At 56.7% G+C, this 56,271-nt stretch carries 52 protein-coding genes and 5 tRNA genes (1 of these 57 only partly in view); 30 read left to right on the top strand and 27 right to left on the bottom strand.

The window, feature by feature from the left end:
* The 3 genes in view from AC2FLG_RS00285 to AC2FLG_RS00275 are tightly spaced (each overlapping or abutting the next) and all read left to right on the top strand, a layout consistent with a single transcriptional unit that may run on beyond the window.
* A protein-coding gene (locus AC2FLG_RS00285; RefSeq protein WP_496704569.1) for an ABC transporter ATP-binding protein crosses the window boundary here: on the top strand, positions 1 to 234 show its end. 414 nt of this gene lie to the left of the window's left edge; the window shows 234 of its 648 coding nt (coding positions 415-648); its start codon lies off the left edge, out of view; the stop codon is at positions 232 to 234.
* Positions 231 to 2,645, top strand: coding sequence for an ABC transporter permease (locus AC2FLG_RS00280; protein WP_496704568.1), 2,415 nt, complete (start codon positions 231 to 233; stop codon positions 2,643 to 2,645). The genes AC2FLG_RS00285 and AC2FLG_RS00280 overlap by 4 nt, the downstream gene beginning before the upstream one ends.
* Complete coding sequence (locus AC2FLG_RS00275; protein ID WP_496704566.1) at positions 2,635 to 3,675, top strand: lipocalin-like domain-containing protein; 1,041 nt, start codon at positions 2,635 to 2,637, stop codon at positions 3,673 to 3,675. The genes AC2FLG_RS00280 and AC2FLG_RS00275 overlap by 11 nt, the downstream gene beginning before the upstream one ends.
* A gap of 1 nt (position 3,676) precedes the next feature.
* Here the strand turns inward: AC2FLG_RS00275 and AC2FLG_RS00270 are convergent, their stop codons facing one another.
* The 4 genes from AC2FLG_RS00270 to AC2FLG_RS00255 form a co-directional block, all read right to left on the bottom strand.
* On the bottom strand, positions 3,677 to 4,108 hold the full coding sequence (locus tag AC2FLG_RS00270) for a universal stress protein (protein ID WP_496704564.1): 432 nt from the start codon (positions 4,106 to 4,108) through the stop codon (positions 3,677 to 3,679).
* Positions 4,105 to 6,843 carry a TRAP transporter permease gene (locus AC2FLG_RS00265; RefSeq protein ID WP_496704562.1) on the bottom strand — a complete coding sequence of 913 codons (2,739 nt, stop codon included), beginning with the start codon at positions 6,841 to 6,843 and terminating at the stop codon, positions 4,105 to 4,107. Before AC2FLG_RS00265 ends, AC2FLG_RS00270 begins: the two co-directional genes overlap by 4 nt.
* A gap of 101 nt (positions 6,844 to 6,944) precedes the next feature.
* Entirely contained in the window at positions 6,945 to 7,913 is a 969-nt protein-coding gene (locus AC2FLG_RS00260) for a TAXI family TRAP transporter solute-binding subunit (protein ID WP_142633669.1), read from the bottom strand.
* Positions 7,914 to 8,311: 398 nt separating this feature from the next.
* A tRNA-Leu gene (locus AC2FLG_RS00255) sits at positions 8,312 to 8,397 on the bottom strand.
* 145 nt (positions 8,398 to 8,542) lie between these two features.
* Between AC2FLG_RS00255 and AC2FLG_RS00250 the strand changes: the two genes are divergently transcribed.
* Positions 8,543 to 9,121 carry a YqaA family protein gene (locus AC2FLG_RS00250; RefSeq protein ID WP_496704560.1) on the top strand — a complete coding sequence of 193 codons (579 nt, stop codon included), beginning with the start codon at positions 8,543 to 8,545 and terminating at the stop codon, positions 9,119 to 9,121.
* Entirely contained in the window at positions 9,118 to 9,585 is a 468-nt protein-coding gene (locus AC2FLG_RS00245) for a disulfide bond formation protein B (protein ID WP_271947233.1), read from the top strand. The genes AC2FLG_RS00250 and AC2FLG_RS00245 overlap by 4 nt, the downstream gene beginning before the upstream one ends.
* Here the strand turns inward: AC2FLG_RS00245 and AC2FLG_RS00240 are convergent.
* Positions 9,582 to 10,169: an HNH endonuclease gene (locus AC2FLG_RS00240; protein ID WP_142633663.1), complete on the bottom strand. Its 588-nt coding sequence runs from the start codon at positions 10,167 to 10,169 to the stop codon at positions 9,582 to 9,584. The genes AC2FLG_RS00245 and AC2FLG_RS00240 overlap by 4 nt on opposite strands.
* A 210-nt stretch (positions 10,170 to 10,379) precedes the next feature.
* Here AC2FLG_RS00240 and AC2FLG_RS00235 point away from each other — a divergent pair, with 210 nt between their 5' ends.
* Together AC2FLG_RS00235 and AC2FLG_RS00230 are read left to right on the top strand one after the other, a co-directional pair.
* A complete protein-coding gene (locus tag AC2FLG_RS00235; protein ID WP_496704559.1) occupies positions 10,380 to 10,985 on the top strand; it encodes a pseudouridine synthase in 606 nt (201 codons plus the stop codon).
* A 31-nt stretch (positions 10,986 to 11,016) separates the two neighbouring features.
* On the top strand, positions 11,017 to 11,442 hold the full coding sequence (locus AC2FLG_RS00230; RefSeq protein ID WP_496704557.1) for a VOC family protein: 426 nt from the start codon (positions 11,017 to 11,019) through the stop codon (positions 11,440 to 11,442).
* Between the two features lie 2 nt (positions 11,443 to 11,444).
* Here the strand turns inward: AC2FLG_RS00230 and AC2FLG_RS00225 are convergent, their stop codons facing one another.
* Genes AC2FLG_RS00225 through AC2FLG_RS00210 form a run of 4 tightly spaced genes read right to left on the bottom strand, consistent with a single transcriptional unit; the run spans position 11,445 to position 13,542 of the window.
* On the bottom strand, positions 11,445 to 11,747 hold the full coding sequence (locus tag AC2FLG_RS00225; protein WP_281972059.1) for a putative quinol monooxygenase: 303 nt from the start codon (positions 11,745 to 11,747) through the stop codon (positions 11,445 to 11,447).
* Entirely contained in the window at positions 11,741 to 12,244 is a 504-nt protein-coding gene (locus AC2FLG_RS00220) for a GNAT family N-acetyltransferase (RefSeq protein WP_281972058.1), read from the bottom strand. Before AC2FLG_RS00220 ends, AC2FLG_RS00225 begins: the two co-directional genes overlap by 7 nt.
* 3 nt (positions 12,245 to 12,247) lie before the next feature.
* A complete protein-coding gene (locus AC2FLG_RS00215) occupies positions 12,248 to 12,913 on the bottom strand; it encodes an alpha/beta hydrolase (protein WP_142633653.1) in 666 nt (221 codons plus the stop codon).
* Complete coding sequence (locus tag AC2FLG_RS00210; RefSeq protein WP_496704556.1) at positions 12,910 to 13,542, bottom strand: DNA-3-methyladenine glycosylase family protein; 633 nt, start codon at positions 13,540 to 13,542, stop codon at positions 12,910 to 12,912. The genes AC2FLG_RS00215 and AC2FLG_RS00210 overlap by 4 nt, the downstream gene beginning before the upstream one ends.
* 96 nt (positions 13,543 to 13,638) lie before the next feature.
* Between AC2FLG_RS00210 and AC2FLG_RS00205 the strand changes: the two genes are divergently transcribed.
* The gene (locus AC2FLG_RS00205) at positions 13,639 to 14,865 is read left to right on the top strand and encodes an MFS transporter (protein WP_496704555.1); all 1,227 of its coding nucleotides are present in this window, start codon (positions 13,639 to 13,641) and stop codon (positions 14,863 to 14,865) included.
* A 3-nt stretch (positions 14,866 to 14,868) separates the two neighbouring features.
* On the opposite strand, the gene AC2FLG_RS00200 is transcribed toward AC2FLG_RS00205, so the two are convergent.
* The 4 genes from AC2FLG_RS00200 to AC2FLG_RS00185 form a co-directional block, all read right to left on the bottom strand.
* The gene (locus AC2FLG_RS00200) at positions 14,869 to 15,645 is read right to left on the bottom strand and encodes a squalene/phytoene synthase family protein (RefSeq protein WP_281994999.1); all 777 of its coding nucleotides are present in this window, start codon (positions 15,643 to 15,645) and stop codon (positions 14,869 to 14,871) included.
* 2 nt (positions 15,646 to 15,647) lie between these two features.
* Entirely contained in the window at positions 15,648 to 17,282 is a 1,635-nt protein-coding gene (gene cimA / locus AC2FLG_RS00195) for a citramalate synthase (protein ID WP_496704554.1), read from the bottom strand.
* A 36-nt stretch (positions 17,283 to 17,318) separates the two neighbouring features.
* Positions 17,319 to 18,728 (bottom strand): cysteine--tRNA ligase, encoded by a 1,410-nt coding sequence (cysS, locus tag AC2FLG_RS00190; protein WP_496704552.1) that lies wholly within the window; start codon positions 18,726 to 18,728, stop codon positions 17,319 to 17,321.
* Between the two features lie 318 nt (positions 18,729 to 19,046).
* On the bottom strand, positions 19,047 to 19,559 hold the full coding sequence (locus tag AC2FLG_RS00185) for an outer membrane protein (RefSeq protein ID WP_496704550.1): 513 nt from the start codon (positions 19,557 to 19,559) through the stop codon (positions 19,047 to 19,049).
* A gap of 409 nt (positions 19,560 to 19,968) precedes the next feature.
* Between AC2FLG_RS00185 and AC2FLG_RS00180 the strand changes: the two genes are divergently transcribed.
* Positions 19,969 to 21,513 carry a trimethylamine methyltransferase family protein gene (locus AC2FLG_RS00180; protein ID WP_496704549.1) on the top strand — a complete coding sequence of 515 codons (1,545 nt, stop codon included), beginning with the start codon at positions 19,969 to 19,971 and terminating at the stop codon, positions 21,511 to 21,513.
* Positions 21,514 to 21,566: 53 nt separating this feature from the next.
* Here AC2FLG_RS00180 and AC2FLG_RS00175 read toward each other — a convergent pair whose 3' ends face one another.
* On the bottom strand, positions 21,567 to 21,812 hold the full coding sequence (locus AC2FLG_RS00175) for an EF-hand domain-containing protein (protein ID WP_271947247.1): 246 nt from the start codon (positions 21,810 to 21,812) through the stop codon (positions 21,567 to 21,569).
* A gap of 539 nt (positions 21,813 to 22,351) precedes the next feature.
* Complete coding sequence (locus AC2FLG_RS00170) at positions 22,352 to 25,972, bottom strand: vitamin B12-dependent ribonucleotide reductase (RefSeq protein ID WP_496691195.1); 3,621 nt, start codon at positions 25,970 to 25,972, stop codon at positions 22,352 to 22,354.
* Positions 25,973 to 26,505: 533 nt separating this feature from the next.
* On the opposite strand from AC2FLG_RS00170, the gene AC2FLG_RS00165 reads away from it, so the two are divergent.
* Positions 26,506 to 26,940: a hypothetical protein gene (locus AC2FLG_RS00165; RefSeq protein ID WP_281972049.1), complete on the top strand. Its 435-nt coding sequence runs from the start codon at positions 26,506 to 26,508 to the stop codon at positions 26,938 to 26,940.
* Between the two features lie 12 nt (positions 26,941 to 26,952).
* Here AC2FLG_RS00165 and AC2FLG_RS00160 read toward each other — a convergent pair.
* The 4 genes from AC2FLG_RS00160 to pdxH all read right to left on the bottom strand — a co-directional run bounded on the left by AC2FLG_RS00160 (position 26,953) and on the right by pdxH (position 28,801).
* Positions 26,953 to 27,029, bottom strand: a tRNA-Pro gene (locus tag AC2FLG_RS00160).
* A gap of 43 nt (positions 27,030 to 27,072) precedes the next feature.
* On the bottom strand, positions 27,073 to 27,540 hold the full coding sequence (locus AC2FLG_RS00155) for a DUF192 domain-containing protein (RefSeq protein ID WP_281972048.1): 468 nt from the start codon (positions 27,538 to 27,540) through the stop codon (positions 27,073 to 27,075).
* Positions 27,541 to 27,546: 6 nt separating this feature from the next.
* Entirely contained in the window at positions 27,547 to 28,053 is a 507-nt protein-coding gene (locus AC2FLG_RS00150) for a cold-shock protein (protein WP_282021219.1), read from the bottom strand.
* A 142-nt stretch (positions 28,054 to 28,195) separates the two neighbouring features.
* Positions 28,196 to 28,801 (bottom strand): pyridoxamine 5'-phosphate oxidase, encoded by a 606-nt coding sequence (gene pdxH, locus AC2FLG_RS00145; RefSeq protein WP_496704548.1) that lies wholly within the window; start codon positions 28,799 to 28,801, stop codon positions 28,196 to 28,198.
* A gap of 135 nt (positions 28,802 to 28,936) precedes the next feature.
* Here pdxH and fabI point away from each other — a divergent pair, with 135 nt between their 5' ends.
* From fabI to trpE, 5 genes are all read left to right on the top strand, one after another.
* Positions 28,937 to 29,743: an enoyl-ACP reductase FabI gene (gene fabI, locus AC2FLG_RS00140; protein ID WP_142633624.1), complete on the top strand. Its 807-nt coding sequence runs from the start codon at positions 28,937 to 28,939 to the stop codon at positions 29,741 to 29,743.
* A gap of 3 nt (positions 29,744 to 29,746) precedes the next feature.
* The gene (gene gpt, locus AC2FLG_RS00135; RefSeq protein ID WP_496688181.1) at positions 29,747 to 30,256 is read left to right on the top strand and encodes a xanthine phosphoribosyltransferase; all 510 of its coding nucleotides are present in this window, start codon (positions 29,747 to 29,749) and stop codon (positions 30,254 to 30,256) included.
* Positions 30,257 to 30,292: 36 nt separating this feature from the next.
* Positions 30,293 to 31,468, top strand: coding sequence for an aminotransferase (locus AC2FLG_RS00130; protein ID WP_496704547.1), 1,176 nt, complete (start codon positions 30,293 to 30,295; stop codon positions 31,466 to 31,468).
* A gap of 81 nt (positions 31,469 to 31,549) precedes the next feature.
* The gene (locus AC2FLG_RS00125) at positions 31,550 to 33,391 is read left to right on the top strand and encodes a SurA N-terminal domain-containing protein (protein ID WP_496704546.1); all 1,842 of its coding nucleotides are present in this window, start codon (positions 31,550 to 31,552) and stop codon (positions 33,389 to 33,391) included.
* 14 nt (positions 33,392 to 33,405) lie between these two features.
* On the top strand, positions 33,406 to 34,917 hold the full coding sequence (trpE, locus tag AC2FLG_RS00120) for an anthranilate synthase component I (protein WP_496704545.1): 1,512 nt from the start codon (positions 33,406 to 33,408) through the stop codon (positions 34,915 to 34,917).
* A gap of 50 nt (positions 34,918 to 34,967) precedes the next feature.
* On the opposite strand, the gene AC2FLG_RS00115 is transcribed toward trpE, so the two are convergent.
* The gene (locus tag AC2FLG_RS00115) at positions 34,968 to 36,359 is read right to left on the bottom strand and encodes a divergent polysaccharide deacetylase family protein (RefSeq protein WP_496704543.1); all 1,392 of its coding nucleotides are present in this window, start codon (positions 36,357 to 36,359) and stop codon (positions 34,968 to 34,970) included.
* 193 nt (positions 36,360 to 36,552) lie between these two features.
* Between AC2FLG_RS00115 and AC2FLG_RS00110 the strand changes: the two genes are divergently transcribed.
* The 6 genes from AC2FLG_RS00110 (at position 36,553) to lexA (ending at position 41,377) form a co-directional block, all read left to right on the top strand.
* Positions 36,553 to 37,134, top strand: a complete 582-nt coding sequence (locus AC2FLG_RS00110; RefSeq protein ID WP_142633613.1) for an anthranilate synthase component II — start codon at positions 36,553 to 36,555, stop codon at positions 37,132 to 37,134.
* Positions 37,131 to 38,150, top strand: a complete 1,020-nt coding sequence (gene trpD / locus AC2FLG_RS00105; RefSeq protein ID WP_496704541.1) for an anthranilate phosphoribosyltransferase — start codon at positions 37,131 to 37,133, stop codon at positions 38,148 to 38,150. Before AC2FLG_RS00110 ends, trpD begins: the two co-directional genes overlap by 4 nt.
* Positions 38,147 to 38,959 (top strand): indole-3-glycerol phosphate synthase TrpC, encoded by an 813-nt coding sequence (gene trpC, locus AC2FLG_RS00100; RefSeq protein WP_496704539.1) that lies wholly within the window; start codon positions 38,147 to 38,149, stop codon positions 38,957 to 38,959. The genes trpD and trpC overlap by 4 nt, the downstream gene beginning before the upstream one ends.
* The gene (moaC, locus tag AC2FLG_RS00095; protein WP_282021214.1) at positions 38,959 to 39,432 is read left to right on the top strand and encodes a cyclic pyranopterin monophosphate synthase MoaC; all 474 of its coding nucleotides are present in this window, start codon (positions 38,959 to 38,961) and stop codon (positions 39,430 to 39,432) included. The genes trpC and moaC overlap by 1 nt, the downstream gene beginning before the upstream one ends.
* Entirely contained in the window at positions 39,429 to 40,601 is a 1,173-nt protein-coding gene (locus AC2FLG_RS00090; RefSeq protein ID WP_496704537.1) for a molybdopterin molybdotransferase MoeA, read from the top strand. The genes moaC and AC2FLG_RS00090 overlap by 4 nt, the downstream gene beginning before the upstream one ends.
* 77 nt (positions 40,602 to 40,678) lie before the next feature.
* A complete protein-coding gene (gene lexA / locus AC2FLG_RS00085) occupies positions 40,679 to 41,377 on the top strand; it encodes a transcriptional repressor LexA (RefSeq protein WP_282021212.1) in 699 nt (232 codons plus the stop codon).
* 3 nt (positions 41,378 to 41,380) lie between these two features.
* On the opposite strand, the gene AC2FLG_RS00080 is transcribed toward lexA, so the two are convergent.
* Positions 41,381 to 43,396, bottom strand: a complete 2,016-nt coding sequence (locus AC2FLG_RS00080) for a ComEC/Rec2 family competence protein (RefSeq protein ID WP_496704535.1) — start codon at positions 43,394 to 43,396, stop codon at positions 41,381 to 41,383.
* Positions 43,397 to 43,474: 78 nt separating this feature from the next.
* Here AC2FLG_RS00080 and gltX point away from each other — a divergent pair, with 78 nt between their 5' ends.
* Complete coding sequence (gene gltX / locus AC2FLG_RS00075; RefSeq protein ID WP_496701109.1) at positions 43,475 to 44,875, top strand: glutamate--tRNA ligase; 1,401 nt, start codon at positions 43,475 to 43,477, stop codon at positions 44,873 to 44,875.
* Positions 44,876 to 44,996: 121 nt separating this feature from the next.
* Positions 44,997 to 46,292 carry a citrate synthase gene (gene gltA / locus AC2FLG_RS00070; RefSeq protein ID WP_281972039.1) on the top strand — a complete coding sequence of 432 codons (1,296 nt, stop codon included), beginning with the start codon at positions 44,997 to 44,999 and terminating at the stop codon, positions 46,290 to 46,292.
* Between the two features lie 53 nt (positions 46,293 to 46,345).
* On the opposite strand, the gene AC2FLG_RS00065 is transcribed toward gltA, so the two are convergent.
* Positions 46,346 to 47,431 (bottom strand): PA0069 family radical SAM protein, encoded by a 1,086-nt coding sequence (locus tag AC2FLG_RS00065; protein ID WP_496704533.1) that lies wholly within the window; start codon positions 47,429 to 47,431, stop codon positions 46,346 to 46,348.
* Positions 47,432 to 47,711: 280 nt separating this feature from the next.
* Here AC2FLG_RS00065 and AC2FLG_RS00060 point away from each other — a divergent pair, with 280 nt between their 5' ends.
* The gene (locus AC2FLG_RS00060; RefSeq protein WP_271947279.1) at positions 47,712 to 48,410 is read left to right on the top strand and encodes a corrinoid protein; all 699 of its coding nucleotides are present in this window, start codon (positions 47,712 to 47,714) and stop codon (positions 48,408 to 48,410) included.
* 154 nt (positions 48,411 to 48,564) lie between these two features.
* Positions 48,565 to 49,227 (top strand): DUF1638 domain-containing protein, encoded by a 663-nt coding sequence (locus AC2FLG_RS00055; protein ID WP_496700427.1) that lies wholly within the window; start codon positions 48,565 to 48,567, stop codon positions 49,225 to 49,227.
* On the opposite strand, the gene AC2FLG_RS00050 is transcribed toward AC2FLG_RS00055, so the two are convergent.
* Positions 49,224 to 49,634, bottom strand: a complete 411-nt coding sequence (locus AC2FLG_RS00050; RefSeq protein WP_496704531.1) for a SufE family protein — start codon at positions 49,632 to 49,634, stop codon at positions 49,224 to 49,226. The two genes, AC2FLG_RS00055 and AC2FLG_RS00050, sit on opposite strands and share 4 nt — an antisense overlap.
* Before the next feature lie 140 nt (positions 49,635 to 49,774).
* Here AC2FLG_RS00050 and AC2FLG_RS00045 point away from each other — a divergent pair, with 140 nt between their 5' ends.
* Positions 49,775 to 50,299, top strand: coding sequence for a hypothetical protein (locus tag AC2FLG_RS00045; RefSeq protein WP_496704530.1), 525 nt, complete (start codon positions 49,775 to 49,777; stop codon positions 50,297 to 50,299).
* Between the two features lie 6 nt (positions 50,300 to 50,305).
* On the opposite strand, the gene rnd is transcribed toward AC2FLG_RS00045, so the two are convergent.
* From rnd to purM, 3 genes are all read right to left on the bottom strand, one after another.
* Positions 50,306 to 51,463, bottom strand: coding sequence for a ribonuclease D (gene rnd, locus AC2FLG_RS00040; protein WP_496688199.1), 1,158 nt, complete (start codon positions 51,461 to 51,463; stop codon positions 50,306 to 50,308).
* A 113-nt stretch (positions 51,464 to 51,576) separates the two neighbouring features.
* Positions 51,577 to 52,173, bottom strand: a complete 597-nt coding sequence (purN, locus tag AC2FLG_RS00035) for a phosphoribosylglycinamide formyltransferase (RefSeq protein ID WP_496695576.1) — start codon at positions 52,171 to 52,173, stop codon at positions 51,577 to 51,579.
* Positions 52,170 to 53,216 carry a phosphoribosylformylglycinamidine cyclo-ligase gene (gene purM / locus AC2FLG_RS00030; RefSeq protein ID WP_496704528.1) on the bottom strand — a complete coding sequence of 349 codons (1,047 nt, stop codon included), beginning with the start codon at positions 53,214 to 53,216 and terminating at the stop codon, positions 52,170 to 52,172. The genes purN and purM overlap by 4 nt, the downstream gene beginning before the upstream one ends.
* Positions 53,217 to 53,323: 107 nt before the next feature.
* Between purM and AC2FLG_RS00025 the strand changes: the two genes are divergently transcribed.
* Positions 53,324 to 53,400: transfer RNA gene (locus tag AC2FLG_RS00025), tRNA-Ile, on the top strand.
* 245 nt (positions 53,401 to 53,645) lie between these two features.
* Here the strand turns inward: AC2FLG_RS00025 and AC2FLG_RS00020 are convergent.
* Positions 53,646 to 54,965 carry an ATP-binding protein gene (locus AC2FLG_RS00020; protein WP_496704526.1) on the bottom strand — a complete coding sequence of 440 codons (1,320 nt, stop codon included), beginning with the start codon at positions 54,963 to 54,965 and terminating at the stop codon, positions 53,646 to 53,648.
* 44 nt (positions 54,966 to 55,009) lie between these two features.
* On the opposite strand from AC2FLG_RS00020, the gene AC2FLG_RS00015 reads away from it, so the two are divergent.
* The 3 genes from AC2FLG_RS00015 to AC2FLG_RS00005 all read left to right on the top strand — a co-directional run bounded on the left by AC2FLG_RS00015 (position 55,010) and on the right by AC2FLG_RS00005 (position 56,271).
* Positions 55,010 to 55,924 carry an MBL fold metallo-hydrolase gene (locus AC2FLG_RS00015; protein ID WP_496704525.1) on the top strand — a complete coding sequence of 305 codons (915 nt, stop codon included), beginning with the start codon at positions 55,010 to 55,012 and terminating at the stop codon, positions 55,922 to 55,924.
* Positions 55,925 to 56,004: 80 nt separating this feature from the next.
* A tRNA-Asn gene (locus AC2FLG_RS00010) sits at positions 56,005 to 56,079 on the top strand.
* A gap of 135 nt (positions 56,080 to 56,214) precedes the next feature.
* A tRNA-Asn gene (locus AC2FLG_RS00005) sits at positions 56,215 to 56,271 on the top strand.

Genomic DNA, 56,271 nt, shown 5'->3' with positions numbered 1-56,271 from the left:
GGCGGCCAGCAGCAACGCGTTGCCATCGGGCGCGCGCTTGCGCCGCGCCCCAGTCTTTTGCTCGCGGATGAACCAACAGGAAATCTGGATGAGGTCGCAAGTACCAATGTATTGGATTTGATGCTTGCGCTGGTCGCCGAAACCAGCGCAGCCCTGCTTTTGGTGACACATTCGCAGGACATAGCAGCCCGTCTGGACCAACAGGTTCGCCTGTCCGGCGGTCATATCTCGTGACTTTGGCCATCACACAGGCGTTGGTGTCGCACTGGCGTGCCCATTGGCTTCAGCTGTTAACCTTGTTGACCGGCATTGCGCTTGCGACCGGGCTGTGGTCGGCAGTTCAAGCCATAAATTCCGAGGCCCGGGCAAGCTATCAACGGGCCAATGATCAGCTCTCATTTGGTCAATACGATGAATTGCACGCCACCTCGGGGAATTTGACGATCGACCATTATGTCAGCTTGCGTCGGGCTGGCTGGCAGGTCGCTGCGGTGCTTGAGGGGCGTTGGCGCCATAGCGGGCGCAATCTGCAGGTCATGGGGGTCGACTTGGTCGCCTTTCCACCCCTACCGGCCCTCAGCCGTTTGGAACAAAGCGATACGCCGCCCGATCCCGCAGATATGCTCACCGCGCCGGGCAGGATAATAGTCGCGACGGAACTGGCCCAGATTCTGGCGCAGGCAAGCGACCTGCCCACGATCCTGTCCAGCGACGCGCTGCCGCCCGATCTGGTCTTTACCGATATTGGCGTTGCCGAACAGCTGCTTGACAAAAAGGGGCAGATTTCACGTCTGGTCATCCTGCCTGATCAACCCCGAGCGATCCCGCCGCTTGAGCAGATCGCTCCTGATCTGACACGAATTGCAGCCTCAACCAGATTGGACACGGCACAACTGACAGAGAGCTTCCACCTCAACCTCTCTGCCTTCGCGCTTTTGTCCTTTGCCGTCGGGCTGTTCATCGTCCATGGCACCGTCGGGTTGGCTTTTGCGCAGCGCCGAGCAATTATCAGAACAATACGTGCGCTGGGCGTTCCGATGCGTCAGATCGTATGGATCATTCTGGCCGAGCTTTCGCTGCTGGCCCTGATTGGAGGGGGCGCCGGTCTGGTACTGGGTTTCCTGCTGGCCGGGGCCTTGCTGCCCGACGTGGCATCCACACTACGCGGGTTGTATGGTGCACCAGTTGAAGGTCAGCTATCGCTTCAACTGCACTGGGTTCTCGCGGGCTTGGCCATGGCCCTGTTCGGAACGCTCTTGGCCAGTTCTCAGGCTTTGTTCCGATTGGCTCGGCTGCCGCTGTTATCAAGCCCGGGTCCGCAGGCCTGGCGGGGGGATGACACTGCAACCAAAAGATTGGCACTGATCGGAGTATTCCTGATTGGGTTGGGGATCGTTTCAATCTTTGTGGCCGACGGTTTGGTCGCAGGGTTCGTGCTGGTTGCCGGAATCCTGACGGGTTCTGCGTTGATTTTACCGTTTCTCTTGCTGATCGCAGTATCCGGACTTCAGAAGCTACAGAACGGCCCGGTCAGACAATGGGTATTCGCCGACATGCAGGCGCAACTGCCCGGTCTCTCTTTGGCCCTGATGGCATTGATGTTGGCATTGGCCGCGAACATCGGCGTGGGCACCATGGTGTCGAGTTTCCGGCTGACATTTACCGGGTGGCTTGACCAACGACTGACATCAGAACTGTATATAACCGCATCCGACGAACAACAGGCGCAGGACATCAAGAAATGGCTGCTGCCTCAGATCGACGCCGTTTTGCCGATCCGCAGCGTCGAGCTGGCGCACGGAAGCGGCCCCTTGTTTCTTTACGGGGTGGTGAACAATCCGGTATATCAAGAAAACTGGCCGCTGATCGCCTCAGTGCCCGGAGTATGGGATCAGGTGATGTCCGGAACCGCCGTTCTGATCAACGAACAGCTTGCGCGCAGATCCAGTCTGTGGCCCGGAGATCAAATCACGCTCCGCCCGGGTCACAAGCTGGTCATTGCAGGGGTCTATTCTGATTATGGCAATCCAACCGGACAAGCCATCGTGTCGATGGAGCTTTTGGAAGACATCGCACCCAATACCGAGGAACGGCGATATGGCGTTCGCATGCCCCCTGATCAAGCCAGCGATGTTGCCGAAAGGCTTCGGGCGGAATTTGACCTTCCTCCGCAGGCAGTCGTTCATCAAGCTGACATGAAGGCCCGATCCACGGAAATCTTCGAAGACACATTTGTGGTGACCTCTGCGCTGAATATCCTGACGCTCGGGGTTGCTGGATTTGCAATTCTGACCAGCCTGCTGACGCTTTGGACGCAACGGCTTCCACAGATCGCGCCGGTCTGGGCGCTTGGCCTGACGCGGGCGCAGCTGGCGCGGTTTGAACTGACGCAGAGCGTGCTTCTCGCCTCTCTGACCGCTGCGCTGGCCTTGCCGCTTGGGTTGGTTCTGGCCTGGACGTTGCTGACGGTCATCAATGTCGAGGCGTTTGGCTGGCGGTTACCAATGTACCTATTCCCAAGCGACTGGTTCTATCTATTTCTTCTGACCTTACTGGCCGCTGTTATCGCCGCTGCGGTTCCAGCCCTTCGGTTGCTGCGCATCCCGCCTGCCGAGTTGTTAAGAGTGTTTGCCAATGAACGCTAAAGCCTGGTTCCTAATTCTGGCCCTGCTATTGCCCGCCCAACTTCGGGCGCAGGGCTTTGCCGGTCTTGGAGGTGAGGCCGACGGGTTCGACGTCCCCCAGCTTGGGTATCAGTTGAGCTTTCCGCAGGATCACGGTCCCCATCCCACTTTCAAGATCGAATGGTGGTATCTGACCGCGAACCTGAAAGGAGAAGACGGGCGCGATTACGGAGTGCAATGGACTTTGTTCCGCTCGGCGCTGAAACCCTATGAAGAGCAATCCTGGCAAAGTCCGCAGTTGTGGTTGGGCCATGCCGCCTTGACCACCCCTGATGCCCATTACTTTGCTGAACGCCTGTCGCGGGGCGGTATCGGTCAGGCCGGGGTCACCGCCACCCCATTCGAAGCCTGGATCGACGAATGGTACATGCGCGGACCCGACTTTAATGCGCTGAAGATTAGGGCCAACGGTTCCGATTTCGGCTACAATCTGTCACTGCGCGCAACGGGGCCTTTGGTCTTTCACGGCAATGCCGGGTATTCGGTCAAATCTGCGCAGGGGCAGGCAAGCCATTACTACTCACAGCCGTTTTTCGACCTGACAGGCACCCTGCATCTGCCGGATGGGGATGTTGCGGTAACCGGACAGGGATGGCTGGACCGGGAATGGTCCTCGCAACCTTTGGCCGAGGATCAAAGCGGATGGGATTGGTTCTCGCTCAGCTTTGAGGGCGGCGACAAGCTGATGGCCTTTCGCCTGCGCGGAGAGGCCGACGATTTCACCTCTGCCACCTGGATTGGCAAGGATGGCGAAACCACCGCGCTTGACGATGGTTTCGTCTTTTTTGAACCGCTCCAGACCGCCCAAGTTGCCGACCGGGATATCCCGGTTGAATGGCGCGTCACACTCCCTGCCCGTGGAGTCGATGTTGTGGTCAGCGCCCTGACACCCAAGGCCTGGATGGCGACCCGTTTCGCCTATTGGGAAGGGCCTGTCACGGTCTCAGGCAGCCACGCGGGACGTGGCTATCTTGAGATGACCGGGTATTAGATCACCGTACTACGTAGACCGAGACCGTCGAATGCCGCACAACCCGCGCGGCATTCGGACCCAGCAGGTAATCCTTGAAGTCCGGCTTATGTGCGCCGATGACGATCAGGTCGGACCCTGCGCCTTCTGCCGTCTTCAGGATCTCTTGGTAGGCCGTGCCCGTGGCCACCACATGGCGGATCTTTTCATTGCGCTCACTGCCCAATGTTGATGCGCACAGCTCAGTCAGTTGTTTCTGCGCCTCAGCCAAAGCCTTTTCATGGAAATCCGCCTGGAAAAAGCCGGACACCCAGCTTTCTCCAAAATCGGGCAGAACACTGACCACATCCAGCTGCGCCCCCTCCAAATCGGCCAATGCAGCGGCCTTTTGAAGGACCGGGCCATCAATTTTGCCATTGCTGATATCAACAGCACACAGAACAGAACGTGTCATGCGGGCACCCCTTGTCTGGCGGCACGGCCGCGTTGCAGGAAGGCGATCAGACCCAACAGGATCATCGCCGGGATATAGACCAGCTGCTTGGGTGGCTGGCTTGACGGCAGGCTGACCGAGGTCAGGCGCACGGCCTCATCCCCGTAATAGTCGAAGATGCTCAGATCATCGGCAACAGGCGCGCCCAACAGCGGCTCTTCCAGTTTGATCAGACCGTCCTCTTCGATCAGCAGTAGACCCATCGCATCAACCCGTGCAGGACCGCCGTCTTCGTCGCCGACAGAGACGACAACCGTGGTATCCACCATCTCAAGCGTGTCGAAATCCGGGCCGCTGATGACCAGACGTACCTCGGTTCCGGGCGGTGTTTCCCCGATCGTTTCGGTGAAAGCTGCCGGTTCAACGGTCTGATATGGGGGTGAAATCCTGTCCATAAAGTAATCCGGACGGAATAGTGCGAAAGCAACCGCGACCAAGGCAACGCTTTCATAGATCCGGCTGCGGGTCAGGAAGTAGCCCATCGTGCCCGCCGTAAAGACAAGGATCGCTATCGTCGCAAATATCGCAACGATTATCCCTTCGACCCAGGTCACATCAATCAACAGAAGGTCTGTGTTGAAGATGAAGACAAACGGCAACGCGACCGTGCGCAGGCTATAGAAGAAGGCGATGAATCCGGTCTTGATCGCATCGCCCCCCGATACAGCCGCAGCCGCGAAACTGGCCAGCCCCACGGGCGGTGTCACATCCGCCATGATGCCAAAGTAGAAGACGAACAGATGCACCGCGATCAGCGGCACAATCAGCCCGCTCTGCGCGCCCAGCTCCACGACCACACCGGCCATCAAAGAACTGACGACGATATAGTTCGCAGTGGTCGGCAGGCCCATGCCCAGGATCAGGCTGAGGATACCGACCATGATCAGCATCAGGATCAGATTGCCACCCGACAGGAACTCGACCAGATCGGCCATCACCTGGCCCACACCGGTCAGGGTCACGGTACCAACGATCACACCCGCCGTGGCCGTCGCCAGCGCAATACCGATCATGTTGCGCGCGCCGTCGATCATGCCCTGCCACAGATCCGCGACACCGTCGATGAACGCGTTGTAGAGGTTGCTTTGCCCCCGGAACATCGCCTTCAGCGGTTTCTGCGTCAGCAGGATCACGAACAGCAAGGACGTGGCCCAAAAGGCCGAAAGACCGGGCGATTTCTGTTCAATCATCAGGAAATAGACCAGCACGATGATCGGCAGAAGGTAGTGCAGGCCCGCCTTGTAGATCTCGCTAATGACCGGCAGCGTCACCTCTTTGGCATTCGGGACATCGGGTTCCAGATCGGGCACCTGTGCGGCCAGATACAGCAGCGCCACGTAAATTGCGCAGATGATGAGGCTGAGGACCAGACCGGCCGAGTTCGGCATCCAATTTGTCACTGCTTCCACAGGGAATTGAGAGCCATAGCAGAGCCCAGCAAAAACAATGAAGAACGAGAACATACCAACCACGGTACGTGCCAGCTTCACTTCGCGATCGCCCAATGTGGGCATGTTCCGCTTTACGGCTTCGAGATGCACGATATAGACCAGAGCAATGTATGAGATCGCCGCTGGCAGGAAGGCGTGGGTGATCACCTCGACATAGGAAATACCCACATATTCTACCATCAAGAAAGCTGCAGCGCCCATGACGGGTGGCATGATCTGCCCGTTCACCGAACTGGCGACCTCGACCGAACCTGCTTGTTCGCTGCTGAACCCAACACGTTTCATCAATGGAATGGTGAAGGTACCAGTGGTCACAACGTTTGCGATGGACGAGCCCGAGATCAGACCGGTCGCAGCTGAGCCCACAACCGCCGCCTTGGCGGGGCCGCCGCGCAGGTGACCCAGCGCGCCAAAGGCCATCTTGATGAAATAGTTCCCTGCCCCGGCCTTATCCAACAAGGCGCCAAACAGAACAAACAGGAATACAAACTTGGTCGAAACACCCAAGGCGATACCGAACACGCCCTCGGAGGTGATCCACATATGGCTCATCGCCTTTTTCAGGCTGGCGCCCTTCCACTGGATAACCTCCGGCAAGCCAAAGACGATCATGGCACCGACGATTAAAATGGGAATAGCGAGGGCTATGCTTACAAAACGATAGGCCAGATAGGACGCGACAACCAATCCCGCGGCAGCCGCCCATCTAAACAAGTTGTTTTCTATTCCAGAACCTGATCCGAAGAAGACATAGGCCAGAAAGATCGTCGCAATGATCGCCATCGCCGGGCCAAGTGCACGACGCGCGGCCTCGAACAACAGCAACAGACCGCCCAGAGCGATCCATTTGTCTGTATCGTCTGCCAGCCCTCCGGCATCAACGATCTTGGTGTAGAAGAAATATCCGTACAGCGCCACAAACGCGCCCAGAAGGCCCATGATCCAATCCTGCACAGGGATATAATCCCGTGGGCTGGATTTCAGCGCCGGATAGGCTGCAAAGGCCAGAAACATCGCAAAGGCCAGGTGAAACTGACGCGAATTGTTAACCACGCTGCCGGGCAACACATAGTTCGCCAGGGGCGAAGCAAGTACGACCTGAAAGATCGACCAGATCGCCGCCACGATCGCAAGGAAAACGCCTACATTCCCAACCGGATTACGCCCTCCGGCATCTGAAGATGCGACCAGATCCTGTAGTTCTTCTTCGGATAGCGGGCGGTTCGATTGTGTCTCGGAACTCATGAAAATGTCTCCCCGTCGTGGCCATTTGCGGCCTTCTGAATCACCCGCTTGATACGGGTTTTGTGCGGGGCGCCCGACGGGCACCCCGCGTCAGGTCTGGCTTATTGAATCCAGCCTTTTTCTTTATAGTACTTCTCGGCACCCGGATGCAGCGGGGCTGACAAGCCGTCCGCGATCATCTCTTCGGGCTTGAGGTTGGCAAATGCCGGGTGAAGCTTTTTGAAGTCATCGAAGTTCTCGAAAACCGAGCTGACAACCGCATAAACCGCATCATCCGACACATCCGCCGAAGTCACGAAGGTCGCGCCAACGCCGAATGTCGCTGTATCACCATCCGACCCGCGGTACATGCCGCCGGGAATGGTAGCAGTACGGTAGAACGAGTTGTCGTTGACCAGCTTATCCACGGCCTCGCCGCTGACATTGACCAGAACCGAGTCGCAAGCCGTGGTGGCTTCTTGAATCGAGCCCGAGGGGTGACCCACGGTATAGACCATTGCGTCAATCTGGTTGTCGCAAAGTGCCGCAGACTGTTCCGCCGCTTTCAGTTCGGTCGCCAGTTCGAAATCGTCAGTGGACCAGCCCATTTCGCCCAGCAGAACCTCCATGGTGCCACGCTGACCGGAACCGGGGTTACCGATATTTACGCGCTTGCCTTTCAGGTCTTCGAAATTGGTCACACCGGAATCGGCACGGGCCACAACGGTAAACGGTTCGGGGTGAACCGAGAAGACGGCGCGCAGGTTTTCAAACGGGCCGGCCTCTTCGAATTTCGAGCTGCCGTTATAGGCGTGGTACTGCCAGTCGGACTGCGCGACACCAAACTCCAGCTCGCCTTCGCGAATGGTGTTGATGTTGTACACGGAACCGCCGGTCGATTCGACCGAGCAGCGCACGCCATGTTCCTTGCGCCCTTTGTTGACCAGACGACAGATTGCACCGCCAGTTGGGTAATACACCCCGGTCACGCCACCTGTGCCGATCGTGATAAACTCTTCGGCATAGGCCGCAGGCGCCATCAGAGCCGCCGTGACAACCGCGCCGAGGCTAAGCTTGCTGCTGTTTTTCATAAGTGAACTCCCATTATTTTTCTGGTGGGAGACACATCAAAGCGCCGGATAAATGGCCCTGCGATATGCAACAACACCCGCTATGCAGCAGGCATATCTTTGATTTTTCAGAATCTCCCAACCCGTAAGAGGTTTCATTCTGAGCATTAGCTTGTCAAGGCCAGCAGGTCACCAAAGCAGGCGTATCCTCAGATTTGACAAGCCCCCCTGAATTTTCCCCGCCTTTGACGCTTTTCTTGTGCATCTGCCCCGCCGTGACCGCACACACATCCAATTATGCACTTTTGACATCGGGAATTCTGACCAGAACGCGAACGTGTGAGTTGGGAATGCGAGCAATTAGAACTACCGGAAAGAAAAAACAGAAGGCAGGTTCCCCTAACCCTCTGTTTTTACTTTGGTACCCAAGGCCGGACTCGAACCGGCACGGTATCACTACCGGGGGATTTTGAATCCCCTGCGTCTACCATTCCGCCACTTGGGCCACGGACACTGAATTAGCGTTCAAAATCGAGAAGGTCCAGAGGCAAAAAACACCCTGATTGAGGAATGTTCCAGCCTGCAAGGTTGACGGCCTGCGGGGCGCATGATTTGGCTTACCCAACACATGTACAGGGAAATTGCACCTGATGCTGCGACCTCTTTATGACTGGACCATTCGTCTGGCAGAACACCCGAATGCCTTGTGGGCGCTGGCTATTGTTTCCTTCATCGAAAGCTCTTTCTTTCCGATACCGCCGGACGTTCTGATGATTCCCATGATCCTTGCCCGACCCTCCCGGGCCTGGCTGATTGCTTCTGTTGCACTGGTAGCTTCGGTTTTGGGCGGAATGTTAGGCTATGCAATCGGCGCGTTCTTTTATGAAAGCCTCGGCCAGCCCATCCTTGAATCCATGGGCAAAGCCCACGCCATGGAAGAGTTCAACACACGGTTCAATGACTTTGGTTTCTGGGCTGTTCTGGCCGCTGGGGTTACGCCTTTTCCCTATAAGGTCATCACCATCATGTCCGGCTGGACAGGGATGCCCCTGGGCACCTTCATTGCCACCTCGATCCTGGCCCGAGCGATCCGGTTCTTCATCGTCGCCGGTCTGCTTTGGGGGTTCGGAGAGCCGATCCGCACCTTCATAGAAAAGCGGCTGGGCCTAATGTTTTCCCTGTTTATCATCCTTCTGTTTGGCGGTTTCCTAGCGGTGAGATTCCTATGACAAGACGAAATTTACTGGTCCTGGTTGCCACGTTTGGATCTGTGGCATTGCTGCTTGGGGCCTTTGCGTTTCAGTATCTCGGCGGGCTTCCACCCTGCAAAATGTGCATCTGGCAACGCTATCCGCATGCTGTCGCCATCCTGATCGGTGCTGCGGCGCTTGCGCTACCTCGGCTGGCGATCCTCCCTCTTTTAGGCGTCATGGCGGCGCTGACCACTGCGGTCATTGGTGTCTATCACGCTGGTGTAGAACGCGGTTTGTGGGAAGGTCCGTCAAGCTGCACATCAAGCAGCATCGGCGGTCTGTCGGCAGAAGAACTGCTGGATCAGATCATGTCGGCACCACTGGTACGCTGTGATGATATTCCATGGGAGTTATTTGGTGTTTCCATGGCCGGATGGAATGCCGCTTTGTCTTTCGTTCTGGTTCTGCTCTGGTTCGCCGCGTGGCGTGAAGGCCGTTAGAGCTCGTCCAGTTCCGCATCCCAATAGAGAAAGTCGATCCAACTGTCATGCAGGTGGTTCGGTGGGAATTTTCGTCCAACGTTGCGCAAAGCCTCAGCATCCGGCTGCCGCGGAGGCTTGCGCAATGTCATTCCTGCTTGCCGCAGTGATTTAGACCCTTTGCGCAAGTTACATGGGCTACAGGCCGCAACAACGTTCTGCCAGCTTGTCACCCCGCCCGCCGCGCGCGGGATCACGTGATCAAAGGTCAGATCCCCACGGCTGCCACAGTATTGGCAGCGGAATTCATCCCTCAGAAATAAATTAAAGCGCGTGAAGGCCACGCGCTTTCTGGGTTTTACATAATCTTTCAGCACAACGACCGAGGGTATTCGTATCTCGGTGCTCGGGCTTCGGACAACTTCGTCATATTCGGCGACGATATCCACCCTGTCCAGCCAGGCAGCTTTTATGGCCTCCTGCCACGGCCAGAGCGATAGTGGATAGTAGGACAAAGGGCGGTAATCGGCGTTCAAAACCAATGCCGGATGATGCTTGAGCGCACCGGGTTCCCTGACAAATTCGGTCCTGAAGTCTCCGTCCATATCAGAATCGCTCCACGCTCTGCTCTGCCTCTTTTGACATCAGAGCGGAGAACCCCCGCCCCGGCCTTAGCTTTACTATATATCGTGTCAAAGCTCTGACAAGCCCTGAGTTTCCACAATATCTCGGGGATTGAGTATTCCGAATCCGTAACAGGCCGATGACAGTTATCCACAGGTTGCACCAATTCGATCGCCGGGCTATGGCGGGTAATGTCCTGGTTCATCCGCTTCAATAAACCATTCAATGTATTGCCGCAGTTCACGGATCGCGCGAATGCGGAGTCTCCGCGCAGTACGCTGTCGGATTTCATTGATCTGCCGGACGTGTATCCCGCCGGGCGATTGGACCGCGATAGCGAAGGTTTGATGCTGTTGACCGACAATGGTCGCCTTCAGGCGCAGATAGCCGATCCCAAGCATAAAATGGCTAAGACCTATTGGGTGCAGGTCGAAGGGGAGCCAGACGCCTCCGCCCTAAAAGCCCTGCGCGATGGTGTTGAGCTGAAGGAGGGCTTGACCCGCCCTGCCAAGGCGCGATTGATGGATCAGCCCGAGGCATTATGGCCGCGCGACCCGCCGATCAGAGTGCGGCAGACGGTGTCGGATTGTTGGGTCGAACTGGTCCTTCGAGAAGGTCGAAACAGGCAAGTGCGCAGGATGACGGCGGCCGTTGGGCACCCGACCCTTCGACTGATCCGCGCCCGGATTGGCGACTGGACTTTGGACGGGCTTGAGCCGGGGCAATGGGATAGCCTATCTATGCCTGCCCTCGCGCCATCTTCTTCGCGCAAACGGGATCGGCGCCCACGTCGGTGACCGAAACGCCTATTTGTGATAGGATAGAGGAATGAAGGTATCACCTGACATTCCGCAGCCAACCGGCCTTTTAGAAGCGTCACTTTATGTCGACGACCTGGATGCTGCAGAGCATTTCTATGGGGACGTTCTGGCGCTTGAGCAAATCCAGCGTGTCGCCAACCGGCATGTGTTCTACAAGGTGGGTGGTTCAGTGTTGCTGCTATTCAATGCGGCAGAGACCGAAAAACCTCCAGACAACCCGCGCCTGCCTGTTCCCGCCCATGGCGCCCAAGGGCCGGGTCATGCCTGCTTTGGCATGGCGCGCGCGCAAATCGCGGTGATGCGAAAACATCTTATAGACTGGAACGTGCCCGTAGACGCTGAATTCGAATGGCCGAACGGAGCATTGTCACTTTACGTTCGCGACCCGTCCGGGAATTCCATCGAATTCGCCGAGCCTTCCTTATGGGACTAGGATCACCGCAGCGGTTTCTTGTCACCTCCCGTGATCCGATAGATCAGACTTTCAGTCACTCCGACCTTGCCCAGCACCGCCTGAAATGTTGCCATGTGCGGTGTGGCAAAATGCGCCTCGAGCGCGGCCTGACTTTCCCATTCTTCGTAGATCCGAAACCGATTGGCATGACCCAGAATTTGGCTGAATTCATAGACCGTGCAGCCTGCTTCCTTCACCGTCTCGGCAACCATTTCCTGCGCAGCTTTTCTGGCAGCCTCGACACCTTCCGACGTAATTTCGATAGTTCCGGTTACGATCAGCATGGTATCTCCAATCTCAGATCAATCCGTTTGGTAATCCTGTCGACCGGCGTGCCGTCACGAAGGGGCACACCAAAATCAACCGAGTAATCTTGGAATCCCATCTTCTCGTAATAGTTCAGGCCCATCCGGTTATCAGCCCTTATTGTCGCGCTGATGGAGCCGAGCCCAACCCCTACGGCAAATTTGGCGGTTTCTTCAAACAAGGCACGCCCTGCCCCCTTCAAAACCGGTTCGCGGCGGGTGAAGGTTGCAATGTCAGCACAATCGTCGGGCAGTGCGTCATTCACCCCAAGCCATTGAAACCCGGCAACCTCACCTTGCGCGTCCATCGCCACATGGCTGCAAATCTTATCGAGACCCAATAGATAACTCTGCGCAAACTGCGCCTCGGAGAAAGGGGTTTCGAACGCAGTCGTACCACCAATGGCGATGATCTGGTTGAGCAAATCGCAAGCTGCTGCGACATCCTCGGGCATCATGGGGCGGACCGCAATCATCGCTTAAAGGCTCAGCTTGTCACGCATGAAAGCCAGTGCGACGCTAAGACCATCCGGGGCAATACCGTGGCCGGTGCCCTTCATGACATGGGCATAGACCTCTTTGAACTCAGCCGCTTGCAGGGCCTCGGCGGCTTCGGGCAAGGATTGTGGCGGCACGACGTCATCGGCATCGCCATGTACCAGTAGGACCGGCATGCGGCTGACTGTTTCATCCGGCAGTAGATCGGGTTCCAGAAGGCGTCCTGAAATGGCTACTATCCCGGCCACTGGGTCCTCGCGGCGCGGGGCGACATGCAGGCTCATCATCGTGCCTTGCGAAAATCCGAACAGAACCACCTGCTCGGGCAGAACGTCTTCGTCCACCATCAACGCATCGAGGAAAGCGTCGAAGTCATCCGCCGCCATTTCCATCCCGCGGCGCGATTCTTCTTCGGAAGAGCCATCAATCCACGGGATCGGGAACCACTGAAAGCCATTGGGCATACCCGGGATCTGCTCGGGCGCGTCAGGGGCAACGAACAGAGTGTCCGGTAGATGCTCGCCCAACACATCGGCCAACCCCAGCAAGTCGGCCCCGTTGGCGCCATAGCCATGCACGAACACCACGACCGAGCGCGTATCGCCCGAAACCGGCTCTTTTCGGAGCGCATTCAAAACCCGTGTCATCTGATCCCTTCTCGTTCTTTTGCGACCCGGTAATAGGCCCACAACACCCGCGCTGCAACCGACCGCCAGGGTGACCACGCTTCGGCCATCCGGCGCAGTTCTTTATCCGTAGGGCGCATGGGTAAATCATAGAGGATGCGCGCGGCCTCTTGCAGCGCAAGGTCGCCCGGCGCAATCACATCGGCACGGCCCAGAGAAAACATCGCGTAAATCTCGGCAGTCCAGACGCCTATGCCTGAAACTTCGGTCAGGATCGCCACAACATCCTCATCAGGTGCGTCGCGTAACGCTTTGTAATCAATACGAGCCTCCGCAAGCGCTCGGGCATATCTGATCTTTTGGCGGCTAAGGCCCACCGCACGCAAATCCTCATCGGTGGCCCACATGATTTTGCGTGGGCCCGTCAGTTTTGCATCTTGCAGGCGTTTCCATATGGCATTGGCCGAGGCCACGCTGACCTGTTGGCTGACGATCGCGCTGAGCAGCTGGGCAAACCCGTCAGGGCGCCGGCGCAGCGGCAAAGGCCCGGTCTGGTCCATCGCATAGGCCATGCGCGGACAGGTCTCGGCCAGCCACTTGGCCCCGTCGGCCACGCAATCGGGGGTTTCAATGATACGTCCGACGGACATGCGCGCTCCGGCAAATTGGTCAGCAGCACGTTAGGGTGCTTTGTCGCAGATGCAACCGTCTTGTATGACCCTGCTTTCATCGCTACGCATTGGCGCATGACAATGACACCCACGATCCCGGATAACAGTCAGGCCAAGCGTAATGTCGCTGTTCTGGTCGCAGCTCAGGCCATTCTGGGATCGCAGATGCCGATGATCTTTATTGTTGGCGGTCTGGCCGGGCAGTCGCTGGCCACCAATGCCTGTCTCGCAACCTTGCCCATCTCGCTGATCGTGCTGGGGTCAATGCTGGCGGCAACGCCGATTTCCGCCATAATGCAACGCTGGGGACGGCGCGCAGGGTTTCTGGTTGGGGCAACGGCAGGTGCCTGCGGGGGTCTGGTTGGGGCCTACGGTTTGTATCTGGCCTCGTTCCCGGTCTTTCTGGCGGGCAGCCTGCTGACCGGCATCTATATGAGCGCGCACGGATTCTATCGCTTTGCCGCCGCGGACACAGCCTCGGACGCGTTTCGCCCTAAGGCAATCTCATACGTCATGGCCGGCGGTCTGGCCGCCGCGCTCATTGGCCCCCAAATCGTTAAGCTGACCTCAACCGCCTATGTGATCCCATTCCTGGGCACTTATCTGGCGGTGATTGTGCTCAACATTCTGGGCTCGGTCTTGTTTTTCTTTCTGGACATCCCCACGCCTGCAAAAGCCGCTGAGGGGGCCCCGATCGGGCGCACCCGGCTTGAGATGCTAAAGACGCCGCGCATCGCCGTGGCCATCATCTGCGCAATGGTTTCTTATGCGTTGATGAATCTGGTCATGACATCCACTCCGCTGGCAGTGGTTGGTTGTGGCTACACAGCCAATGACGCGGCAGATGTGGTCTCTTTTCACGTTCTCGCCATGTACATCCCCAGTTTCTTCACCGGCCAGTTGATTGCCCGTTTCGGCGTCGAAAAGATCGTAGCTCTTGGTCTCGCAATCCTTGCCGGTGCTGGCGTTGTCGCCTTGCAAGGGGTTGAGCTTGAGAACTTCTTCATCGCTCTGATCTTGCTGGGCGTCGGTTGGAATTTTGGCTTTATTGGCGCGACCACCATGTTGGCGGCATCGCATGACATCAACGAGCGTGGCCGTATGCAGGGTCTGAACGACCTGCTGGTATTCGGTGGTGTAACACTGGCTTCGCTTGCTTCGGGTGGATTGATGAACTGCTCTGGCGGCTCACCGGTTGAAGGCTGGACCGCGGTAAACCTTGCCATGGTTCCATTGTTGACTCTGGCCGGGGGCGCATTGCTTTGGTTGGTTCTGCGCCCGTCCGATCCCGAAACGGTCTGAGGTCTACCAGCGACCCCGGACCACCTTCCACATCAGGGAAACCCGGCGCCGAACCTCTCCCTGCATCAAATTCCCTGCGGCCACGCGATCTGGCTGAGCAATCGCCTTGCGCAACACCCATTCAGATTGCCAACCCGCCAAAAGCGCCGGGCGCGCCTCTGGTGAAATCGCCAGACGCTGTCCCTGTGCGCGCCGTAACCGGTTCAGTGCCTTTTGCGCCAGATCGCGCACTGCATCGGGTGTTCCATCCAACAAAGGAATACGCCCGCGCGCCTCAAGATCCGGGATTGCGCGCAACCAGTTCGCCACGCCAACGGCATAGCCGAAATCTCGTAACACAGGCTCGTCGGCCTCACCCAAAGATTGCGCCGACGCCACCATCAAACTGGCCGAACTGTGATTGAGGTAGGCCTCGAAATGGGCCTCGTCCTCAAACGGATCGCGATAGATATCCCAACGTCTCACGGCCACGTATTCATCCAGCATCACCGCCAGATGTGGAGAAAGAACCTGCGATAACGGCGTCACGACCTCATGTCGACGCACAGTCGGACCTTCAGCAATTTCCTGCAATGCATCGCGCCACCATTGCAGGCGCATTTCGGCAATCATCGCCTCTTGCGTGACCCAGGGCGCTCGGGCGACCTCGACATTCAGGGCATAGATCGGAAACAGAACCGAACGTGCGGAAACCGGCGCGGCCATCGCCGCCATGAACCGGTCCGGATCGGCGCGATGCACCAATGCAGCACAGGCCTTCAGATCGTCATTGAACTGCACCGTCACTCGGCCACCACCGCCCGAGGACGGCAATCCCGTACAAGCTTCCACTGGATCGCATCCAATAGGGCCTCAAACGACGCATCCACTATGTTCGCGCTGACCCCGACAGTCGACCAGCGCCGCCCCTGCCCGTCTTCGCTGTCGATGATGACCCGCGTCACGGCCTCGGTTCCGCCTTGGGTGATCCGCACCTTGAAATCGACCAGATGCATGTCGTCCAATATCCGCGAATATTGCCCCAGATCCTTGGCTAGAGCCTTGGCCAAAGCGTTCACTGGTCCTCGGTCGCTGCCATCTTCGTCCAGAGATTCACTGACCGACAGCTTCTTTTCCCCGTCGACCTTCACCACGACAACCGCCTCGGACAGGCTGACCATCTTGTCATACTTGTTCTTCCGCCGCTCAACCGTGACCTTATAGCGTTTGACCTCGAAAAAGGCGGGCAACTGACCCAGCTCATCGCGCGCCAACAGCTCAAAACTGGCCTGGGCGGTGTCATAAGAATAGCCTTCGGCCTCGCGCTGCTTGATCCGGTCAAGAATGCGCCCCAGCGCCGGATCACCACTTTCCACGCTCAGGCCGGCCTCAGTCAGGCGTTTACGCAGATTCGACTGCCCCGCCTGGTTCGACATCGGGATGATCCGTGCATTGCCGACAGTCGCCGGATCGACATGTTCGTACGTCGACGGATCCTTCAGGATCGCGCTGGCATGCAGCCCTGCCTTATGCGCAAAAGCAGACGCCCCCACATAGGCCGCCTGCTTGCTGGGAACCCGGTTCAGGATTTCGTCCAACATACGGCTGACCCGTGTCAGACCCGCCAAGGCCTCGACGCTGACCCCAATATCAAACTGCGACACATAAGGTTCTTTCAGCAGCAAAGTGGGGATCAAAGCAGTCAGGTTTGCATTCCCGCAGCGTTCGCCCAACCCGTTCAGGGTTCCCTGAACCTGACGCACGCCCGCATCCACAGCAGCGAGCGAGCACGCAACTGCGTTTTCCGTGTCATTATGGGTATGAATGCCCAAACGATCACCTGACAAGCCTGCGGCAATCACCTCGGATACAACCCGCGACACTTCACCGGGCAATGCGCCCCCATTGGTGTCACACAGAACAACCCAGCGGGCTCCGGCCTCTAAAGCGGCCCTGCAAACCTGGACCGCATATCCGGGATTGTCCCTGTAGCCGTCAAAGAAATGCTCGGCGTCAAACAACGCCTCTCGCCCCTGCGCCACGATATGCGCAACCGAGGCGCGGACGTTCTCGACATTCTCGTCCAGAGTGATCCCCAGCGCCTGGGTCACGTGGTAATCATGCGACTTACCCACCAGACACACCGCCTTCGTGCCCGCGTTCATCACCGCCGCAAGAACATCGTCATTCTCAGCCGACCGGCCCGAGCGTTTGGTCATCCCAAAAGCGGTCAACCGCGCCTCAGTCTTCGGCGCGGCATCAAAAAACGCACTGTCGGTCGGGTTCGCGCCGGGCCAACCGCCTTCGATATAGTCCACACCCAACTCGTCCAGAGCCTGCGAGATCTGCACCTTCTCAGCGGTCGAGAACTGCACGCCCTGCGTCTGCTGCCCATCGCGCAGCGTGGTGTCGTAGAGGTAGAGACGTTCCTTGGTCATTTTTGGCTCTCTGGCTTGATCGGACGAGGCAGGTGGTTAGACGTTCTCTAGCTTCGACGCGTCGAATCCCGATCCGGCTACAATCTCAACCGAATCTTTACTCATGCGTACTTCCAGACCTGCGGCAGTATAGATGGACTTCAATCGATCCACTTCCGTAAAGTCCTTTGTTGCCATTGCAACTCGGCGGGCATCAAGGATCCGAGACTGAAGCTCCGTAAAATCGAACTCAACATCATTCCAACCAGATAATTCGTCAGTTAACAAACCTAGTAGTTGAGCCGAAGCGACAAATTCTCCAGGATCTTCAAGCTTCCCGCTCTTTACTCCTTCAGCAAGAAAATTGAGGCGGCGCAGAGCTTCAGCGGTATTCAGATCATCCTTTAACGCGTCAGCAACTAAGTTAGTCACTCGTGTTGGCTCAATTCCACTCGCCAACTCGCGCCATGCCCGGAGTTTTTTTTCCGCTTCACGTGCCTTTTTCTCAGTCCAGTCCATCGGTTTGCGATAATGCGTCTGCAAGAACACAAACCGGATCACCTCACCAGGCACGCCCTGCTCCAGCAAATCATGCACGGTGAAGAAATTGCCCAGCGATTTGGACATTTTCTTACCCTCGACCTGCAGCATCTCATTGTGCAACCAAACACGCGCAAACTCGCCATGCGGGTGGGCGCATTTGCTCTGGGCGATCTCGTTTTCATGGTGCGGGAACATCAAATCGTTGCCACCGCCGTGAATGTCAAAGCTCTCACCCAACAGCTCATAGCTCATGGCCGAGCATTCGATATGCCAACCCGGACGCCCTCGGCCCCAAGGAGACTCCCACCCGGGCAACTCGTCGGTAGACGGCTTCCACAGAACGAAATCCATCGGGTTCTTCTTATACGGCGCAACTTCGACCCGGGCACCCGCGATCATGTCATCCACGGACCGACCGGACAGGGCTCCGTATTGCTCTTTCCAACTGTCCACCGCGAACAGAACATGCCCTTCGGCCGCATAGGCGTGACCCTCGGCAATCAGATCCTCGATCATCGCGACCATCTGAGTAATATATTGCGTCGCGCGCGGCATCTCGGTCGGCTCCAACGCCCCCAGCGCGCCCATGTCGTGCAGATACCAGCCAATGGTCTCATCCGATCGTTCCTGCACCAAATCCTCCAGCGACCCTTTGGCCCCTGCCTTCTGTCGAGACAACGCGGTCGCGTTGATCTTGTCGTCCACATCGGTGAAATTGCGCACATAGGTCACATGATCTGCGCCATAAACATGCCGCAGCAAACGATAGAGCACATCAAACACGACCACGGGCCGCGCGTTACCCAGATGGGCACGGTCATAGACGGTAGGCCCACAGACATACATCCGCACATTGTCGGCGCTGATCGGAACGAAATCCTCTTTTGTCCGTGTCCGTGTGTTGTGCAGTTTGATCGTCTTCATCTGTCGGCTCCTAAGAACGGCATAGCGTCTCGCGTTGGCGCGGGCTTAGCAACTTGTCTCAGGGAAGAAAACGAAAGAAACCGGCCCGCTTGATAAATCAGCAGGTAATGCAGCAGATAATGATGCAGGTCATCCGGTTCATGGATCATCCTCTAGCACGGCTATCCCGCCGCGCCAAGCCTTACGTTCTATCATGACCAGGGAGTGATTGGCGAACGCCTTGAATTGGAATAGGAAATTGACGCCATGTTCCGCAAACACCTGACCTTCTTGGTCGTGAATTCGGCAGCTCAGATCATATTCAATCTGGAAATCTTGCTAAAACCGGAATGTCGTACGCAGGTTGAACACATTCGAATCCAGCCCCCCATTCGATCGGGTAACGTCATTGAAATTCTGGCGCAGCGCCTCACCGCTGATGACGAAATTATTGCCAATCGGATAAGCGACACCAATGCCATAAACCGCTGCGGTATCGTTTTCGACCGTGGAATCCACGCGCGCCGCACCGATAACTACATATCCCAACGCATTACCGAAATCGTATCCGCCGCGCAGTTTCAGCCGGGTCATGCTATCCAGACTGCCTTCGCCCTGACCAAGATTCAGCGACAGCCGGTTATACTCAAGCTCACCACCCAACACGAACTTGCCGAAATCAAAGTCATACCCGAGATGAGGACCAAAGGTGGTGTCGCTGCCGCTTGAACCATTCGGCCCGTCTGCATCAGCATAGCCAAAGCTGAATCCCGCATAGGCACCGCTCCAATCCTCGGCCAAAGCCGGTGAGAAGCCGGATGTCGCCAGAGCAACAATTAATGCGATATGCACCTTCCTACGATTCACCAAAAACCTTTCAGCAATGCTTTCGAGTATTCAGATCAATTTGCTACAAACTGGGCCGCATTCGTTAAAAAAGTGTTTAGCCTAGAGGCCCAATTCAAGTAAGCACAGGAATTATAGCAGACTTCGACCGCCTCGGGGAAAAATATCTTTAGGCAACAATCACTTGAGAATTTGCTTCGCTTTTCGGCATCAAGGTCGCAAATAGAACAGATAATGCCGTTCTGAATTGGAACACTGCGGCCACTGGATGAGGAACCAAATGCAGAACGAATTTTGGAAAATCCACCTGATCAGCCGCACAATCGGCGCGGATCGGGGACGTGCTGCAAGGGGGCGGCCGTCAGGCTTTTTGTAAGGCCTCTCAAAATACGTTTCTCACTATTGGATCCTAAACATGAACGACCAACCCCGTAACTCTTCCCGCAGTGGCGGACGTGCTGCGCGTCGTGCTGCCCGCGCATCTGCTCTGCCTGATCATCTGCGCCCTATCCGCCCGGGAATGGAGGGCGGACGCTACAAGCCACTGACTCAGCCACAAGTCGAACGCATTCACGAGGCCGCGCTGCAAGCGCTTGAAACCATAGGTCTGGCGGATGCTCCGCAAAGCGGGATCGACTATCTGATTGGCGCGGGCTGCACACTTGGCGACGACGGACGCATCCGGTTTCCGCGCGCGCTGGTTGAAGACACCATTGCCAAAGCCAACCGCTCGGTCACATTGTTCAGCCGGGATGGTCAAACTGACCTGGAATTGTCGGGGGCAAAGGTTCACTATGGGACCGCCGGTGCCGCTGTCAGTATGGTTGAAGTCAATGGCCGCGAATACCGCGATTCGACTGTGCAAGATCTGCACGATGCCGCGCGGATTTGCCAACAGCTGGACAACATCCATTTTGTCCAACGCCCGATGGTTTGTCGCGATATTTCCGACAATCTCGAGATGGACTTGAACACGATTTATGCTTGCAGTTCTGGCACTTACAAGCATATCGGCACATCGTTCACCGATCCTAGTTATGTCGCACCAGCGATGGAGCTAATCCACATGATCGCAGGCGGTGAAGACAAGTGGCGCGAGCGGCCATTCATCTCGAACTCGAACTGCTTTGTCGTACCGCCCATGAAGTTTGCCACTGAAAGCTGTCAGGTGATGGAGGAATGCATCAAGGCAGGAATGCCTGTTCTGCTTCTTTCGGCCGGAATGGCAGGTGCAACTGCTCCGTCCACAATCGCAGGCGCCATTGCCCAGGCAACTGCAGAATGTCTTGCCGGTTTGGTTTATGTAAATGCCGTAAAGCCAGGTGCCCCGGCGATTTTTGGAACCTGGCCCTTTGGGTTGGACCTTCGGACAGGCGCCATGTCCGTAGGATCAGGTGAACAGGCTCTGCTCAGCGCAGGCTGTGCCCAAATGCACAAGTTTTATAATCTTCCAGGCGGAGCCGCCGCAGGCGCGTCGGATTCCAAATTGCCCGATATGCAAGCGGGATGGGAGCAGATGTGCTCGAACGTCATGGCCGGCTTGTCAGGCCTGAACATGGTTTATGAATCCGCCGGAATGCACTCGTCTCTGTTGGGTTTTTGCTTTGAAAGCCTGATCTTAGGGGATGATCTTATCGGACAGGCGATGCGCTGCGTCCGCGGGATCGAAGTATCTGACGAAACACTGGCATTGGATCAGATGGCCGAGGTTTGCCTTGGTGGGCCCGGTCACTATTTGGGAACCGATGCCACACTTGGGCGCATGCAGGCCGATTATGTGTACCCCGCACATGGAGATCGAACGTCTCCGAAAGAATGGGTCGAGCTTGGCAAACCTGACTTGATCGAAAAAGCGACCGCGCGAAAACTGGAAATCCTGTCGACCTCTTCGCCAGCACAGTTCGATCCGGCATTGGATGCGCAGATTCGCAGTAAATTCAACATTCACCTACCCCGATAAACACTTAGAAAGGCGGCCAGAATTTCCGCCTGGCCGCCTTGAAAATTTGTTAATCAGCCGTTTGTAGATGGCAGCAACCCGGCTTCCTGCGCGATTGCAATTTCATCCTGATCCAGCGCGCCGTCGCCATTTGCATCCATTGCTGCAAATCCGTTTGCGTCAACGTCCGGCACGACGGCCTGAACTTCTTCGATTGTCAGAACGCCGTCCCCATTGGTATCCGCCGCAGACTGCGCGACAGCCAAAGTCGGCAGAGCAAAAGCAAGTGCAGAAAATGTGACCAGAGTATTCAGTTTCATTGTGATGCCTCCTGATAGAGTTTGTGTGTTTTGTGTCCGGACAAGCATCAAGAACACGCAATCACCACCAGTTGTCAGCCACTGAGTGCCATCGTTTTGATTTCGCGCCAAACTCCGCGCGTTTGCCAGAGTCGCATCCGCGATCTGTCGCTGGGTAAAACTCCCCCAAACACGGTCGGCGGTTCTTGCCCGATGGGAAACAGGCAATATGGCGAGGCTCTGCCGAGATAACGGCTTTAGGACAAAAAGAAAGGGGGCCGAAGCCCCCTGTCAGTTTCGCCATCCAGGCTCCATTCGTTGACCGCCCGGTGTTTTGTTTGCCTGCGGCCTGGACGTCGCATGGAACGAGCGCACCCGTTCCGTGAAAGAGTGGGAAAGAGCAAATATTCCGCCCCACCCTGTTCCCGGCCAACACGGGCATGTCGGCCGAGTGGACCAAGGCATCGAAGGTAAGTCTCTGCGCCTTGATCCGTATTCGTCGGGGCCGGCAACTGTGGCAGCTTCCGACCCCTGCGCCCCGGGTTGCCGGGGCGCTTAACTCAGCTACACCCGCTTGTTGAGCCGCAGGTGTTGCATTTCATGCAGGTGCCGTTGCGCACCAGCGTGTAGTTTCCGCATTCACCGCAGGGATCGCCCTCATAGCCTTGCATCTTGGCTTTGGTGCGGGCGTCCATCCCGGTTGCTACGGCGGTTTCGGCCACCGGCGCTTCGAATGTGGCTGCGGTTTCGGCCATGCCGTTCACCACGTTCTGTCCGCCGTTCAGAACCATCAGCTCCTGAGGCATCCGCTTGCGCAGATACCCGGTCGAACTGATTTGTTTCAGCACTTCCAATGACTTGGACGCCGCGCTTTCGCTGATCTCGGACACGTTCGAGACACCTTCTTCCTCGCCCCGGCCCAGATCATCAAAGCTTGCGCCTTCTGGTTTCACATGGGCCAGATCGGTGCGGTCCAGATAGGACACGGCCAATTCGCGGAAGATGTAGTCCAGGATCGACGTCGCGTTCTTGATCGAGTCGTTGCCCTGCACCATCCCAGCGGGTTCGAACTTGGTAAAGGTAAAGGCATCCACAAACTCTTCCAGCGGCACGCCATATTGCAGGCCAACCGACACGGCGATGGCAAAGTTGTTCATCATCGCCCGGAAGCCCGCGCCTTCCTTGTGCATGTCGATGAAGATCTCGCCCAGTTGGCCGTCTTCGAACTCACCGGTGCGCAGATAGACCTTGTGGCCGCCGACAATCGCTTTTTGCGTATAGCCCTTGCGGCGATGGGGCAGTTTTTCGCGATGGCTGCGGATCATTTCCTTGACCACAACCTTCTCGATCACCTTCTCGGCCAGAACGACGGCTTTTTCCTGCGGCGTCCCGGTTTCCAGCACCTCGGCTGCCTCTTCGTCATCCTCGACCAGCGCGGCTGCCAATGGCTGCGACAGTTTAGAGCCGTCGCGATACAGCGCGTTGGCCTTCACACCCAGCGACCAGGACAGCTCATAGGCTTTCTGGCAATCCTCGATGGTGGCGTCATTCGGCATGTTGATCGTCTTGCTGATCGCACCCGAAATGAAGCTCTGCGCTGCAGCCATCATGGTGATATGGCTGTCAACACCCAGGAAACGCTTACCTTTCTTGCCGCACGGATTGGCGCAGTCGAAGATCGAATAATGCTCTTCCTTCAGATGCGGCGCGCCTTCCAGCGTCATGGTTCCGCAAACGTGGTCGTTGGCCGCGTCGATATCCGCTTTGGTAAAGCCCAGATGGCGCAGCAGATCGAAGGTCGGGTCATTCAGCTTGGTCGCAGGGATGCCGAGAACCCCGGTGCAGAAATCCTCGCCCAGAGTCCACTGGTTGAACACGAACCGGATGTCGAAGGCGCTTTCCAGCGCGGCATCCACTTTGGCCAGTTCATTGGGGCCAAAGCCGTGACCCGTCAGCGAGGTGTGGTTGATCCCCGGAGCGTTGCCGATGGTGCCATGACCAACCGCGTAGCTGACGATCTCTTCAATCTGAGCCGAGGAATACCCCTGCTTTTCCAGCGCTGCAGGCACCGAGCGGTTGATGATTTTGAAATACCCGCCACCGGCCAGTTTCTTGAACTTCACCAAAGCAAAGTCCGGCTCGATCCCAGTGGTGTCGCAATCCATCACCAGACCGATGGTTCCGGTTGGCGCAATCACAGTGGCCTGCGCATTGCGATAACCGTTCTGCTCACCCAGGCTCAGCGCTTCATCCCAAGCTGACATCGCCAGATCAACCAAACGTTTATCCGGGCAGTTGCCATGGTCCAGAGGTACAGGCTTCACTGCCAGTTTCTCATACCCTTCAGTCACACCCTGAGATGCGCGTCGGTGGTTGCGGATGACCCGAAGCATGTTATCGGCGTTGCGCTCATAGCCATTGAACGGCCCCAATTCGCCGGCGATCTCGGCCGAGGTTGCATAGGCTACACCGGTCATGATCGCGGTCAGCGCGCCACAGATCGCGCGACCTTCATCCGAGTCATAGCTATAGCCCATGTTCATCAGCAGACCGCCGATATTGGCATAGCCCAAACCCAAAGTGCGGAAGTCATAGGACAGCTGCGCGATTTCCTTGGACGGGAACTGCGCCATGGTCACCGAGATCTCCAGCGTAAGGGTCCACAAGCGCGAGGCATGCATATAGTCCACTGCCTGGAACTCATCATCCTTGAGGAAAGTCAGCAAGTTCATCGACGCCAGGTTACAGGCCGTGTCGTCAAGGAACATATATTCCGAACACGGGTTTGATCCGCGAATCTCCCCATCTTTGGGGCATGTATGCCACTCGTTGACTGTGTCGTGAAACTGGATGCCGGGATCGGCGCAGGCCCAGGCCGCGTGGCCAACCTTTTCCCACAGGTCGCGCGCCTTGACGGTCTTGGCGACTTTCCCGTTTGTGCGGTTGACCAGCTCCCAGTCCGCGTCCTTCTCGACAGCGGTCAGGAAGGCGTTGGTTACGCGAATCGAGTTGTTCGAGTTCTGGCCCGAAACCGAGCTGTAGGCTTCCGAATCCCAATCCGTATCGTAGGTCGGGAATTCGATGCTATCGTGACCCTGCTTGGCGTAATCCAGAACGCGTTTGATGTAAGTCTCGGGGATCGCAACATTTTTCGCCTGGCGAACCGCCTTTTTCAGGCTGTCATTCGTCTTGGGATCATACGCGTCTTCCTGCGCGCCGTCCCAGCTGCGGATGGCCTCGAAAATGCCGTTCAGCATCTTCTCGTGCATCTTCGATCCGGCAACGATCGAGGCCACCTTCTGCTCTTCGATCACCTTCCATTCGATGAATTTCTCGATGTCTGGGTGATCTGCATCGACGATGACCATCTTTGCTGCTCGACGGGTCGTGCCGCCTGATTTAATCGCGCCAGCGGCGCGGTCGCCGATCTTGAGAAAGCCCATCAAACCCGAGGATTTACCGCCACCCGACAGTGCCTCGCCCTCGCCACGCAGGTGGCTAAAGTTGGTCCCGGTTCCACTTCCGTATTTGAACAGGCGCGCCTCGCGGACCCACAGGTCCATAATGCCACCCTCGTTCACCAGATCATCATCTACAGACTGGATGAAACACGCATGCGGCTGCGGATGCTCATAGGCGGATTTCGATTTGGTCAGCTTGCCTGTCTTATAATCGACATAGTGGTGCCCCTGTGCCGGGCCATCGATTCCGTAAGCCCAGTGCAGGCCGGTATTGAACCATTGCGGGCTGTTCGGCGCAGCGCGCTGAGTCGCCAGCATATAACGCATCTCGTCGAAATAGGCGCTCGCGTCATCCTCGGTCGAGAAATAGCCACCTTTCCAGCCCCAATAGGCCCAGGCGCCGGCAAGACGGTCAAACACCTGCTTGGACGAGATTTCGCCCCCAAATTCAGCGTCCTCAGCCGGAACAGAACGCCACAGGAATTCAGGGACATCCTTTTCCTTGACCTTCTTCAGCTTGGTCGGAACGCCTGCTTTGCGGAAATACTTCTGCGCGATGACGTCGCTTGCGACCTGGCTCCAGCTGGTTGGAACCTCGATATCGTCCAGGCGGAAAACGATGGTCCCATCCGGGTTTCGGATTTCTGACGTCGCAGAAGCGAACTTAAGCTCTGCATAAGCATCCTGTCCCGATTTGGTAAATTTTCTGTCAATCTTCATGTCCGCCGCCCTAGATTCAATCAACTTGTCCCTTGGCTTTTGATCCCAATAAACGGACCATCTGCCCTAACCGAAAATCTTGGGCGCAGGAAACCGGCCGCTGCCCGAAGCAACGTGACCCCGTTCCGACGGACGCACGTAAGTATGATGTGCTCTCCAGCCCTCGCCCTGTGCCACGTTCTGGATTTTCTACCAGATTTAGTGGCAGCACTTTCGGCCTATACAATCTGGCGTATTCACACATAGATCGTCAACGGCCTTTTTCCGCCATTTTTGGAATCTTTTATGTTGACCGATCCGCATAGACAAACTGGTGAAGGACAGTTTCCGATTCCTCCACAGAGTTATCCGCTATGGTTCGCCATCACCTGGCCAAGTCCGCAATACGATTAACCGTTCTTTCCGGCTTACTTATCGGGATTTGATAAACCAGCCTTAGGATGTCTAAGTTGAAATAGAATCAGCATCCGGCCGATTTCGACATTATTCAGAGGTGCGCGTAGAAGCACATCCAACAAAGGGCAGACCGATCAATGACCGCGTTTCGAATAATTTCCCTGTTTGCCCTGATCGTGGCCTGCACACCACAAGAAACGCCCGCCACATCGCGCAGCGCGCAGTTCTCAGCCTTTCCCGACAAGTTGTTTGCTACGTTCGAGACATCTTGCAACGGCCCGGGTGAGGAATTTAGGAAAATCGGAAATCGTCAGTTCGAGTGTCAGGAACTTCTGCCTCCGAAGACCACAGCCTACCTGATTCTCAACTATGACGGCTATCCACAGAACCTACCCAAAAGTGTGACTCGGCTGACCGCCGAAAAAAATACAGGTGGCTATCTGGTTGAAGCGGATCTGTTTTTTAATGTGCCGCGCGAAACAGGGCCTGCTGCAAAAGTCCCTGTAGAAAGCAAAGAATTGGATAAAACCCTTAGCGCCATCTATCGAACGATGGGTGGGTCGCCATTTTAATTTTTGAAGAAGTGGTCGGGGCGGCAGGATTCGAACCTACGACCCCCTGTACCCAAAACAGGTGCGCTACCAGACTGCGCCACGCCCCGAACCGTGCGCCTTCCTAACCGTGCCGTTCTGATTTGAAAAGCCCTAACAGGGCCAAATTGCCGGACCATGTGAAAAAACTTTGTGCTGGATCTGTGTTCCAGGCGTGATCAGATAACGATCTGCGAGACCAGCGTTGATTTCCAACACCGCGAATACCGAATCGCCCCCTCCGATGGGGGTCAAATCACCGGGAATCGCGTTGTGATGAACTTTCGTTACCATACCCGTCTTATCTATGAAGATCAGGTCCAGAGGAATCAGCGTGTTCTTCATCCAGAACGCAACAGGTTGCGGCGGGTCGAATACAAACAGCATCCCTGAACGTACCGGAAGCGATTCTCGAAACATGAGTCCGCGCGATCGCTCCTGTGGCGACACGGCGAGTTCAATATCAAAGCCGATTTGGGACTTATCATTTTTTAGGCTAACACGATCTGTACGACAGGCGGCGTCTGCGCCACCGGCCCAAAGTAACAAGACAACAGTCAGAACCTTGAAAAGCCCTGCCATGACAGATCAGTCATCCATAGCTGCTTCCCAGGCCATAACCTGGGCCGCCATCCGACCACGCTGTCCGTCTATGACCCGCATGGCCAATGCTTCACCGGGTTGCAGATCCGCAAGCCCCGAACGGCGTAGAACCTCAATATGCAGGAACACATCCTCGCCACGCCCGAATACATTAGCGAAGCCAAACCCTTTGCCCTTGTCGAACCACTTAACCCGCGCAGCCACCAAAGGGGCCGCTGCAATCTCAACTGGATCAAGTTCAGCAAAATCCGCGAGCATCATCGTATCGGCGCGCGCTGGCGGATCGACGCTGATGACTTCGACAGCTTGCACACCGCGATCAGTGCGATGCGTCATAATTTCGATGCCCGCCCCGTCTGCAACCGAGCTTTGACCGAAATTACGCAAAACGTTTACGTGCAGCAGAATATCCGGCCCACCTTCATCCGATACGACAAAGCCGTATCCTTTGGCAGGGTCGAACCATTTAACGTGTCCTCGGACGCGGTACATGTTGTTCAGATCTTCTGGCACTGTGGTCCCACTGCGTTTTTTTTCACTTTATTAAGGGTCCGATGTGTATGGGATTGACGCGCAAATTCAAGGTGAAAAATCCCTTTGTTATCTGCGCATTGCAATTCGCGACACGTGAACGTCATGGATTCAACCTCTGAATCTGCCATTCGGAAGCAGCGTCATCCCGGCACCACCTGAACCTGTCATGCAGACGAAATGCGCCGTCTGCCCAGAATTCGATTTCCGTCGGCACAAGCCGGTAACCACCCCAAAATTTAGGGCGCGGAGGGTTAGGGCCAAGCCTTGCGGTCACTTTCGCCACATCCGCCATCAGCGCGGAACGGCTGCTAAGCGGCTGAGATTGCTTGGACGCCCATGCACCAAGCCGACTTTTCAATGACCTGGAGGCATAATATTCATCAGCCTTTGGTCCATCCTCGCGCGTGATTGTACCACGAACGCGGACTTGACGCCGCAAAGATTTCCAATGCATCACGAAGGCCGCCTTGCCAGCATTGTCCAACTCGCCTGCCTTGGTACTTTCGTAATTTGTGTAGAAAACGAAGGCGTCGGATTCGATCTCTTTCAACAGCACCATTCGTACATTGGGCATACCATCTTCGCCCACGGTTGCCAGTGCAATCGCGTTAGGATCGTTGGGTTCACTCTTCACAGCTTCACCCAGCCACCGCCCTGCTATTGCAAATGGGTCGGTTCCTGCGAAGATGCCATCACGTTCGCTCATTTCCATCCCCTGGAAACTATTGAGGGATACCCTAGGGCGAGTTCCCGCCACGGGCAAGAGTGCACGGCCTTGAAGCAGACCAGCCAATGGCATAAACCAACGCAACATAACGCGAAGACAGGCGGAGAACCGAACATGTCAAATCAGTTGATGGCCGGAAAGCGCGGCCTCATCATGGGACTGGCCAATGACAAATCAATCGCATGGGGAATCGCCCGCGCCTTGTCCGAGGCCGGGGCCGAGTTAGCATTCTCATATCAAGGGGATGCCTTGAAAAAGCGCGTTGACCCTCTGGCGGCACAGCTGGGCAGTGAAATCGTCCTGCCTTGCGATGTCAGCGATGAAGCCTCGATCGACGGATTGTTCGATGCGCTGTCCGAAAAATGGGGAAAGCTGGACTTTGTTGTCCACGCAATCGGTTTTTCAGACAAGAATGAGCTACGTGGGCGCTACGTTGATACGTCGCGGGCGAATTTCAACCTCACGATGGACGTGTCGGTTTATTCCTTTACTGCCGTGATGCAGCGTGCCGAAAAGATGATGACCGAAGGCGGCAGCGCCATCACCCTGACCTATTACGGTGCCGAACAGGTGATGCCGCATTATAATGTCATGGGCGTTGCCAAAGCCGCGCTGGAAGCATCGGTCAAATATCTGGCCGAGGATTTAGGCAAGGACGGCATTCGTGTGAATGCGATCTCGGCCGGGCCGATCAAGACGCTGGCCGCCAGCGGTATCGGCGACTTCCGCTATATCATGAAGTGGAACGAGTATAACTCACCCCTGCGCCGCAATGTGACCATCGACGATGTTGGCAACTCGGCGCTTTATCTGCTTTCCGATCTAAGCGGCGGTGTCACTGGTGAGAACTTGCATGTGGATTCGGGATACCACATCGTCGGTATGAAAGCCGTTGATGCTCCAGACGTTGAGAAGGGTTGAATCATGAGTGCCAAGGACCGCCTGCCCCACGAAAAAGGCTTTCACATCAGCTGGGATCAGATTCACCGCGATTCCCGAGCGCTCGCTTGGCGGCTGGATGGGCAAGGTCCGGATGATGGAGCCTGGCGTGGCGTCGTTGCCATTACCCGTGGCGGCATGGCACCGGCGATGATTGTCAGCCGCGAGCTGGACATTCGCACAGTCGACACGATCAGCGTGCGCTCCTACCATCATCAGGATCAAGGCGAAGCCGAAGTGCTCAAAGCGCCCGACGCTGACCTCATGGGCGACGGCACCGGAATCCTGATCGTCGACGATCTGGTCGACAGTGGCAAAACTCTGGAACTGGTACGGGCGATGTATCCCAAGGCGCATTTCGCGACGGTTTATGCCAAGCCGAAAGGCCGCCCGATGGTTGACACTTTCATCACCGAAGTCAGCCAGGACACCTGGATTTTCTTCCCGTGGGATATGGCTTTGCAATATGTCGAACCCTACCGGGGCACGGATTGATCCGGCCCAAGCGCAGCAACTGACTGGGGCGCTGAGATGACCCGGACGCGCACCGCCGCCACCTTTCCTCCCCCAGTCATGGAGGCGCGCCGGTGGATTGAAGGCGTGACCTTCCCTGAAGACCAGCCCTTGATAAATGTAAGTCAGGCGGCCCCAGTCGATCCGCCCCCACTTGAGATGCGTCAGGCGATGGCGGCTTATGCGTCGACCGAGGATTCCGCTCATCTCTATGGCCCGGTTCTGGGCAACAGCGCCCTCAGGTCTGAACTGGCCAGCCAGATTACGGTTCATTATGGCGCACCTGTCGCACAGGAACAGGTTGCCATTACTTCTGGCTGCAATCAGGCCTTCGCCGCTGCGATTTCCTCCATCACAGACCAAGGGGATGAGGTCATTCTGCCCACGCCGTGGTATTTCAACCATAAAATGTGGCTGGATATGACAGGTGTTAACGCCATTGATCTGAGAACTGATGATAGACTGTTGCCAGAGGTGAACGCGGCGCGGGATTTGATAACGGATAAGACCCGCGCCATTGCTCTGGTCACCCCGAACAATCCCGGCGGTGTCGAATACCCGGCTGAGCTGCTGCGCGCGTTTTTCGAACTGTCGCGCGAAACCGGAATTAAGCTTTTGGTTGATGAGACCTACCGCGATTTCGACAGCCGCAGCGGCCCGCCCCACGATCTGTTCGCTCAGCCGGGCTGGGATGAAACTCTGATTCATCTATATTCGTTTTCAAAGGCCTACCGTCTGACTGGTCACCGAGTAGGTGCTGTTGCGACCAGTCCGTCGCTGCTGTCTGAGATTGAGAAATTTCTGGATACCGTCGCGATCTGTCCAAACCAAATCGGTCAGTTTGGTGCGCTTTGGGGGATGCAAAACCTGTCGCAATGGCTGGCCGATGAACGAAGGGAAATCCTCGACCGTCGCGCTGTCATTACAAGACAACTTCCCAAACTGACCAGTAAAGGATGGCGGTTGCTTGGGTTGGGCGCCTATTTTGCCTATTTCGAACACCCGTTTGACATCTCTTCGGATGATTTGGCCCGTCGGCTGGTCACGGATGCCAGCATTCTGTTGCTGCCAGGCACGATGTTCATGCCCGATCACGACCCGGCCGGGAAACGACAAGTCCGCATCGCATTTGCCAATCTTGATCGCAACGGAATTACGGAATTGTTTGACCGCCTGCACGCTCTCTCCTTCTAAGCTTGCCCCCCGGCGGTGCGCGTCGTATTCAGGGCCGCAACCGACAGGGCAAATACTTGCCGAATAAAACAAGAGGGCACCATGGCCGCAGGCATGAAAAATCTATCAAAGACCTTTGTCTGGATCCTCATGGGTCTTTTGATGCTGGGCCTTGCAGGATTTGGCGCGACCAGCCTGACTGGAACTGTGCACACTGTGGCGCAGGTGGGCAACGAAGATATCTCGATTGACGATTACGTCCGCGAACTTCAGCGAGAAATCCGCGCGGTCGAAAGCCAGACCGGCCAGCCCCTGCAAATGTCACAGGCCCGCGATTTTGGCTTGGACCAGCTGGCTCTGTCGCGCCTCACCGCGCTGGCGGCTCTGGATAACGAAGTTGGTCTGCTGGGTATTTCGATCGGCGATGAAAATTTGCAGGAAGAAATCGTCTCGATCCCTGCGTTTCAGGGGCCTGATGGTTCTTTCGACCGTGAGGCATATCGCTTTCAGCTTGAACAGGTTGGCATGACCGACACCGAGTTTGAAACCGATCTGAGGAAAGAATCCGCACGGACCATCGTACAGGATGCCGTGGTCAGCGGAGTAGAAATGCCCTCGATCCTGACTGAAGTTCTGACAGACTTTGTCGGTGCGCGCCGCAGCTTTACTGTTGCAACCGTTTCACCTGAAGCTTTGGCAGAGCCGGTTGCAACCCCAACCGATGAACAAATCCAGGCCTATTACGACGAGAACCAGGACCAGTTTTCCCTGCCCCGCACCAAAAAGCTGACCTATACGATTCTGTCGCCCAATATGCTGCTGGATAGTGTCGAGGTGGACGAAGATTCAGTTCTCCGGCTTTTCGAACAGCGCGCAGACGAGTTTCAGCAACCCGAACGCCGCCTTGTTGAACGCCTTTCTTTTTCTGATGACGCCGCTGCGCAAGATGCCATGGCACAGATTGAAGTTGGCGGGACAACCTTCGAACAACTTGTCCGTGACCGTGAGCTTGAGCTGAGCGACGTGGATCTGGGCGACGTTACCCGCGACGACCTAGGCGATGCGGCCGAGGCCATTTTCGCGGCTGAACTGGGCACTGTTGTTGGACCTCTGCCCTCGGTATTCGGCCCTGCCCTTTTCCGCATCAACGGCTCGCTGGCTGAGAACAACACTCCCTTCGAAGACGCCGCCCCAGCTCTGCGCGAAGAGTTGGCCGCAGACCGTGCGCGCCGCCAGATCGAGGCTCAGTCCGAAGACATCAATGACCTGCTTGCAGGCGGGGCAACACTTGAGGAGTTGGCAGCCGAGACCGGGATGGAGCTGGGACAGATCGATTGGACTCGCGCCAGTCAGGATGGCGTGGCCGCATATGACGGTTTCCGCAGTGCAGCCGAAGCCGTGCAAGACGGAGATTTTCCCGAGATTGCATTCCTTGAGGACGGTTCGATCTTTGCGCTGCGCCTGAACGAAACGCTGCCTCGTCGGCCTGAACCGCTGGAATCAGCGCGTGATCGCGTTGCGGCGGCCTGGACACAGGTTCAAACTGACAAAGCGTTGGAAGACCACGCGAATGCCGTGTTGGAGCAGTTGCAGGAGAACGGGGATTTCACCACGACCGGTCTACCTCACCGCGTGGAAAACGCTCTGACACGAACTGCATTTCTAGAAGATGTACCCGCAGGGTTCATGCCGGAAGTGTTCGACATGGAACTAGGAAGCTATCGCGTCGTTCCCGGTGCCGGGGTCGCGTTGATCGTTCGACTTGACGAATTGTTGCCCCCTGCCGAGACCGATGAACGCCGTCAGGTTCAACAAGCGCTGGCCGCTCAGCTGAATCAGGCTCTGGCACAGAACATTTTCGATGCCTATGTTCGCGACGCCCAGGCCCGCGCCCGTCCTGTGGTGGATCAGCAAGCACTGAACGCCGTTCAGGCGAGCTATTAATTAAGAGACCGAATATGGCCCTGACCCCAGAGTTTGACAGCTTCGCCCGTGCTTATGAGGCCGGCGAGAACCAGGTCGTTTACACCCGTCTGGCAGCCGATCTTGATACGCCTGTCTCCTTGATGCTGAAACTGACCGGCGCGCAAAAAGACGCCTTTATGCTCGAGTCGGTGACTGGTGGCGAGGTCCGCGGACGGTATTCGATCATCGGTATGAAACCCGACCTGATCTGGCGCTGTCGCGCTGAGACCTCGGAACTGAACCGCTCGGCCCGGTTCGACCCGGACGCTTTCACGGCGCAGGATGGCGATCCGATGGACAACCTTCGGACGCTTCTGGCCGAAAGCCGGATCGAGCTGCCTGACGACCTTCCACAAGCTGCGGCGGGACTATTTGGCTATCTCGGTTATGACATGGTGCGCTTGGTCGAGCATCTGCCGAACATCAACCCCGACCCTCTAGGCCTGCCGGATGCCGTCATGCTGCGCCCTTCTGTCGTCGCGGTTCTGGATGGTGTGAAGGGCGAAGTCACGGTCGTTTCCCCCGCCTGGGTCAGCGATGGCCAGTCGGCCAAGGCTGCATATGCCCAGGCAGCCGAGCGCGTCATGGACGCAGTGCGCGATCTGGAGCGGGCAATGCCTGCTGAAACACGCGACCTTGGCGATGCGTACGAAGTCGCCCCGCCCGTCTCGAATTTTACCAAATCCGGCTATCTGGAAGCGGTCGAGAAGGCCAAGGAATACATCCGCGCGGGTGATATCTTTCAGGTAGTGCCAGCGCAGCGCTGGACGCAGGATTTCCCGCTGCCTCCATTTGCGCTGTACCGGTCGCTGCGGCGAACAAACCCGTCGCCCTTCATGTTCTATTTTAACTTTGGCGGGTTTCAGGTGATCGGCGCCAGCCCGGAAATCCTGGTGCGCGTGTTTGGCAATGAAGTCACCATACGACCCATCGCCGGGACGCGTCCACGTGGAGCGACCCCGGAAGAGGACAAGGCTTACGAAATTGAATTGCTGGCCGACAAGAAAGAACTGGCCGAACATCTGATGCTGTTGGATCTAGGCCGCAATGACACCGGGCGGGTTTCAAAGATCGGAACGGTGCGCCCGACCGAAGAGTTCATCATTGAACGGTACAGCCATGTTATGCACATCGTTTCAAACGTTGTGGGTGAGCTGGCCCAGGGTAAAGATGCGCTGGACGCCTTTTTTGCGGGAATGCCCGCGGGGACTGTCTCGGGCGCGCCCAAGGTACGAGCCATGGAAATCATTGATGAGCTTGAGCCGGAAAAACGCGGTGTCTACGGCGGCGGCGTCGGCTATTTCAGCGCCGGCGGAGACATGGACATGTGTATCGCCCTGCGAACGGCCATCGTTCAGGATCAAAAGCTTTATATTCAGGCCGGTGGTGGCGTTGTGTATGATAGCGATCCAGAGGCTGAATTCATGGAAACCGTCCACAAGTCCAACGCCATCAGACGCGCTGCGGCTGACGCGGCCCGATTTACGCTGTCCGGCAAGAATTGATAAAGGCAGCCCGTCTGGGCTGCCTGTTTCGGGGAAGGATGTGATCGGGCTTATTGTGCCCCTTGCATCATCACCGCCGAAATAGGCGCCATTGCTACGCGGCCTCCGCGATCTTCCAGACCCCAAAGCAGCAAGGCGGATATGGTATCCGGGCGCAACCGGCCCAACATGACAACAGTGCCTTCCTGCCCGGCCCGGAACGCAGCCTGATCCAGGAAACGTCGCATGATTTTTGCATCCTGCCGCGCGCCGTCGATATCCCTGAAAATTACCGCAGACGGAATTCCATTACGGGATGCCAACTTCTGTACCGTGTTGAGCCCGTTATCCTGAGTGATCAGTCCTCGACCCGTTCCACCGGCGATGGCGGCGACCTGATCCGCCAGTTTCCGGTTACCTTGGATGCCGGATCCATCACCTTCAAGAATTCCTACCGTTTCGGGCAACGCTTCAAGCCACACCGAAAGCGATACCTCAGCATCCTGTGCGCTGGCCGCCTTGGGCAGGTCAGCAGTGACCATCACTTCGAACCCGGCCGCCCGATGTCGAGCCATTTTCTCAGCTGCATCGGGGTCTGATGGGCGCACCGCAAACGTAAGCGGATATGGGAAATCCTGAAGCGCCTCGGCGCCATATGCACCCTCATCGTCAATCAGAATGATCGACATGAGGGGTTTGGAATCCGGATTGTCAAACTTCTCTGCGAAGGCCTCGATCGGTTTACCTACAGGAACCTCTTCCTGCGGATCTTGGGCTGTTTCATCATCTCGTTCAGTCAAAGGCACTACACGACGCCCGATAGTGGTATTTCCCGACGTGTTTTCCTCTGCGCCGATCTGCGGAACTGAGGCGATACGCGGTAGCGGCTGACTGGGCAGCGTGTCCTCGTCCCCTTCCACTGCGATTGGGTTATCCTCCGGATTCACCTCCAGCTCGATTGATTCCGAAGGCGAGACTTCAGGCAAGGGCTCGGCAAGAGCAACCTGATCAGCCGGTGGCTCAGGGGCATCTTCTGCGGCATCTGGGCTAAGGTCGGCAAGCGGCGCAGGCTGAACGGGGACAGGCATTCGCGGAACGACCGGGGCCTCACTCGAGATGCTTACGGAATCCGCCTCGCTGGGCGTCGGCGCTTCGACCGGAACGCTTACGTCATTCACTACCGGCTGGCTGTCCGGGGCGTTCTCAGCTTCGGATAAACCGGCCAGAGAATCCTCTTCTTCGACTTCATTCTCGGGCGTCTGCGCAGGGAGTTTGAGCAGATCGGCATCTGCACCCGCCTCAGCGACAACCTCGGAGCTCTCCGACGTCTGCACCGGTGCAGGTTCTGGTGCGACTGTCGCTATGGACGGCTTTTTCGACAGCGGCGCGTTGAGCGATAAGACTGCCCCCAGCACCACAACGACAACTGCGCCTGCGATCATTCCGCCGACAAATCCGCCCATAATATTTGCCTCTCGCCTTAGTCCTGCTGCCTTGCCCTTGCACCATCTGTTGTGGCACCTGCCTGCAGGACCGCCAAGTTCGGGATGCACCCTTGACGCTGCCCCACAAGCCTGAGCATGTATGTGCCAACACTATACCGTGGCCTTGGGTTGCATCGCCAGCCCGAAATGACCAACACGAGACAAGAGCCAAATGCTGCTGCTGATCGACAACTACGACTCATTTACCTACAACCTCGTACATTATTTAGGCGAACTTGGCTCGGAAATGGTCATTCGAAGGAATGACGCGCTGGACGTGCAAGAAGCGATGGCCATGAACCCCGCTGGCATCCTGCTCAGCCCTGGTCCTTGCGACCCTGACCGGGCAGGCATTTGCCTTGCCCTGACCGAGGCAGCCGCCGAAACACGGACGCCTTTGTTGGGTGTCTGCCTTGGCCATCAGACCATAGGTCAGGTTTTCGGTGGGAAAGTCACGCGTTGCCATGAGATTGTGCATGGAAAAATGGGAACAATGCACCACACAGGTAAAGGTGTGTTCGCGGGACTGCCCACGCCGTTTGAGGCGACGCGCTATCATTCGCTGATTGTGGATCGCGATACCCTGCCCGATTGCCTGGAGATTACGGCGGAATTGGAAGATGGCACCATAATGGGCCTCCAGCACCGCGAACTGCCCATTCATGGCGTACAGTTCCACCCGGAATCCATCGCTTCCGAGCACGGCCACGCGTTGCTCAAGAATTTCCTGTCCGAGATGAAAGTTCCCGCATGAGCGACGCCCTGAAACCGCTGATCGGAGTTGCCGCCGACCGCCCCCTGACACGCGCCGAAGCGGAAGAAGCCTTTGGGATTCTGTTTGACGGCGCCGCAACACCCAGCCAGATCGGCGGGCTTTTGATGGCTATGCGCACACGCGGTGAGACCGTCGATGAATATGCCGCCGCCGCTGCCGTGATGCGTGCAAAATGCAATGCAGTTCAGGCACCAGCTGGCGCGATGGATATCGTAGGCACCGGCGGTGACGGCAAGGGAACGCTGAATATCTCGACAGCGACCGCCTTTGTGGTTGCAGGTGCCGGTGTCACCGTGGCCAAACACGGCAACCGGAACCTGAGTTCTAAATCCGGAGCCGCAGATGCGCTAGGTCAGCTGGGTATCAACGTTATGGTCGGCCCGCAAACCGTTGAAAATGCACTGCAAGATGTCGGAATCGGATTCATGATGGCCCCCATGCATCACCCGGCGATTGCGCATGTCATGCCCACCCGGCAAGAGCTTGGGACACGGACGATCTTTAACATTCTCGGTCCGCTGACCAATCCGGCAGGCGTCAAGCGGCAGTTGACCGGAGCCTTTAGCCGAGAGTTGATCCGCCCGATGGCCGAAACGTTGGGCCTGCTTGGGTCCGAACGCGCATGGCTGGTGCACGGATCGGACGGCACAGACGAATTGACCATCACGGGTATCAGTTGGATTGCGGCCCTCGAAGACGGCACAATCAAAGAGGTCGAGCTTCACCCAGAAGATGCAGGGCTGCCGGTACATCCCTTCGAGGACATTCTCGGCGGAACCCCCGAAAAAAACGCAGTAGCCTTCCGAGCTCTTCTAGACGGTGAGGCCTCCGCCTATCGCGATGCGGTATTGTTGAATGCCGCAGCAGCCCTGGTCGTCGCAGAGGCCGCTGCTGATCTGCGCGAAGGTGTCGCAAAAGCCGCTGAAAGTATCGACAGCGGAAAAGCCAAAGACAAGATCGCGGCCCTGGCCCGCATTACTCAGGAGGCCGCATGACCGAAACGGTTCTGGACAAAATCAAAGCTTACAAGCTCGAAGAGATCGCTTCGGACAAGGCCAATAAGTCTATGGAAGCTGTTGAAAACGAAGCAAGATCAGCCTCTGATCCGCGCGGATTCGCATCGGCGTTGCTAATGGCTGTACGTAGCGGGTACGGGCTGATTGCAGAAGTCAAAAAAGCCAGCCCCTCCAAAGGTCTGATCCGCGCTGACTTTGATCCACCAGCACTTGCACAAGCTTACGAAGAAGGCGGCGCTGCCTGCCTTTCCGTGTTGACCGACACGCCCAGCTTTCAGGGTGCCAAAGAGTTTCTGGTTCAGGCACGCGCAGCCTGTTCTTTGCCGGTTTTACGCAAAGATTTCATGTACGATCCCTATCAGGTGGCCGAAGCCCGCGCTCTTGGGGCGGATTGTATTTTGATCATCATGGCATCGGTTGATGACAGCCAGGCGGCTGAGTTGGAACAGACCGCCTTTGACTGGGGCATGGACGTTCTGATTGAAGTTCATGATGAAGCCGAGCTGGAACGAGCAACGCAGCTCAAAAGCCCGTTGATTGGGATAAACAACCGTAATCTCAAGACCTTCGAGACCACTCTTGATACGACACGCCGCCTGTCAAAACTAGTTCCCGCTGACCGGACCATCGTTTGCGAAAGCGGGTTGAGCACACCAGCAGACTTGGCCGATATCGCCCGTTACGGTGCGCGTTGTTTTCTAATTGGCGAGAGCCTGATGCGTCAGGAAGACGTCGCAGCAGCGACACACGATCTGCTGTCGCGTCCGCTCAGCCCGGGTGTGATGTGATGCCGCTGACTCACTTCGATGCCCAGGGACAGGCTCATATGGTCGATGTGTCGAACAAGCCCATCACGGATCGTGTCGCCGTCGCAGCGGCTCGTATCACGATGGCACAAGATACGTTCGACTTGATCGCAGAAGGTCGCGCCAAAAAAGGTGACGTCTTGGGGGTGGCACGTCTGGCCGGTATCATGGGGGCAAAGAAGACACCCGATCTGATCCCGCTATGTCACCCACTGCCAGTGACCAAAGTTACCGTAGACCTGACACTGGACCCAGAATTACCCGGCATACAGGTACAAGCAACCGTCAAGACATCTGGTCAAACCGGCGTGGAAATGGAGGCGCTGACAGCGGCCTCAACTGCCGCACTGACCATATACGACATGGCCAAAGCCGTCGATAAGGCAATGGAAATTGGCGGCATTCGCGTCTTGCTAAAAGATGGTGGTAAGTCAGGCCGTTACGAGGCGAAATGATAACCGTTGAAAGCGCCCGGGCGCAGCTATTCGATCTTGTAAACACCCTCCCCTCGGAGACGGCTCCCTTGATGGATGCGGCGGGTAGAGTACTGGCCGAGAATGTAGCAGCCACACGCGATCAGCCGCCATTCGCTTCGTCTTCTATGGATGGCTACGCGGTAAAGTCGACCGAGGTCGAGCTGCACGCCATGTTCAAAGTCATTGGCGAGGCTGCGGCCGGTCGGCGATTTGACGGTCAGGTTGGACCCGGACAGGCGGTTCGGATCTTCACTGGCGCCCCTATTCCTGAAGGTGCAGATTTTGTGATCATTCAAGAGGATGTTGATCGCCGAGGTGACCTAATCACGATTTCAGATCTGCCGGGCCCTAAATCTAACATTCGCCCCAAAGGCGTCGATTTCGAAATTGGGGCCAAGATCTCGGCCCCACGCCGTTTGCGCCCCGAGGATCTGGCGCTTTTGGCGGCGATGAATATCCCCATGGTGCCGGTTGCACGTAAACCCGTGGTCGCGCTGATCGCAACCGGGGATGAATTGATCATGCCCGGCGAAACACCGGGACCGGATCAGATAATCGCCTCAAACACCTTTGGTATCAAAGCCTTGCTAGAGGATGTTGGAGCGCATGTGCGGGTTCTGCCCATCGCCTCTGACACGGTTTCGTCCCTCGAGACCGCCTTTGCCCTAGCAGCCGACGTTGATTTGGTGGTTACGATCGGCGGTGCCTCGGTTGGGGATTATGATCTTGTCTCTCAGGTCACCACCGCACTGGGGTTGGAGCGGAGTTTTTACAAAATCCGCATGCGCCCCGGCAAACCGCTGATGGCCGGTCGCTTGGGCGATAGCGTGATGGTTGGACTTCCGGGTAATCCGGTCAGCGCAATGGTTTGCAGCTATCTGTTTCTTGCCCCGATGATCCGTAAGATGCTGGGCCTGGAACAGGTTCTGACCCCGCTTCAAAGCGCCAATTTAACTGAGGCTATCCCAGCGAATGGGCCGCGCGAGCATTACATGCGCGCTATCGTGACTGGTGATGGAATTAAAGCCTGCCAAAACCAGGACAGTTCGCTGCTCAGCGTGCTTGCCGAAGCAAACGCGCTTTTGGTTCGGCAACCCAATGACCCGGCACGCCTGGCCGGAGACGAAGTGATGTTCCTTCCGATCTGAGTCCCTACAAGATCATTGACACAAAACGTGAACATGCGTAGAACAAAAGAAAACGCATGAGCGACGAGGTGTGAGCAATGCTGACCAAGAAGCAGTTGGATTTGTTGGAGTTCATCCATAAACGCGTTCAGGCGGATGGCGTCCCCCCAAGTTTCGATGAAATGAAAGCTGCGCTGGACCTGCGGTCCAAATCCGGCATCCATCGGTTGATCACAGCGCTTGAAGAACGCGGCTTTATCCGTCGTCTGGCCCATCGTGCCCGTGCCATCGAAATCGTCAAACTTCCTGAAAGCCTGGGAGGAGAGCCAACAGTCGCTTTCAAACCCCGTGTTATCGAAGGTGACAAGCCCGAAGGCAAACGCCCCGCGAATTTCGAACCAGTGACCGTAGACGCAATGGAATTGCCGGTCATGGGACGCATCGCAGCAGGTGTTCCGATCGAGGCGATCAGCCATGTCTCGCACCGCGTTGCCGTCCCCGGAAGCATGGTTTCCGGCAGAGGCGAGCACTACGCACTTGAAGTACGCGGCGATTCGATGATTGACGCTGGCATCAACGACGGCGATGTGGTCGTCATCCGCGAAACCTCCGCGGCTGATAATGGCGATATCGTTGTCGCGCTGGTCGAAGATCAGGAAGCAACGCTCAAACGGTTCTATCGGAGAGGTCAGGCGATAGCGCTTGAGGCTGCCAACCCGGCCTATGAAACGCGTGTACTGCCCGAAGATAAGGTCAAGGTTCAGGGCCGTTTGGTTGGGCTGATCCGAAGCTATTGATCTTTAGTTGTCTGGCGACCACAGCCTTTTGCCTATGACTTCGGCACTGGTCATTACGTTTCCGCCGGACAGTGCAATACTTCCTGTCTTGTTCAACAACTCGGGATCAATCACCATACAGGTGCCGGACAGCTGGACCGGAACAGCAGAGATGACGATTTGGTCATCTCCACATTCGCTGAATTCGCGCGCAGATCGTTTGCCAGTGAGGTGAATCAGCTCTTTGCCCTGCCAGAAATATCTTTGCGACAGATCTTTCCCATCGGGCCAGCGATTTGCGGCAGTTTTCTGGCTCGCGCCGTCTCCGTCGTTTTCAAGCCATACGGTTGCAATAAATTTGCTGCCCTTTTCCTTGCTCAGCGCGCGCCCTTGATCAGTCATCACACCAACTAACCCACCGGAGTCTGCGACCAAAACTTCCGGACGGTTACCCTGCCCCCAAAGCGCAATCGCCACCATGCAAGGTGCGACGCCGACCCACCTTGCCCCACCGCGCCACAAGGCGATCCAGAGCGCGCCCAATGCAAATATGGGCAAGACGTAGGACGGTGGACTGACCACATAACCTTGCGCACCTTCCAGTCCCGAGATCCAGTCTGAAACCGCCAGAATCCATTCCAAACCTGCCCCCATGACCGCCAGCCCAATCCACTCAAGCCCGAATGGCGCCAGGATTGCGGCAATAACGGCCGCAGGAACCACGACGGTTCCCATCACCGGGACCGACAGCATATTCGCAACCAGCCCATAGTGAGACAGTGAATTGAAATGCGCCGCCCCAATCGGTGCGGTGGCAAGCCCCGCTATGGCAGATGACATCAACACCCCGATAATGGGCCGTAGCCATTTCGGCCCGAAAGCAGAACCGAAACCGCGTAAGGCTCCGAAAACGGCCACCAGTGCCGTTGTTGCAGCAAAGGACATTTGAAAACCGGGGCTTAACAGAGATTCTGGTCGCAACGACAGCACGATAAGGGCAGCGACGGCCACCGCGCGTAGCGAAATTGACCTTCTGTCGATCAAAATGGCCCCCAGCATTACGCTGACCATGATAAAGGCCCGCTCTGTTGCGACATTCCCGCCAGACAGCAATAGATAAACAACTGCCGCGACCAAGGCGCAAACCGCTGCAATCTTGCGGACCGGAAGTCTAAGAGCGAGCACCGGGACAGCAGACAGCGTGACCCTGCAGATCAGATAAACAAAACCTGTCAACAACCCCATATGCAATCCGGATATCGCCAACAGATGAGCCAGATTAGATGCCCGTAGATTGTTCAGCGTTTCCTGACCCATTCCGCTGCGATCACCCGTCGTGACAGCCGCGGCGAAACCTCCGACCTCTCCAGGCAGCAATGCGCGCACATGTTCAGAGATCGCCGTCCTCCACGCCGTGATGCGGAGATTGGTCCTGTCCGGCGGGGCAACCGACAACACCGGTACGCGCGTGTATCCGACTGCCCCTAAACGTTGAAACCATGCGTGGCGACGGAAATCGAAACCGCCGGGCTCTACCGGCCCCTGAGGCGGCGACAGATGACCTGTTGTCATGATCCTTTGCCCAGGAACCAGCGCGACATCCCCACCATGCAGGGAAAGTCGGACGCGCCGCGGTCGTCGATCCAAGGGCACGTCCCCTAATCGCACCCGATCGAGCGTCACCCGCAGCGCATCCGACGCAGAGCGGTCTATGGCGACAACACGTCCCTCGACCGGGCCATAGTACCGCCAAGACAGAACCGGCTCTGCCACCGTATGGGCACGTGCGCCGGCCAGGATAAACCCGGCAGCGATCAGCGTCCCCCCGATTGCCAACGAAGCCCAGCCAGACCGCGATTTGCGGGCCATCCCCATAGCCGCAACAATCACCGCGCTGAAACAAATGTAAATCTGCCACCCCGGCTCGAACCGGAGCGCGAAATACAGGCCGATGCCAATGGCCAAGCACACTGGTGACCACTGAAACAAATAGCCTGTCTGGTTCAGCAATGCGGTCTCGACCCGTGCCAGAACACGCATGGTTGCCCCCGTCCTTCGGGCTCGTTAGACAGGCGCCAAGTTAAGCCCGACACGGTTACCAAAAGGTTAATCCACACTATGTCCGATCAGGTCGTCACCCGTTTTGCACCTTCACCCACTGGTTTTCTTCACATCGGCGGCGCGCGCACTGCATTGTTCAACTGGCTCTTTGCTCGGGGACGTGGTGGCAAGTTCTTATTGCGGATTGAAGACACGGACCGCGAACGCTCAACCCCAGAGGCTACTGCAGCAATTCTTCAGGGGATGTCCTGGTTGGGCCTGGACCATGATGGCGATGTGATCAGCCAATTCGAAGGCGCCCCGCGTCATGCTGAAGTGGCACATCAGCTGCTAGCGGACGGCAAAGCCTACAAATGTTTTTCGACCCAGGACGAGATCACAGCCTTTCGCGAACAGGCGCGTGCAGAGGGAAAATCGACGCTGTTCCAGAGCCCCTGGCGCGACGCTGACCCTTCGACCCAACCTGACGCCCCATATGCGATCCGCATAAAGGCACCGCGGGACGGGGTCACCGTGATCCGCGATCAGGTTCAGGGCGACGTGACAATCCGCAACGATCAGTTGGACGACATGATCCTGCTGCGCTCGGACGGAACACCGGTTTATATGCTGGCGGTTGTTGTGGATGATCACGACATGGGTGTGACCCATGTTATCCGGGGCGACGATCACCTGAACAATGCCGCACGCCAGATGATGATCTATGAAGCCATGGGTTGGGATGTTCCGGTCTGGGCACATATTCCGTTGATTCATGGTCCGGACGGCAAGAAACTATCCAAACGTCACGGAGCTTTGGGTGCCCAAGAATATCAGGCGATGGGGTACCCGGCCGCGGGTATGCGCAACTATCTAGCCCGTCTCGGCTGGAGCCATGGGGATGACGAATTCTTTACAGATGAGCAGGCGAAAGAGTGGTTCGATCTGACTGGAATCGGTAAAAGCCCTGCACGGTTCGATCTGAAAAAGCTCGAGAATCTATGTGGTCAGCATATTCCAATCACTGTCGATGCCGCGTTGCGGCAGGAAATTCAGGGATACCTGGCGGCGGCGGGACTGCCCGCTCTCACCAATGCACAATCAGGTGATCTGGAACGTGCGATGTATTGCCTCAAGGATCGGGCACGCACATTCCCGGAACTCCTTGAAAAAGCCCATTTTGTGCTGACGTCACGCCCGATCAAACCTGATGAGAAGGCTGCAAAGGCGCTGTCCTCTGTATCCGACGGTATACTGAGTGAATTGACGCCGCACGTGCAAAATGCTAGCTGGACCCGGAACGAACTGGAGAGTGCCCTGAACTCGTTTGCAGAAGCGAAAGGGCTAAAGTTTGGCAAGCTGGCAGGGCCATTGCGCGCTGCATTGGCTGGTCGGGCTGTAACGCCTTCGGTTTTTGATATGATGCTTGTGCTTGGGCGGGATGAAACCCTGGCACGGCTCTCCGACGCAGCGACATAACCAAAGGTTTCACATTTGGGTAACGCTGCTCCGCTAACACCCGGGCTGCGCCCCTGTGCGCAACCGTTGCCCGCCGAAACGGACGACGATCCGTTTCACGTATGAATGAGGAAGGGACATTATGACCGACAGCAATAAATCAGCCACTTTGACCGTACATGGTAAAACATACGAGTTGCCGGTTCATTCGCCTACCGTGGGACCTGATGTCATCGACATCCGCAAGCTGTACAGCGAAGCGGATGTGTTCACCTATGACCCCGGCTTCACCTCGACAGCCAGCTGCGACAGCACCATCACCTATATCGACGGCGAAAAAGGTGAACTGCTGCACCGTGGCTATCCGATCGACCAGTTGGCCGAGAAATCGCATTTCCTCGAAGTGTGCTACCTGCTGCTTTACGGAGAGCTGCCGGCGGCCAAGGAACTGGAAAAGTTTGAAACCACGATCACCCGCCACACCATGCTGCACGAACAGATGCAGTATTTCTATCGTGGCTTCCGTCGTGATGCGCATCCGATGGCGATCATGGTTGGTGTCGTGGGCGCGATGTCTGCGTTCTATCACGATTCGACCGATGTTTCGGACCCGCATCAGCGTGAGGTAGCATCCCATCGTCTGATCGCCAAGATGCCGACCATCGCTGCCTGGGCTTACAAGTATCACACCGGTCAGCCCTTCGTGTACCCGCGCAACGATCTGGATTATGCTTCAAACTTCCTGCGCATGTGCTTCAGCGTCCCTGCCGAAGAATATGAGGTGAACCCAATCCTCAGCCGCGCGATGGACCGCATCTTTACTCTACACGCGGATCACGAACAGAATGCCTCGACTTCGACTGTGCGTTTGGCCTCCTCCTCGGGGGCGAACCCGTTTGCGTGTATTGCCGCTGGTATCGCGTGTCTTTGGGGCCCTGCCCATGGCGGCGCAAACCAGGCCTGCCTTGAAATGCTGGAAGAAATTGGCACGGTTGACCGTATCCCGGAATATATCGCACGCGCCAAAGACAAGGCCGATCCGTTCCGCCTGATGGGCTTTGGTCACCGCGTCTATAAGAACTTTGACCCGCGCGCCAAGGTTATGAAGCAATCCGCCGACGAAGTGTTGGATCTGCTTGGGATTGAGGACAATCCCAAGCTGCAGGTCGCCAAGGCGTTGGAAAAACAGGCTCTGGAAGATCCGTATTTCTCCGAAAAGAAACTGTTCCCGAACGTGGACTTCTATTCGGGAATCATCCTCGAGGCGATGGGTTTCCCGACGTCGATGTTCACCCCGATTTTCGCACTGTCGCGCACCGTTGGCTGGGTCAGTCAGTGGAAAGAGATGATCGCAGATCCACAGAACAAAATCGGCCGCCCGCGCCAGCTCTATCTGGGCGAAACCAGTCGCGATTACGTGGACATCGAAAAACGCTGATTTCGATTCCCAACAAACCAAACAGCCCCGGACCAGAATCCGGGGCTGATTTGTTAGAACAGCGTCAACTGGTCTCCGGCTTGGGGCGGGATATTGAACAAATCGCACCGCAGCTTCGGGGTGCGCGTTGCAAGGCCTAGCCGCTTTACAGCCAGTGAAAACCGTTTAGCCACCATCTCGGCATATTCGCCCTCACCGCGCATTCGGTGGCCCCAACGCGGATCATAGTCCCTGCCCCCGTGCATTTGCCGAAGCTTGGACATGACTTTTTCGGCGCGCGTTGGCTCTTGCTCATGCAGCCAGGTTTGCCAAAGTTCCGAAACTTCGCGCGGCAACCGCAGCATAATCCAGCTTGCTGCATCCGCCCCGGCATCCCTGCCCGCCTCTAACAGGCTTTCCATCTCATGATCTGTCAAACCGGGAATTGAAGGAGAGGTCATGACCCGCACCGGAACCCCCGCTTCGGTCAGCCTGCGAATGATTTTCAGGCGCCGATTTGGCGCGGGCGCCCGTGGCTCCATTCGGCGCGATAAATCCGCATCCAACGTGGTCAGAGATATCCCGACCCGAACCAAACCCTGTTCCGCCATCTGTGCGAGCAGATCGAGGTCACGTTCGATCAGTGCCCCCTTGGTCACAATCGCAACCGGATGGCGAAACTCAGTAAGCACCGACAAACAAGACCTTGTGATTCCAAGGTTTTTTTCAACTGGCTGATAAGGGTCGGTATTGGTTCCAATCGCAATCGGCGCAACACTGTAACCTTTCGCAGAAAGCTCTTTGCGAAGAAGCTCGGCCGCATTGGGTCGGGCAATCAAGCGCGTCTCAAAATCCAGCCCCGGCGACAGACCCAGATAGGCGTGGCTGGGCCGTGCAAAGCAATAGATGCAGCCGTGCTCGCACCCCCGATAGGGGTTGATTGAGCGATCAAATGGCAAGTCGGGGGAGCGGTTATAAGTGATTATGCTGCGTGCCGTCTCGTGCCTGACTTCAGTCCGCAACGGAGGAAGATCGTCATCATACCCCCAGCCGTCATCGCAGGGGATTGTGTCAAACCGTTCGAATCTGCCTGCCGTATTTTCCGTGGCTGCTCGCCCCTTGGCAATGGCCGAAGGAAGGTTTGTTCTACTTTTGTTCATGTCATTTGGTATATGGAATATCGACCGGTCCGGCAAGCGGCACAATTACCTTGCTAAGACAGCATCAGAGCCCCAATCGGCCCCTGGACATTTGGTGCATTTGAACGAATTGCAGGATGTTCATGTGTAAAATGACGTCGAGATAACGACAAATTTGGCCTATAGGTCGGTCTCGGAACTGCCAAGGTCGCAATCGTCACAGTAGTATTACGGCGAAATGGCCAAAACGGAAAAAATGCCACCACGGGCGCAAGGCCCGAACAGCTCAGGGAAACGCCCCATGTCCGATGAAGAAGACATCGTCCTGTCCGAACTGAACGACGACGAACTGGTCGAACAGATGTTCGATGACCTTTACGACGGTCTGAAAGAAGAAATCGAAGAAGGTGTGAACATCCTGCTGGAGCGCGGATGGACACCTTATGACATCCTGACCAAGGCACTGGTCGGCGGTATGACGGTTGTGGGCCACGACTTCCGTGACGGCATTCTGTTCGTACCCGAGGTCTTGCTGGCCGCAAACGCAATGAAGGGCGGCATGTTTATCCTCAAGCCGCTGCTGGCCGAAACCGGCGCACCGCGCGTTGGTAAAATGGTGATCGGCACTGTTAAAGGCGACATTCACGACATTGGCAAAAACCTGGTGTCAATGATGATGGAAGGCGCCGGATTCGAGGTTGTTGATATCGGCATCAACAACCCCGTCGAAAACTATCTGGAAGCGCTTGATACCGAACAGCCCGATATTCTGGGCATGTCGGCCCTGCTGACGACGACCATGCCATATATGAAAGTCGTGATCGACACACTAATCGAACAGGGTCGGCGCGACGACTATATCGTTCTGGTTGGCGGTGCGCCCCTGAACGAAGAGTTCGGCAAGGCGATCGGTGCTGATGCCTATTGCCGTGACGCGGCCGTAGCTGTTGAGACGGCAAAGGATTTTGTCTCGCGCAAGCACAATCAGCTGGCGGGTTGATCGACATCTAAACCATTTCAGGGCCGTCCGGTTTTCGGGCGGCCTTTTTCATTTATTCACCCTACCCTGATCCGAAGCCGACATTATGTGTCGAATACGGGCTTGCCAGCCACCGAATAAGCCGATTTTCTAGATAACGAGAAAGAGGCGCGAAATGACTCAGGACCAACTTCCCGACGACGCCAGCCTGACAACGCAGGGCTATTCAGACCATCACGGCGCAGGGCGAATTCTGTTATTGGCCTGCGGTGCGCTGGCGCGGGAAATCCTGGACCTAAAGCGTCGTAATGGCTGGGATCATATGGAACTGACCTGCTTGCCCGCCATCTTGCACATCCACCCGGAACGGATCACGCAGGCGGTGGAAGAGGCCGTTGCCAAACACCGCGACCAATACGATAAAGTTTATGTCGTCTACGCAGATTGCGGCACCGGTGGCCTGTTGCAGAAAGCCTGCGGGGAGATGGGCGTGGAGATGATTAAAGGGCCCCACTGCTATTCTTTCTTCGAGGGGAACCAGGTCTTTGAAAATCGCGGCGAGGATGAAACTACAGCGTTCTACCTAACAGATTTTCTGGCACGTCAATTCGATGCCTTCGTCTGGAAGCCGCTGGGGCTGGATCGCCACCCCGAGCTTAGGGAAATGTATTTCGGCAACTACACGAAACTGGTTTATCAGGCACAGACTGATGATGCGGCTCTGACCGAACGGGCCAAGGAGTGCGCAGACCGAATGGGCCTGGCTTTCGAGCGCCGTTTTACCGGTTATGGTGATCTGCAATCCACGCTGAGCGACTGGGCCAACCGCCCGCTTTAGGCGGCCTCTATCGCGACCTCGCGGATACGGTCGATCATCGCCCTCAAACCGTTAGATCGTTGCGCGGAAAGATGATCGTTTAACCCCAGCCGCGCCAGTTCGCCTCCTGCGTCAACCTGCGGGACTTCTTGAACCGGCAGGCCGTTATATAGGGATCGCAGAACCGCAATCAGCCCCCTCACGATCAGAGCATCACTGTCGCCGTCAAAATGAAAGGCCCCTCCCTCGACACTGGGATGCAGCCAGACCTGGCTGGCGCAACCATGGACTTTGGTTGCAGGCACCTTCAACGCATCATCCAATGGCGCCATCGCTTTCCCCTGCTCGATGACATGGCGGTACCGGTCTTCCCAGTCCTCCAGGAATTCGAAATCTTCGACGATTTCTTCAAAAGCAGGTGTCGCCATCTCGGGGCTGTCCTCTCATTGGGTTCACATTTTTTGAACTATGATCCTGACCAGCATCTGTCCAGCCCCCCACGTGGCTTTTCAAACCCGGAAAAGTGCGATAACTCATTGCCATATAGACTGCTCTGGGTGTTGTGACGATGAAGAAATCACTGTCTGTTCTTTTGGCTGCTGCCTTGACCCTGTCGGCTTGCAGCGCTTGGCGTGATTCTCGGGTCAACCCGACAAACTGGTTTGGGTCCAGTACTCCGGCACCCTCTGAAGTCTCGGTGAACGATGCAAATGCGCTGGTTCCCCAGACAGACGATGGTGTTGGCCTGTTTTCCAAGAAGCCACCCGAGGATAAGAGCTTCCCGATCGCCAAGATCGAAGAATTGCGGATCGATCCAATTCCGAATGGAGCTATCGTTTACACGACTGGGATTGCTGCAAGGCAGGGTGCATATAATGCGCGGCTTGTTCGTGTTGAAAGCGAAGAGAATGCAAAAAACGGCATTCTCGAATTCACGTTCCGTGTCGACTACCCGTCATATGCGACAAGCCAGGGGACCGAACGGTCCCGAAGGGTATCCAATGCAATCAATATCAGCCGAGACGAGCTTGCAAACATTCGGCTGGTCCGCGTCAACGGGGAACAAAATGCCCTGGAATCCCGCCGCAGATAATTCCTGCTAAAGCTCTACGACCGTGACGGTCTGCCCTTTAGCTGCCAGGGCGATTTTGCCATCGCACAGTTTCAGGGCGTCTTCGCCGAATACCTCGAACCGCCAACCGGACATTGCAGGTAATTCCCGTTCTCCGGCTGCGATCTGATCCAGTTCGGAACTGGTAGCAATCAGTTTGGCGGCCACGCCCGAGCTTTCCGTTTTTGATTTCAGCAGCACCCGCAATAGGTCGGCAAGCGCAGGATTTACCTTCAACTTGTCACGGCTGGTATCAATCTTGGGCAATTTTTCTGGTGGGCAATTCACACCCTTTTTGACGGCGGCCAGAATCCCATCCGCAATGACCCCTTTGCGGGCCTCGCGCAGCAGCAGACGCGATCCACCCAAATCTGAGAAAGATTTCGGCTTGGTCGATGCCAGTTCGATCAGCGCGTCGTCTTTGAACACCCGGCTGCGCGGTACGTTGTTTTCCTGCGCATAGGCTTCGCGGAACTCGGCCAACTCGCGAACAACAGCCAAAAACTTGGCCGAGTTCGTCCGGGTTTTGATACGCTTCCACGCATTTTCGGGCTGGATCTCATAGGTGCCGGATTGCGTCAGCGTGCGCAGCTCTTCGGCGACCCAATGGCTGCGCTTGGTTTTCGTCAGCTCGGCCGCCAGATATTCATAGATTTTCCGCAGATGCGTTACATCCGCCAGCGCATAGGTCTTTTGCGCCTCGGACAGCGGGCGGCGTGACCAGTCGGTGAATCGAGAGGTCTTGTCCACGCCTTCCTTACAAATCTTGCGCACCAGGGTTTCATAGCCAACCTGCTCGCCAAATCCGCAGACCATAGCAGCGACCTGCGTGTCGAACAGAGGGTTGGGGAACACACCCGCCTCAACCCAGAAAATCTCTAGATCCTGACGGGCTGCGTGAAATACTTTGACCACGCTTTCATCGGCGAAGAGCTCGTACAAAGGCTCCAGAGTCATCCCTTCGGCCAACGGGTCGACCAAAACGGCGCTGTCTTCGTCGGGCGACGGAACCGCCAGTTGAAGCAGGCAAAGTTTTGAATAGTAGGTCCGTTCGCGCAGGAACTCGGTATCTACGGTTACGTAATCAAAGGCCGCAGCCGCTTTGCAGAAATCGGCCAGCTCTTGCGTCGTCGTGAGGGTTTTCATTCGTGGTGCTATTCTTGCTTTTGTTTTTAATCACCCGTCAGTCCTACACGTTTCCGGGCCGTCGGGCGAACCATAGGCCGAATGGCAACCGCGTGTAAATCACCCCGCGGGATTCACGGCAAAAGCACCGGTGTGCGGTCATTTCCGGCAAAGCGGCGCAATACGGCCGGATAAAGCCTGTGTTCGTAGGTCAGAACGCGCGCCGCCAAAGTCTCAGGAGTGTCTCCAGCCTCAATATTCAGGCGGGCTTGCCCCAAGATTGGGCCATCGTCCAGCGCTGCGGTCACTTCGTGAACCGAGCATCCATGCTCGATATCACCTGCTGCAATCGCACGGGCATGGGTGTTCAGACCCTTGTATTTTGGCAACAGTGACGGGTGGATGTTCAGCATCCGACCCTGAAAGCGCGAGACGAAATCACCGGTCAGCACCCGCATGAACCCAGCCAAACACACGATGTCCGGTTGTGCTTGCTCTAACGGTTTCAGCAGCTCGGCCTCAAAAGCTGCGCGGTCGCCCTTGAATGGCCGGTGATCTACGGCTGCCGTTGCAATTCCCCGATCAGCTGCCTTTTTCAGTCCCCCAGCCTCAGCATCGTTCGACAAGACCAAACAAGGTCTGGCCGGATGGTCACCGGTCATGCTGTCGACCAGAGAGACCATATTCGACCCCCCACCTGAGAGCAGAATGGCGACGCGCTTATGGCTCACAGCAATTTGCCCGAATAGGCCACTCCTGCGGTGTCGGTTACGGTGCCAATCCGCGAAACCGTCTCACCAGCTTGGGCCAGCAGTGCCGACAGGTCGTCGGCCTGCTCTGCGCCGCAAACCACGATCATGCCGATGCCGCAGTTGAAAGTCTTGAGCATCTCGGATTCAGCAATACCGCCGGTTTCTGCCATCCAGCGGAATACGGGGGGCAAATCCCAGGAGTTCAAGTCGATCTGGGCACCCAGCCCTTCGGGCAGCACCCGTGGCAGGTTTTCTGTCAGGCCACCGCCGGTGATATGGGCGAGCGCATGCACCCCGCCTGTCCGGATCGCCTGTAGCGCAGGTTTCACGTAAAGGCGCGTCGGGGTCAGCAGTGCCTCGCCCAGCGATCCATCCCCAAAGGGCGATGCCGCATCCCAACCCAAGCCCGAAAGCTCGACCAGCTTGCGCACCAGCGAATAGCCATTGGAATGCACCCCGTTTGAGGCCAGCCCAAGCAACACGTCACCCTGTTGAACATCTGTAGGAAGGTGTGCGCCGCGCTCCATCGCACCGACCGAAAACCCGGCCAAATCGAAATCACCATCGGGATACATGCCCGGCATCTCGGCAGTTTCGCCACCGATCAATGCGCAATCCGATTGAACGCAGCCTTCGGCAATGCCCTCAATAATCCGTGCGGCGGTCTCGGTATCCAGTTTGCCTGTTGCGAAATAGTCGAGGAAGAAAAGTGGCTCGGCACCCTGACAGATCAGATCGTTGACGCACATGGCCACAAGATCGATACCGACGCCATCGACCAGGCCTGTATCAATCGCGATCCGCAACTTGGTGCCAACACCGTCGGTGGCGCCGACAAGAATCGGGTCCCGATAACCTGCATCCTTCAGGTCGAACAATGCGCCGAACCCGCCCAGCCCGCTCATCACGCCGGATCTGTTGGTCCGCTTGGCAGCAGGTTTTATCCGGTCGACCAGAGCATTCCCCGCATCAATATCAACGCCCGCATCCGCGTAGGTGATTCCGTTTTTGCCCGCTGTCATGGCCAACCTCTTTTGAATGGTTCCCGCGCGGGTTAGTCGATTGTTGGAGATGTTGCAACGGTCAGGCTTGACGCGGGCGTTCACCATGATAGGCAAAGCGCCTAGGCGGGCCTGTAGCTCAATTGGTTAGAGCAGAGCGCTCATAACGCTTTGGTTGGGGGTTCGAGTCCCTCCGGGCCTACCAAAATCCGCAAATTTCCCTTTAAAAACAACGATCGATCAGCCCGAAAATCGAGAGAGATGCTCCACGACCTAACAATAGGTTGCGAGGCAAGTGCCCGACGATTTCAGGACATATCTTCGATTCCCGCTCGGGATATCCCGGTAACTTTTCAGGCGTTTGAATCAGTTTATCGGTCACTGAACATCCGACAATCCAAGATGAACTCACACCGGATTTGGCAGAGCAGAGGTCCGGTGCACGATGATCTAGCGACCGATGATAATATCGGCACACAGACCACCCAGATCTTCGCTTTTGCCCAATCGAAGCACGCCGCCATGGGCTCGGGCGACATCTGCCACAATGGCCAACCCCAGACCAACACCGCTGCCCCGATTCTGGTTGCGCGCCGGATCCAATCGCGAGAAAGGTTTGACCGCTTCGGTGCGCTGCTCGGGCGGAATACCCGGACCATCATCTTCGACGCGGATACGCAGCGATTTGGAGGAGACCGACAGGCTGATTTCAGCGCGATTTCCGTACCTGACCGCATTCCCGATCAAGTTCTCTACCGCGCGACGAATAGCCGTCGGGCGCAACATCGCGGTTCCTGCGCCATCAACCTTTACCAATTCGACCTTATGCCCTGCCCTGCACGCATCCTTGACGATCTGCCGAAGGAACCTCTCAGGGTCTACGGATTCCGGCGCCACTTCTGCCGCTCCTTTGGAAAAGTCCAAAAACGCGTCCAGCAATAGCTGCATTTCATCCACGTCCTGTTGCAATGGCGCTGCCTCACCTTCGGGCAACAAAGACAGCCCAAGCTTGAGACGCGTCAAAGGCGTTCGCAAATCGTGGCTGACACCGGACAGCATCATGGTGCGCTGCTCCATCTGACGCTCTATCCGGGCGCGCATATCCAGAAACGCACTGCCAGCGGCCCGCACCTCGATCGCGCCGCCTGGCGAATAAGGAACAACCCGCCCGCGTCCGAACGCCTGTGCAGCCTCGGCCAGACGGGTGATCGGTCGTAGCTGGTTGCGCATGTACAAAAACGAAATGGTTGTCATGATGATCGCAAAGAACAAGACGGTCACAATCAACTGATGCGGCGCGGTTGGGGACAATCGCCGACGGTCGAAAGTTAGCTGCAATACACCCAAATCCGTCTGCAGATACAATCGAGCCTCCTGCCCGCTTGGCAAGGCGACCGCTACAAGATCGGGAAGCAAAGCGCGCAACTCGGATTCGACTTGAGGTGCAATGAAATCATACCAGCGGCGATTCCCGATGACTGGCGTTTCGTTTATCCCGAGAAACCGCAGTTTCATATCAAGCGCGGCCAGATCGGGCCGAAGTTCGGCCACCGCCTGATGCTGCGTTTCAGAATGTTCTATCACATCCGTAACCAGCGTAACCTCACGCGATGCGGCACGAGTCATTTGCGCAGTGACATCTTCCAGGTGCTTTTGCAAAAAGGCGACACTGATCACCAGCAGCATCACCACCACCGGCAAAATGAGAATCAAAGCCGCCCGAGCGTACAGGCTGCGCGGCATATAAAGTTTGAGCCATTGCGTCGTCATGGGTTAAACCTAACGGGCTGTTCAGACGAGAGAAAGAGTGCAGAATGCAAGCACCGGACGATTTCAATCCAATGCCAGGTCGAGATGACGAGTTACAACCGGGCCTAAGGCGGATTCTCGCCCCCAACCCGTCTCCGATGACATATCGCGGCACCAATACATACTTGCTTGGCCAAACCGATCTTGCGGTGATTGACCCCGGCCCTGCCAATGCGGACCATCTGGATGCAATCCTGAACGCGGTTAAACCCGGACAACGGATCAGCCACATCATTGTCACACATTCTCATCTGGACCACTCTCCGCTTGCTGCACCGCTGGCCGAACGAACGCAAGCAAAGATCATTGCTTTTGGAGGCCCCGAAGCAGGCCGCAGTGAGGTGATGGCCGAATTGGCTACTCAGGGGCTCGCAGGCGGAGGTGAAGGGATCGACACGGCGTTCCGCCCGCATATCGAAGTCGAAGATGGAGATGTAATCGCCGCCGAAGGGTGGCAGTTGAATGTGATCCATACGCCCGGTCATCTTGGTAACCATATTGCGCTGGGCTGGGGGGATGTCTGCTTTACCGCCGATCATGTGATGGGTTGGGCCAGTTCACTGGTGTCACCACCTGATGGTGATCTGACCGATTTCATGGCGGCTTGCGAAAAGCTAGGACAACATAACTGGTCCGTATTCCACGCAGGGCATGGCGCACCGATTAACGACCCTGCCAAAAGGCTCGATTGGTTGATCACCCACCGGCGCGCCCGGGAAAAACAGATTCTGTCCGCATTGGAAACCAGGCCAGGAACCGCCCGGGAATTGGCCGAGCGAATCTATACCGAAACCCCCGCTGCCCTGTTGCCCGCTGCCGAACGGAATGTATTCGCCCATCTCGTTGATCTTACATGCCGATTTCTGATTGCACCGCAGTCAAAATTATCCGTCGGCGCGATCTTCGCCAGAACCCCATAGATGCCGAGGTAATTTTTTTTCCAAAACCGCGCTTCCCCTCTGGACGGCGAAATTTCGGGTTGCTATATGGCGCGAACCGTTCCGGCGTAGCTCAGCGGTAGAGCAGTTGACTGTTAATCAATTGGTCGTAGGTTCGATCCCTACCGCCGGAGCCAATTTCCCCAAAACACACCGCAAATTATCATGGATGCCCGCCTTCGCTGTGTGCATGTTTTTTCGACGAAAAAACTCACACCCCCCTCTGGACGGCGAAGAGTCGGGTTGCTATACGGCGCGAACCGTTCCGGCGTAGCTCAGCGGTAGAGCAGTTGACTGTTAATCAATTGGTCGTAGGTTCGATCCCTACC

The sequence above is a fragment of the Ruegeria sp. CDSA193 genome (assembly GCF_059611885.1).
This window is presented reverse-complemented; position numbering and strand designations above follow the sequence as displayed.

Excerpts from the sequence above, each read along its gene's own strand:
- purM (WP_496704528.1), bottom strand. The coding sequence starts at position 53,216 with ATGACAGCGGGCAAAAACGGAATCACCTACGCGGATGCGGGCGTTGAT.
- rnd (WP_496688199.1), bottom strand. The coding sequence starts at position 51,463 with ATGAAAACCCTCACGACGACGCAAGAGCTGGCCGATTTCTGCAAAGCG.
- AC2FLG_RS00220 (WP_281972058.1), bottom strand. The coding sequence starts at position 12,244 with ATGATTGCGGTCCGCCCCATGATGCCCGAGGATGTCGCAGCAGCTTGC.
- AC2FLG_RS00245 (WP_271947233.1), top strand. The coding sequence starts at position 9,118 with ATGACAAGACGAAATTTACTGGTCCTGGTTGCCACGTTTGGATCTGTG.
- AC2FLG_RS00265 (WP_496704562.1), bottom strand. The coding sequence starts at position 6,843 with ATGAGTTCCGAGACACAATCGAACCGCCCGCTATCCGAAGAAGAACTA.
- AC2FLG_RS00215 (WP_142633653.1), bottom strand. The coding sequence starts at position 12,913 with ATGACACGGGTTTTGAATGCGCTCCGAAAAGAGCCGGTTTCGGGCGAT.
- cysS (WP_496704552.1), bottom strand. The coding sequence starts at position 18,728 with ATGAAGACGATCAAACTGCACAACACACGGACACGGACAAAAGAGGAT.
- AC2FLG_RS00205 (WP_496704555.1), top strand. The coding sequence starts at position 13,639 with ATGACAATGACACCCACGATCCCGGATAACAGTCAGGCCAAGCGTAAT.
- AC2FLG_RS00260 (WP_142633669.1), bottom strand. The coding sequence starts at position 7,913 with ATGAAAAACAGCAGCAAGCTTAGCCTCGGCGCGGTTGTCACGGCGGCT.
- cimA (WP_496704554.1), bottom strand. The coding sequence starts at position 17,282 with ATGACCAAGGAACGTCTCTACCTCTACGACACCACGCTGCGCGATGGG.
- AC2FLG_RS00065 (WP_496704533.1), bottom strand. The coding sequence starts at position 47,431 with ATGAACAAAAGTAGAACAAACCTTCCTTCGGCCATTGCCAAGGGGCGA.
- AC2FLG_RS00110 (WP_142633613.1), top strand. The coding sequence starts at position 36,553 with ATGCTGCTGCTGATCGACAACTACGACTCATTTACCTACAACCTCGTA.
- AC2FLG_RS00270 (WP_496704564.1), bottom strand. The coding sequence starts at position 4,108 with ATGACACGTTCTGTTCTGTGTGCTGTTGATATCAGCAATGGCAAAATT.
- AC2FLG_RS00275 (WP_496704566.1), top strand. The coding sequence starts at position 2,635 with ATGAACGCTAAAGCCTGGTTCCTAATTCTGGCCCTGCTATTGCCCGCC.
- AC2FLG_RS00125 (WP_496704546.1), top strand. The coding sequence starts at position 31,550 with ATGGCCGCAGGCATGAAAAATCTATCAAAGACCTTTGTCTGGATCCTC.
- AC2FLG_RS00180 (WP_496704549.1), top strand. The coding sequence starts at position 19,969 with ATGAACGACCAACCCCGTAACTCTTCCCGCAGTGGCGGACGTGCTGCG.
- trpE (WP_496704545.1), top strand. The coding sequence starts at position 33,406 with ATGGCCCTGACCCCAGAGTTTGACAGCTTCGCCCGTGCTTATGAGGCC.
- AC2FLG_RS00020 (WP_496704526.1), bottom strand. The coding sequence starts at position 54,965 with ATGACGACGCAATGGCTCAAACTTTATATGCCGCGCAGCCTGTACGCT.
- AC2FLG_RS00225 (WP_281972059.1), bottom strand. The coding sequence starts at position 11,747 with ATGCTGATCGTAACCGGAACTATCGAAATTACGTCGGAAGGTGTCGAG.
- AC2FLG_RS00090 (WP_496704537.1), top strand. The coding sequence starts at position 39,429 with ATGATAACCGTTGAAAGCGCCCGGGCGCAGCTATTCGATCTTGTAAAC.
- AC2FLG_RS00055 (WP_496700427.1), top strand. The coding sequence starts at position 48,565 with ATGACTCAGGACCAACTTCCCGACGACGCCAGCCTGACAACGCAGGGC.
- AC2FLG_RS00150 (WP_282021219.1), bottom strand. The coding sequence starts at position 28,053 with ATGTACCGCGTCCGAGGACACGTTAAATGGTTCGACCCTGCCAAAGGA.
- moaC (WP_282021214.1), top strand. The coding sequence starts at position 38,959 with ATGCCGCTGACTCACTTCGATGCCCAGGGACAGGCTCATATGGTCGAT.
- AC2FLG_RS00170 (WP_496691195.1), bottom strand. The coding sequence starts at position 25,972 with ATGAAGATTGACAGAAAATTTACCAAATCGGGACAGGATGCTTATGCA.
- AC2FLG_RS00155 (WP_281972048.1), bottom strand. The coding sequence starts at position 27,540 with ATGGCAGGGCTTTTCAAGGTTCTGACTGTTGTCTTGTTACTTTGGGCC.
- AC2FLG_RS00210 (WP_496704556.1), bottom strand. The coding sequence starts at position 13,542 with ATGTCCGTCGGACGTATCATTGAAACCCCCGATTGCGTGGCCGACGGG.
- trpD (WP_496704541.1), top strand. The coding sequence starts at position 37,131 with ATGAGCGACGCCCTGAAACCGCTGATCGGAGTTGCCGCCGACCGCCCC.
- gltX (WP_496701109.1), top strand. The coding sequence starts at position 43,475 with ATGTCCGATCAGGTCGTCACCCGTTTTGCACCTTCACCCACTGGTTTT.
- AC2FLG_RS00235 (WP_496704559.1), top strand. The coding sequence starts at position 10,380 with ATGTCCTGGTTCATCCGCTTCAATAAACCATTCAATGTATTGCCGCAG.
- fabI (WP_142633624.1), top strand. The coding sequence starts at position 28,937 with ATGTCAAATCAGTTGATGGCCGGAAAGCGCGGCCTCATCATGGGACTG.
- AC2FLG_RS00250 (WP_496704560.1), top strand. The coding sequence starts at position 8,543 with ATGCTGCGACCTCTTTATGACTGGACCATTCGTCTGGCAGAACACCCG.
- AC2FLG_RS00175 (WP_271947247.1), bottom strand. The coding sequence starts at position 21,812 with ATGAAACTGAATACTCTGGTCACATTTTCTGCACTTGCTTTTGCTCTG.
- pdxH (WP_496704548.1), bottom strand. The coding sequence starts at position 28,801 with ATGAGCGAACGTGATGGCATCTTCGCAGGAACCGACCCATTTGCAATA.
- AC2FLG_RS00015 (WP_496704525.1), top strand. The coding sequence starts at position 55,010 with ATGCAAGCACCGGACGATTTCAATCCAATGCCAGGTCGAGATGACGAG.
- gpt (WP_496688181.1), top strand. The coding sequence starts at position 29,747 with ATGAGTGCCAAGGACCGCCTGCCCCACGAAAAAGGCTTTCACATCAGC.
- AC2FLG_RS00115 (WP_496704543.1), bottom strand. The coding sequence starts at position 36,359 with ATGGGCGGATTTGTCGGCGGAATGATCGCAGGCGCAGTTGTCGTTGTG.
- AC2FLG_RS00045 (WP_496704530.1), top strand. The coding sequence starts at position 49,775 with ATGAAGAAATCACTGTCTGTTCTTTTGGCTGCTGCCTTGACCCTGTCG.
- AC2FLG_RS00240 (WP_142633663.1), bottom strand. The coding sequence starts at position 10,169 with ATGGACGGAGACTTCAGGACCGAATTTGTCAGGGAACCCGGTGCGCTC.
- AC2FLG_RS00165 (WP_281972049.1), top strand. The coding sequence starts at position 26,506 with ATGACCGCGTTTCGAATAATTTCCCTGTTTGCCCTGATCGTGGCCTGC.
- AC2FLG_RS00080 (WP_496704535.1), bottom strand. The coding sequence starts at position 43,396 with ATGCGTGTTCTGGCACGGGTCGAGACCGCATTGCTGAACCAGACAGGC.
- AC2FLG_RS00060 (WP_271947279.1), top strand. The coding sequence starts at position 47,712 with ATGTCCGATGAAGAAGACATCGTCCTGTCCGAACTGAACGACGACGAA.
- AC2FLG_RS00230 (WP_496704557.1), top strand. The coding sequence starts at position 11,017 with ATGAAGGTATCACCTGACATTCCGCAGCCAACCGGCCTTTTAGAAGCG.
- gltA (WP_281972039.1), top strand. The coding sequence starts at position 44,997 with ATGACCGACAGCAATAAATCAGCCACTTTGACCGTACATGGTAAAACA.
- AC2FLG_RS00130 (WP_496704547.1), top strand. The coding sequence starts at position 30,293 with ATGACCCGGACGCGCACCGCCGCCACCTTTCCTCCCCCAGTCATGGAG.
- AC2FLG_RS00050 (WP_496704531.1), bottom strand. The coding sequence starts at position 49,634 with ATGGCGACACCTGCTTTTGAAGAAATCGTCGAAGATTTCGAATTCCTG.
- trpC (WP_496704539.1), top strand. The coding sequence starts at position 38,147 with ATGACCGAAACGGTTCTGGACAAAATCAAAGCTTACAAGCTCGAAGAG.
- lexA (WP_282021212.1), top strand. The coding sequence starts at position 40,679 with ATGCTGACCAAGAAGCAGTTGGATTTGTTGGAGTTCATCCATAAACGC.